The following is a 55,277-nucleotide window of genomic DNA, read 5'->3' on the forward strand; positions in this document are numbered from 1 at the left end:
AAGGTCGCCAGGTCGACATCATCAAGCTCTATGGCTCGATGGAACTCGCGCCGCTGGTGGGATTGGCCGACAAGATCATCGACGTGGTCGACACCGGCAACACCCTGCGTGCCAACGGCCTGGAGCCGCAGGAGCTGATCGCCACCATCAGCTCGCGGCTGGTGGTCAACAAGGCGTCGATGAAGATGCAGCATGCGCGCATCCAGGCGCTGATCGACTCGCTGCGTGCTGCCGTCGAGCGACATCCGCACTGACTTCTGCCTCGGCGCCGCCATGCCCGCGCCTATCCGTGCCATAGCCGAAAATCTCGGGTGCGCACGCGGTCGGCTTGCTAATCTAGCGGCGCTTTAGAGCCTGATCTTCGGGTCGTTGTGTGCACAACGACCACGAGCAGTTCCCGATGCCTAGCCAACCATGAGGCCCGCCATGACCGTTCCCGCCGCTATTCGCCGACTCAATGCTGCCGATGCCGATTTCGCCCGGCATCTGGATCATCTGCTGAGCTGGGAAAGCGTCTCCGACGACGGCGTGAACGCGCGTGTGCTGGAGATCATCCAGGCGGTACGCACACGCGGCGATGCGGCGTTGGTAGAGCTGACCCAGCGCTTCGACGGTCTGGAAGTCTCCGGCATGGCCGACCTGATCCTGCCGCGTGCGCGCCTGGAGCAGGCACTGGAGCGCATCACGCCGGAGCAGCGCAAGGCGCTGGAGCTGGCGGCCGAGCGAGTGCGCATCTATCACGAGCGGCAGAAGCAGGATTCCTGGACCTACACCGAGGCCGACGGCACGGTGCTCGGACAGAAAGTCACCCCGCTGGATCGCGCCGGCCTCTACGTGCCGGGCGGCAAGGCGTCCTATCCGTCGTCGGTGCTAATGAATGCCATCCCGGCCAAGGTTGCCGGCGTGCCCGAGGTGGTAATGGTGGTGCCGACCCCGCGCGGCGAGGTCAATGAGCTGGTGCTGGCCGCGGCATGCATCGCAGGGGTAGATCGCGTGTTCACTATCGGCGGCGCGCAGGCTGTGGCTGCGCTGGCCTACGGCACGGAAAGCGTGCCGCCGGTGGACAAGATCGTCGGCCCCGGCAACATCTACGTCGCCACGGCCAAGCGTCATGTGTTCGGCCAAGTCGGTATCGACATGATCGCCGGTCCGTCGGAGATTCTCGTGGTCTGCGATGGCCAGACCGACCCGGATTGGATCGCGATGGATCTGTTCTCCCAGGCCGAACACGATGAGGATGCGCAGTCGATTTTGGTCAGCCCGGACGCGGCGTTCCTCGACCGTGTCGCCGAGAGCATTACCCGCCTGCTGCCTACGCTGGAGCGTGCCGAGATTGCGCGTACCTCCATCGAGGGCCGCGGCGCGCTGATCCAGGTCGCCGACATGGCTCAGGCTATCGAAGTGGCCAACCGCATCGCTCCTGAGCACCTGGAGCTGTCGGTGGAAAATCCCGAGCAGTACCTGGAGCAGATCCGCCATGCCGGAGCGATCTTCATGGGGCGCTACACCGCCGAGGCGCTGGGCGACTATTGCGCCGGTCCCAACCACGTGTTGCCGACCTCCGGCACTGCGCGCTTCTCCTCGCCGCTGGGCGTGTACGACTTCCAGAAGCGCTCGTCGATCATCAATTGCTCGGCCGAGGGCGCTTCGCAGCTGGGTAAGGTCGCATCGGTACTAGCGCGCGGCGAGTCGTTGACCGCTCACGCGCGCAGCGCCGAGTACCGCATCAAGTAAGCCGGAGGGTGGAAACGGCCGCAGGCCTTTCCACCACACCTCACTTGGTGGAAAACACCGCGCGGTTTTCCATCGACGCCAAGCATCGAATTCGAGGAGAGAAGGGCGGATGAGCAGATTCTGGAGCCCCTTCGTCAAGGACCTGGTGCCCTATGTCCCGGGCGAACAGCCGAAGCTGAGCAAGCTGGTCAAGCTCAATACCAACGAGAACCCCTACGGCCCGTCGCCGCGGGCGATCGCTGCGATGCAGGAGGAAGTCGGCGACGACCTGCGCCTGTACCCCGACCCCAACGGCGAGCGCCTCAAACAGGCGGTAGCCGACTATTACGGCGTGCAGCCGAACCAGGTGTTCGTTGGCAACGGTTCCGACGAGGTGCTTGCACATGCCTTCCACGGCCTGTTCCAGCACGGACGTCCGCTGCTATTCCCCGATGTGACCTACAGCTTCTACCCGGTTTATTGCGGGCTTTACGGTATTGCCTACGAAACTATCGCGCTGGACGAACAGTTCCGCATCGACGTAGCCGATTACGCGCGCCCGAACGGCGGCATCATCTTCCCCAACCCGAACGCGCCGACCGGCTGCCTGTTACCGCTAGACGCCATTGAGCGGCTGCTGCAGGTCAACTGCGATTCCGTGGTGCTGGTGGACGAGGCCTATGTGGACTTCGGCGGCCAATCGGCCATCGCGCTGATCGATCGCTATCCGAATTTGCTGGTGACCCAGACGCTGTCCAAGTCGCGTTCGCTGGCAGGTTTGCGCGTCGGCCTCGCGGTCGGCCATCCGGAGTTGATCGAGGCGCTGGAGCGGATCAAGAACAGCTTCAACTCCTACCCGCTGGATCGCATCGCCATTGCCGGTGCCGCCGCGGCATTCGAGGATCGTGCATATTTCGAGCAGACTTGCCAGCAGGTAATCGCTAGTCGTGAACAGGTCGTCGCGGCGATGAAGGCGCTGGGCTTTGAGGTGCTGCCGTCGGCCGCCAACTTCATCTTCGCCCGCCATCCGCGGCACGATGCCGGCGGGCTTGCCGCCGGATTGCGCGAGCAGGGCGTGATCGTGCGTCACTTTCGCCAGCCGCGCATTGAGCAGTTCCTGCGTATCACCATTGGCACGCCGGAGCAGAACCAAGCGCTGCTGGCGGCATTGGGCGGGCTCTGCCAGCCGGCGTAACACGGGCCTGCCGGCAGCGACGGGCTACTCGGGTTTGGGGGGCTTCGGCGTGGTGGCCGCAACCGGCGGCCGCATGCCGACCTCCGCGGTGAAGGTCAGCGGCTTGCCATTGCGCAGGATGTCGATGTCGATCTTGTCACCAGGGCGGGTGCGCGCAACCTGATTCATCGAGCTGCGCCCGTCGCTGGCCTGTTCACCGTCGATGCTCAGGATCAGGTCGCCGGGCTGCAATCCGGCGCGCTCCGCCGGCCCATCGCGATAGACGCCGGCGACGACGATGCCCGGGCGGCCTTCCTGGCCGAACGACTCGGCCAGTTCCTGCGTCAGCGACTGAACCTCGACGCCCAGCCAGCCGCGGATGACCTGGCCGTGCTGGATGATCGACGTCATTACCTCCAGCGCCAGCTTCACCGGGATCGCGAAGCCGATGCCTTGTGAGCCGCCGGACTCGGAAATGATTGCCGTGTTGATGCCGATGAGGCTGCCGTTGGCGTCCACCAGCGCACCACCCGAGTTGCCACGGTTGATTGCAGCGTCGGTCTGGATGAAATCTTCGTAGGTATTGAGGCCCAGCTGGTTGCGCCCGGTGGCGCTGATGATGCCCATCGTCACTGTCTGGCCGACGCCGAACGGGTTGCCGATGGCAAGGGCGACGTCGCCGACACGGATGCTGTCGGAGTGCCCGACCTTGATCACGGGTAGTTCGGCCAGGTCGATCTTGAGCACCGCCAGGTCGGTTTCCGGGTCGCTGCCGATAACCCGGGCCAGGGTTTTCCGACCGTCGCGCAACGCCACCACGATCTGTTCCGAGTTGGCGGTGACGTGGTTGTTGGTCAGCAGGTAGCCTTCCGGGCTCATGATCACCGCCGAACCGAGGCTCGATTCCATACGGCGCTGACGCGGCAGGCTGTCGCTGAAGAAGCGCTGGAACACCGGGTCCTTCGTCAGCGGCTGCTGTTGCGGCTTCTCGACCACCTTGGTGGTGTACAGGTTGGCCACCGCCGGTGCGGCTCCGCTGACGGCCGCTGCATAGGAATTCGGTCCGGGAGTCGTCGCGATGGCTTGCGGTGCGCGCTCCAAGGTGTAGCTCTCAGCGGCACCGCCGACCAGTTGTGGGTAGCGTTGAATGAGCAGCAGCGCGACGAGAATACCTACCAGCAGCGGCCAGCCAATGAAACGCAGGGCATTGAGCATCGCGAAGGATCCGGACAGGTTGCGAGCGCAGGGAGCGCCCCTTTAAGGTGGCGGCATTATACGAAGCTGCAAACGAAATGCAGCTGCGCTCTGCCGTATCGCGGTGTTTGCGAGATGCACTCAGACGAGTGCGTTCGGCCGAGCTTCGCTGCCGCAGAATCTGTTCGCTTTCCCATTGAATTCGAGAGGTGCGCATGTCCGTTGCGCTTACGACGCTGGTCGCCGAGTGTGATCGTTATCTGAATGTGGCGAAGATCGCCGACTATTGCCCCAACGGTCTGCAAGTGGAAGGCCGGGCGCAGGTGCGGCGTATCGTCAGCGGCGTGACGGCCAGTCAGGCGCTGCTGGACGCTGCGGTCGAGGCGCAGGCTGACGTGGTGCTGGTACATCACGGCTATTTTTGGAAGAACGAGGATGCGCGCATCGTCGGCATGAAGCAGCGGCGGCTGAAGACGTTGCTGAACCACGACATCAGTCTGCTCGCCTATCACCTGCCGCTGGATGTGCATCCGGAAGTCGGCAACAACCCGCAGCTCGCGCGGGTGCTGGACCTGCGCGTCGAGGGGGCGCTGGAGCCGGACAATCCGAAATCGGTGGGGCTGGTCGGCTCGCTGCGTGCACCCATGTCGCCGGTGGAATTCCAGCGCCAGGTCCACCAAGCGCTCGGTCGCGAACCGCTGTTGATTGATGGGCGGCGACCGATCCAGCGTATCGCCTGGTGCACTGGCGGCGCCCAGGGCTATATAGAGCAGGCGGTGGCCGCCGGCGTCGATGCCTACCTGACCGGCGAAATCTCCGAGCCGACGGTGCACATCGCGCGTGAGAACGGACTGAGCTTTTTCGCCGCCGGGCATCACGCCACCGAGCGCTATGGCGTGCAGGCGCTGGGCGACTATCTGGCCGCGCAATTCGGCATCGAGCACCGCTTCATCGATTGCGCCAACCCGGCCTGACGGCCGGATTCTGCGTCTAGCGCAAGCGCCGTTGCGCGCAGGTCTGCGGCTATAAATCTATAAGATTTCGATCTAACTGCCGCCCTGATTAGAATCGGGGCGCGTGCTAGAGTTGGCGCCTTTCCACGGCCCCGTGCCGTTCATCTGCACAAACCGCGAGTAGACATGGTCGACAAACTGACGCATCTGAAACAGCTGGAGGCGGAAAGCATCCACATCATCCGCGAGGTTGCCGCGGAGTTCGACAACCCGGTGATGCTCTATTCCATCGGTAAGGATTCGGCCGTGATGCTGCACTTGGCGCGCAAGGCCTTCTACCCCGGCAAGCTGCCCTTTCCGGTGATGCATGTCGATACGCGCTGGAAGTTCCAGGAAATGTACCGCTTCCGCGAGCGGATGGTCGCCGAGATGGGCCTGGACCTGATCACCCACGTCAATCCGGATGGCATCGCCCAGGACATCAACCCGTTCACCCACGGAAGCGCCAAGCACACCGATGTGATGAAGACCGAGGGGCTCAAGCAGGCGCTAGACAAGTACGGCTTCGATGCCGCCTTCGGTGGTGCGCGCCGCGACGAAGAGAAGTCCCGCGCCAAGGAGCGCGTGTATTCCTTCCGTGACAGTAAGCACCGCTGGGACCCGAAGAACCAGCGCCCCGAGCTGTGGAACGTATACAACGGAAAGGTCAAGAAGGGCGAATCGATCCGCGTGTTTCCATTGTCCAACTGGACCGAACTGGACATCTGGCAATACATCTACCTCGAGCAGATTCCAATCGTGCCGCTGTACTTCGCCGCCGAACGCGAGGTGATTGAGAAGAACGGCACGCTGATCATGATCGACGACGAGCGCATTCTTGAGCACCTGTCCGATGACGAGAAGGCACGCATCACCAAGAAGATGGTGCGTTTCCGCACCCTTGGCTGCTACCCGCTGACCGGCGCCGTGGAATCCACCGCCACCACGCTGCCGGAGATCATCCAGGAGATGCTCCTGACCCGTACTTCCGAGCGCCAGGGCCGCGTGATCGACCACGATCAGGCTGGCTCGATGGAAGAAAAGAAACGCCAGGGCTACTTCTAAGGATTTCGCACCATGTCTCATCAATCCGATCTGATCAGCGAGGACATCCTCGCCTACCTGGCCCAGCACGAGCGTAAGGAGCTGCTGCGCTTCCTTACCTGCGGCAACGTCGACGATGGCAAGAGCACCCTGATCGGGCGCCTGCTGCACGACTCCAAGATGATTTACGAAGATCACATGGAGGCCATCACCAAGGACTCCAAGAAGGTCGGCACTACCGGCGACGACGTTGACCTGGCACTGCTGGTTGACGGCCTGCAGGCCGAGCGCGAGCAGGGCATTACCATCGATGTCGCCTACCGCTACTTCAGCACTGCCAAGCGCAAGTTCATCATCGCCGACACCCCCGGTCACGAGCAGTACACCCGCAACATGGCTACCGGCGCATCCACCTGCGACCTGGCGATCATCCTGGTCGACGCCCGCTACGGTGTGCAGACGCAGACGCGCCGCCACAGCTATATCGCCTCGCTGCTGGGCATCAAGCACATCGTTGTGGCCATCAACAAGATGGACCTGATGGACTTCGATCAGACCGTGTTCGAGCGCATCAAGGGCGACTACCTGGCGTTCGCCGAGCGCATCGGGCTGCAGCCGACCTCGCTGTTCTTCGTGCCGATGTCAGCGCTCAAGGGCGACAACGTGGTCAACCGCAGCGAACGCGCGCCTTGGTACGACGGCCAGTCGCTGATGGAGATTCTCGAAAGCGTCGAGATCGCCGGCGATCGCAATTTCAACGACCTGCGTTTTCCCGTGCAGTACGTCAATCGACCGAACCTGAACTTCCGCGGTTTCGCCGGCACCCTGGCCAGCGGCATCGTGCGCAAGGGCGACGAGATCGCCGTGCTACCGTCCGGCAAGACCAGCCGCATCAAATCCATCGTCACGTTCGACGGTGAGCTGGAGCAGGCGACCCCGGGTGAGGCCATCACCCTGACGCTGGAAGACGAGATCGACGTCTCGCGCGGCGACATGTTGGTGCATGCCGACAACCGCCCGCGTATCGCCGACAGCTTCGACGCCATGCTGGTGTGGATGGGCGAGGATCCGATGCTGCCGGGCAAAAAATACGACATCAAGCGCGCCACCAGTTACGTGCCGGGTTCGATCGCCAGCATCGCCCACAGCGTGGACGTGAACACGCTGGAGCGAGCGGCGGCGAGCAGCCTGCAGCTCAACGAGATTGGCAAGGTCCGCGTCAGTCTGGACGCCTCCATCGCGCTGGATGGCTACGCACAGAACCGCACCACCGGCGCCTTTATCGTCATCGACCGACTGACCAACGGCACCGTCGGCGCCGGCATGATCATCGCCGATCCGGTCGCCCACGGTGCCGGCGGCCACCACGGGACGCTGGCCCACGTCTCTACCGAGGAGCGCGCCACACGTTTCGGCCAGCAACCGGCGACCGTACTGTTCAGCGGCCTGTCCGGCGCTGGCAAGAGCACCCTGGCGTATGCCGTGGAGCGCAAACTGTTCGACATGGGGCGTGCCGTGTACGTGCTCGATGGTCAGAACCTGCGCCACGATCTGAACAAAGGGCTGCCGCAGGACCGTGCCGGTCGCACCGAGAACTGGCGCCGCGCCGCGCACGTGGCTAAGCAGTTCAACGAGGCCGGACTGCTGACGCTCGCGGCGTTCGTCGCCCCGGATGCCGAGGGCCGCGAGCAGGCCAAGGCCCTCATCGGCGCTGATCGGCTGATCACCGTGTATGTGCAGGCATCGCCGCAGACCTGCCGCCAGCGCGACCCGCAGGGGCTGTACGCGGCTGGCGATGACAACATCCCGGGTGAGTCCTTCCCCTACGATGTACCGCTGAATGCGGACCTGGTGGTCGATACCGAAACCGCGACGGTGGAAGAGGGCGCAACGCAAGTGATCCAGCTGCTGCGTGAACGTGGGGCGATCTAAAACGCCGCACAGAAGAAAGAACGCCCTGCCAATGCAGGGCGTTTTTCGTTTCAGTTGTGGGTCTTCGCGTGATTGGCGATGCTCGACGTAGGTTGGATTGCCGAAGGCGTAATCCGACGTTCGGATGGGGCGGCGCGATTGCGATGTTGGTGTGATGGGCGTGACCCATTCGCGGCGACCGACGGAAGCCGAGCCGCCGTACTGGGATGATTCATGCGTGCGTGCAAAAAACAAAAATCCCTGCGAGTGGAGGGGTTTTGTGTGACCGTTCAGGCGAGGTGCAGCCGCCTGGGTTTCAAGGCTTTCGGGGTTACTGCCAAGGGTTCAACTTGACGATGCTGATGACCTCGCTTTTGTCCTTGCCGAGCAGCACGACCATGGGTTGGCTACGGGCCATCAGGGGCACCCAGGCGGTGGCGGCGGGCCATTTTTGTAGGGTGGCCTGGACCGTGGCGGGGGCATTGACGGTGTTCAGGCTCGCAAGGGGGCGTGCGCGCTGTTGGATGGCTCCGGACATTTCTTCCAGTGGCCGGTAGAGGTTGGGGCGTTGTGCGATATCGCTGCCGCCGAGCGTCGCCTCGAAGAGGATGTTGTTGCGTTGTTCGATCTTGTCGGGCCTCGTTGCGCCGACCCAGCGGGGGCCGGTCCAGGGGGCGTTGCGGTAGTGCGGTTGTGTCTCGTGCAGTTGACGGGTATCGATATCCACCACGGTTACCACGTCGAAGCGGTCGGCGTTGTAGACGATCCAGGCGGGGCGGCCTTCGGCGACGGTCCAGAGACCGTAGCCCAGTGCAGCCAGTTGCAGGGTGACGATGACGGCGAGGTCCATGACCAGGGTCTTTTTGCCAACCTTGTACATCAGCAGGGTCAGCAGTGGACCAAGGATCACATCGACCAGTAGCAGCAATAGAAAGATTTGGGTAACACCTAGCGCCTCGTGCAGTGGGGCGGGATACCAGAGTTTAAACACCCAAAGCCTGGCGAACAGCGCGATAAGAGCTGAGGCGGCCAGGTGCAATCGAAATGCCTTTAAGCGGGCAGGCATGGTAGATCTCCCAAAAAAAGGCGTAGGGCGATGCAATCCACCGGGAAAAGGCTGGCGAGGGACTTGGTTCATAAAAAACCCCGCCAATAAGGCGGGGTTTTTTATGGTCGGCTAGGCGAGGTAATCGCGCGGGATTACCGCCGTACCGATTTTTTTTTAGTTAGCGGCATTCGGAGGGGGCGTACTTAGCGGGCAGGGTACCCGCTGCACCCACTACAAGGCCACGGGCTGTAGCAGTGGTATTGGTATCAGAAGCGCAAGCCCAGTCAATGGCGCCGCTTGCGCCCGCTGCTGGCACGGCTCCTTGAACATTCGGAGTGAAAGTCAGAGTAGTACCGGCTGCATCGGTCGGCAGGCCAGCCTGAGTAGCACTTTCCAAAGTCACAGTAATAACGCCATTGGTAGTATCGATTTGAATGTCGTTAACAACCTTGCTTTGCTTCTCCGCTTGAGCACGAGCGTTATACTCAGTTGCAGCTGCAGTAATCCCTGCCAAGCTGTCACTTTGGAAGGCTTCGCTGACCAAGCTTTTCGGGGACGAAGCTGCAACTATAGCCTCGGAAATTTTGGCGCGAGCGGTGTAGTCCTGATAAGCCGGCAGTGCCACCGCCGCCAAAATACCAATGATCGCCACCACGATCATCAATTCGATCAGGGTAAAGCCCTTCTGCATCTGCGCTTTCATGTGAATCTCCTTTAAGTGTTAAAAGGCGTTGAGCCTGACGGAGATAAAGCAGTTGGCATGCCAGTTCGCGGCGGGCCGGCGCGCAGAGTTTGATAATGTGATGCGCCGCAATTAATGGCGGCTGCCGCTGAAGACGGCGCCGGATTGCCGGGCGTTTTGCGTCAGCCGCTCCGGCCTGGTGAGTGAGTTTTTCTACGGTTGCGGGTCTCGACTGGATTCTTTGCGGGCGATATGTGACCAACAGCGTCACCTGTCGCGGGGCTGGTTTGCAGCTACCGGCTTCTGCGCTATAAGGCGGGCACGATTCGATGCGAGGCCGTCATGAGCGACAATATTTCCCTTTCGGGGCTGGCCCGGCAGATGGTGCTGGCCGGCGTTCTGGATGAAAAGACCGCCCAGCAGGCGCAGATCCAGGCGTTGCGCAGCAAGGCGTCGCTGGTCAGCTATGTAGTGCAGAATAAGCTGGCGAAAGGGCGAATGGTGGCCGAGCTGGCGTCTGAGCAGTTCGGTGTCGCGCTGTTGGATCTGTCGGCGGTGGACAAGGAAACCATGCCGAAGGAGCTGGTCAGCGAGAAACTGGCGCGCCAGCATCGGCTGCTGCCGCTGGCGCGGCGTGGCAACAAGCTCTATGTCGCGGTGTCGGATCCGGCCAACCATCAGGCCATTACCGATGTCCAGTTCAGTACCGGGCTGCATATCGAGGCCATCCTGGTCGAGGATGACAAGCTCGGCCAGGCGCTGGACAAGTTCTATGAAAGCGATGCGACCGGGCTGGAAGATCTGGGCGACGTCGACCTGGATGGCCTCGATGTCGAAACCGTCGCCGATGACGTCAAAGGAGACGAGGCGGGCGGCGACGCCGATGATGCGCCGGTGGTCCGCTTCGTCAACAAGATGCTGCTCGATGCGATTCGCGGCGGTTCGTCGGACCTGCACTTTGAGCCCTATGAAAAGGCCTACCGGGTCCGATTGCGTACCGATGGCATCCTGCATGAGGTGGCGCGGCCGCCGATCCAGCTCGCGCCGCGCATCTCGGCACGTCTCAAGGTGATGGCTGGGCTGGATATCTCCGAGCGACGCAAGCCGCAGGATGGCCGCATCAAGATGAAGATATCCAAAACCAAGGCCATCGACTTTCGGGTCAACACGCTGCCGACGCTGTGGGGGGAGAAGATCGTCATGCGGATTCTCGATCCATCCAGTGCGCGGATGGGCATCGATGCGCTGGGTTATGAGGAAGCGCAGAAGGAGCTGTACATGAATGCCTTGCGCCAGCCGCAGGGCATGATCCTGGTGACCGGGCCGACCGGTTCCGGCAAGACGGTTTCGCTGTATACCGGCCTGAACATCCTCAATACCATCGATGTGAATATCTCGACGGCCGAAGACCCGGTGGAGATCAACTTGGAGGGCATCAACCAGGTCAACGTCAACCCTCGCCAGGGTATGGACTTCGCCCAGGCGCTGCGTGCGTTCCTGCGCCAGGACCCGGACATCATCATGGTTGGCGAGATTCGCGACCTGGAAACCGCTGAGATCGCCATCAAGGCGGCGCAGACCGGGCACATGGTGATGTCGACGCTGCACACCAACAGCGCTGCTGAGACGCTGACGCGCCTGCGCAACATGGGCGTGCCGGCGTTCAACATTGCGACTTCGGTGAACCTGATTATCGCGCAACGTTTGGCGCGCAAGCTTTGTCCGAGCTGCAAGAAGGAAATCGACGTGCCGCGCGATACGCTGCTGGACGAGGGCTTCCCTGTCGATCGGCTCGGTACGTTCAAAATATACGCCCCGGTGGGTTGCGATAACTGCAAGGGGGGCTACAAGGGGCGTGTCGGTATTTATGAAGTGGTTAAAATCACGCCTGCATTGCAGCGCATTATCATGGAAGACGGCAATTCAATCGATATAGCCACCCAGATGCGTAAAGACGGTTTCAATGATCTGCGAACTTCGGCACTTGCGAAGGCCATGCAGGGCGTTACCAGTCTGGAAGAAGTCAACCGGGTGACCAAGGATTAACATGGCGCAGAAAGCGATAAAAACCAGTGTCTTCACCTGGGAAGGGACCGACCGCAAGGGCGCGAAGATCAAGGGAGAGCTGAGTGGGGTCAGCCCCGCGCTGGTCAAGGCGCAGCTACGCAAGCAGGGTGTCAACCCGCAAAAGGTGCGTAAGAAGTCGGTGTCATTGTTCGGTGCCGGCAAGAAGATCAAGCCGCTGGACATCGCGCTGTTCACGCGGCAGATGGCGACCATGATGAAGGCGGGGGTCCCACTGTTGCAGTCATTCGACATCATCGGTGAGGGCTTCGACAATCCCAATATGCGCAAGCTGGTGGATGAGCTGAAGCAGGAAGTTGCAGCGGGCAATAGTTTCGCAGCGTCGCTGCGCAAGAAACCGCTATATTTTGACGACCTGTATTGCAATCTGGTGGATTCCGGCGAGCAGTCTGGCTCGCTGGAAACGCTGCTTGATCGCGTGGCAACCTACAAGGAAAAGACTGAGGCCCTCAAGGCCAAGATCAAGAAGGCAATGAACTATCCGATTGCGGTGATCGTGGTGGCGGTTATCGTTTCGGCGATTTTGCTGATCAAGGTAGTGCCGCAGTTTCAGGAGGTGTTTGCCAACTTCGGCGCCGAGCTGCCGGCGTTTACGCTGATGGTGATCGGCCTGTCGGAAGCGCTGCAGGAGTGGTGGTTCGTTGTCCTGGCGGGCCTGATCAGCGCGGCCTTTGCCTTCAAGCAAGCGCACCGGCGCTCCGAGAAATTTCGCAATTGGTTCGATCGTGTGCTGCTGAAGGTGCCGGTCGTGGGCGAAATCCTTTACAAGTCCGCCGTCGCCCGCTTCACTCGTACGCTGTCGACGACCTTCGCCGCTGGCGTACCGCTTGTCGATGCATTGGATTCGGTAGCGGGGGCGACTGGGAACGTGGTGTTTCGCAATGCGACAATGAAAGTCAAGAATGATGTCTCCACCGGTATGCAGCTGAACTTTTCGATGCGCACGACTGGCACGTTTCCTTCGATGGCGGTGCAGATGACCGCGATCGGCGAGGAATCCGGCTCGCTTGATGAGATGCTGGGCAAGGTAGCCACCTTCTATGAGGATGAGGTGGACAATATGGTCGACGGCCTGACCAGCCTGATGGAGCCGATGATCATGGCGGTGCTGGGCGTGCTGGTTGGGGGGTTGATCATCGCGATGTACTTGCCGATCTTCCAGTTGGGAGCGGTGGTCTGACTCATGATGCTGTTTGATTTTCTGGCCAGCCATACGCTGGCCTTTGTTTTGTGTGCGGCGCTGCTTGGGCTGTTGGCAGGCAGCTTTCTCAATGTCGTCATCTATCGTCTTCCGCTCATGATGCAGCGCGAGTGGCAGGCGCAGGCGCGGGAGTTTCTGGAGCTGCCGGCCGAGTCGGCTGGGGCGACGTTCAACCTATTCCTGCCACCTTCGCGGTGTCCGCATTGCGCACATTCGATTCGGCCATGGGAGAACATTCCGTTACTGAGCTGGATGGCACTACGGGGCAGATGTTCGTCTTGCAAGAAGCCTATCCCTGCTCGTTATCCGCTGGTTGAGCTTGCTAGCGGGCTTCTCTCGGGTTACGTGGCTTGGCACTTAGGCTTTACTTGGCAGGCAGGCGCCATGCTGTTGCTGACCTGGGGGCTGCTGGCGATGAGTCTGATCGATATCGACCATCAGCTGTTGCCGGATTCGTTGGTGCTGCCGCTGCTCTGGTTGGGGCTGATTGTTAATAGTGGTGACCTTTTTGTGTCGCTGGTAGATGCCCTGTGGGGGGCGATTGCCGGGTACCTGAGTCTGTGGACGGTTTACTGGCTGTTCAAGCTGGTTACCGGCAAGGAGGGCATGGGGTACGGTGACTTCAAGCTGCTTGCGATGATCGGTGCCTGGGGCGGTTGGCAAGTACTGCCGCTCACCATTCTGCTGTCCTCGCTGGTAGGGGCCGTGCTTGGCAGCATCCTGCTGCGCATACGCCGTGCTGCGCAGGGCACGCCGATTCCTTTCGGACCTTATCTGGCTATTGCAGGGTGGGTCGCGTTGTTGTGGGGCGATTCCATTACTCGTAGTTATCTGCAGTTCGCGCATATCTGAGCCTGCGCCGTTTTAATTGTGGGGCGTAAAGGCTGGCTGCGTCTTGCATTGGGCGTGCTGAGTGACTACTACTGCGAGCCCGTTGGAATTGCGTGGATGTGTTGATGAAGCCTTGGATTCTCGGCTTGACCGGCGGTATTGGCAGCGGCAAGACGGCGGCGGCCAACCACTTCGCTCGTCTGGGCATACATGTGGTGGATGCCGATCAGGCTGCTCGGTGGGTGGTGGAGCCGGGACGTCCGGCGTTGCAGCAGATTGTCGAGCATTTTGGCCCGGGCGTACTGCATGAAGGGGCTTTGAATCGAGCGGCGCTTCGCGAGCGGATCTTCCTGGATCCAAATGAGCGCATTTGGCTCGAGCGGTTGTTGCATCCGTTGATTCGTGCAGAGGTTGCTGCGCATCTGGCCGATGCCGAATCGCCGTATGCGATCCTGGTTTCGCCCTTGCTGGTGGAATCAGGACAGTACCGACAGGTAGATCGCGTGCTAGTGGTAGATGTTCCGGAGGCACTGCAGGTCGAGCGCACCGTAGGGCGGGACCTGACCAGTGAAGAACAGGTGCGGGCTATTCTGAAGGTGCAGGCTTCGCGCGAGGAACGATTGCGTCACGCTGACGATGTGTTGCTGAACGATCACGACCTGGCCTGGTTGCAAGCGGAAGTGGAGCGCTTGCACCGTTTCTATCTGACGTTACGAGGAGGTCGGCAGTGACCGCGATCAGCGTTATATGTCCTACCTGCGGGGCGCCGGTGGAGTGGGGGGCGCAAAGTCCGCACCGGCCGTTCTGTTGCGAACGCTGCAAACTGATCGATCTTGGGGCGTGGGCTGCCGAGGAGCATGCAATCCCCGGTGATGGGGTAGAAGACGAGCTGTTCTCTGCTGATCTGCCGCTGTGTGAGCATTGATCTGGCGCCGGGTAGCAGGCAGAGCCCGGAGCTTGCAGTGTCAGGCTAGCGTTCTTCATCTTTCCAAGGTGCTTGCAGGTAGCGGCTGCGGTTGAAGCGCTCCAGCCAGTCCGGACAGAAAACCACCAATGCGGTGATAGCGGTGCCGTTGATGAAGGCTTCCGGAAACATTACCAGCCAGAGATAACCTGCGAAGTCCTCCAGCCAAGGAGGCATCGGATATCTCCCGTCCACCAGCAGTATGCCTAGCGAGGCCAGCACGCAGAACATCGCCGCCAGTGCCGCTGGGAAGAATCCGGAAAAGAATATAAAGACGAACAGGTTGCGTGGTTGAGCTCGTTCGACTAGACGTGCGCAGATTACGGTTATCAACACAGGAATAAGAATCAGCAGCGCGCCGTTCATGCCCAGTGCGATCAGATGCTGGTGACCGGTGAGCGTCAGGCCGAGTTGCGCGCTGAAGGCGGCGAGGATGGCCAGCGGCCAATCCAGCAAAAGCGTAACGGCGGTCAGTCCGATGAAATGGAAGGACAGTCCTGAGTCGAAGTCGCGCCGCACCAGCCAGAGCAGGAAGATCGCCAGCATGGCGCCAAACAACAAGTGCTGGCGCCTTGTGTCGCTGAACAGTTCAACCCACGGCGCGCGCCAGGCAGCCCAAAGCAGGGCGAGCGCATAGATCAACCAGCCCGCGAGAAGGCTGGCCGGCGCGAGCAGGTGCGCAGAGATCATTGAAGGCGATCCTCGGTATTTAGTTTGCGTGCATCTGTTTCAGGAGCGCAGCTTAGCGACAAGGTGGCGCGGGTGTCATTGGGTGTTCGCGCTCGTCGAAACGCTAACACGATGGGGTCAGATGATATTGCCGTAGAGGTGCACCACAAGGTGCGCCAGGTCGGATGGGCAAAAAGGCAGTTGCTATTTCTACGGCAATCAGGATAATTCCGCAGCCTGTCGCCGGGGATGCCTAGCCTGGTGACGCAAAGAAGGCAGGGGATGCCTAGCCTGCCGAATCACCGCCGTAGCGGACGCGCTGACCCGAGCCCCCGATAGCGTCTGTTTCCGGCTGTCCTGGCCTTGCCAGGGCGAGCACCATTCAGTAAGATTCGCCGTCTTATTTTCAGGGCGGCCCCTGAGGCTATAACGAATGAAGACTTTTACTGCTAAACCGGAAACCGTCAAGCGCGACTGGTTCGTCGTCGACGCTGCCGGCCAGACCCTGGGTCGTCTGGCAACCGAAATCGCTAGCCGCCTGCGTGGCAAGCACAAGCCGGAATACACCCCGCACGTCGATACCGGCGACTACATCGTTGTGATCAACGCGGAGCAGGTGCGTGTTACTGGTGCCAAGACTTCCGACAAGATGTACTACTCTCACTCCGGTTTTCCGGGTGGCATCAAGTCGATCAACTTCGAGAAGCTGATCGCCAAGGCGCCCGAGCGCGTGATCGAGACTGCGGTAAAAGGCATGCTGCCAAAGAACCCGCTGGGTCGCGACATGTATCGTAAGCTGAAGGTGTACAAGGGTGCCAACCACCCGCACTCCGCTCAGCAGCCCCAAGAACTGAAGATTTAACGGAATAGTTCATTATGTCGGCGACTCAAAATTACGGCACTGGCCGTCGCAAGACTGCAACCGCACGCGTTTTCCTGCGTCCGGGTACTGGCAAGATTTCGATCAACAATCGTGAGCTGGATAACTTCTTTGGTCGCGAAACCGCGCGCATGGTGGTTCGTCAGCCGCTCGAGCTGACTGCCACTGCCGAGAAGTTCGATGTGTACGTTACTGTTCTTGGTGGCGGTGTGACTGGCCAAGCTGGCGCTATCCGCCATGGCATCACCCGTGCGCTGATCTCTTATGATGAGACTCTGCGTAGCCCGCTGCGCAAAGCTGGTTTCGTTACTCGCGATGCTCGCGAGGTAGAGCGTAAGAAGATCGGCCTGCGCAAAGCGCGTAAGCGTCCGCAGTACTCCAAGCGCTAACAAGCGCTTCAAAAGAACGCCCGGCTCCGCAAGGTCCGGGCGTTTTTTTATGGGCGAGGTATTCGCTGCGACAGCATGTCGCGCGCCGGAGGCCGCGATCCTGTAGGGCTCCAGCCGATTTGTGTCAGGCTATTGCCTTGTCAGGAGGGGGGCTTTTCTTTACCATTTGGCGAATTTTTCGCGGCCCGATTTTACGTAGTAAATGCCTGCTTCCAAGCAGGTCATAAGAAGCTGATGGGAGACGACTGAATGAGCAATGACGGCGTGAATGCTGGCCGGCGTCGCTTCCTCGTAGCCGCCACTTCGGTGGTAGGTGCTGCAGGAGCGGTGGGTGCCGCGGTCCCGTTCGTGGGATCGTGGTTCCCGAGTGCCAAGGCCAAGGCTGCCGGTGCACCGGTGAGAGTGAATGTCAGCAAAATCGAGCCGGGACAGCAGATGGTCGCCGAGTGGCGGGGTCAGCCGGTATTTATCGTGCGTCGCACCGAGGAGGTGCTCGGCAATCTGGAGAAGCTGACTGCTCAGGTGGCCGACCCTGAGTCCAAGGCGTCGGTGCAGCCGACATATGTCGATCCGAAGAACCGTGCGATCAAGCCGGAACTGCTGGTGGTCGTCGGACTTTGCACCCATCTGGGGTGCGCGCCGTCCTTCCGTCCTGAAGTGGCAGCGGCTGACCTCGGTGCTGATTGGCTGGGCGGCTACTTCTGTCCTTGCCACGGCTCCAAGTACGACATGGCTGGACGTGTTTACAAGGCGCAGCCCGCTCCGTTGAACCTGCCGGTGCCCCCGCACACGTACGAAACCGATAATGTCATCATTATCGGCGTGGACCAGGAGAAAGCCTGATGAGCAAGTTCATGGAATGGGTCGATGCCCGCTTCCCCGCGACGAAAATGTGGGAAGACCATCTGTCCAAGTATTACGCGCCGAAGAACTTCAACTTCTTCTACTTCTTTGGTTCGCTGGCTCTGTTGGTTCTGGTCAACCAGATACTGACCGGTGTCTGGCTGACGATGAGCTTCGAGCCTTCGGCCGAAGGCGCCTTCGCGTCCGTCGAGTACATCATGCGCGACGTGGAGTACGGCTGGATCATCCGCTACCTGCACTCCACCGGCGCTTCGGCGTTCTTTGTGGTGGTGTATCTGCATATGTTCCGTGGTCTGCTCTACGGTTCGTACCAGAAGCCGCGCGAGCTGGTGTGGATCTTCGGCATGATGATTTACCTGGCGCTGATGGCCGAAGCCTTCATGGGTTATCTGCTGCCTTGGGGGCAGATGTCCTACTGGGGTGCCCAGGTGATCATTTCGCTGTTCGGTGCCATTCCGGTCATCGGCGACGATCTGACTCAGTGGATCCGTGGTGACTATCTGATCTCCGGCATCACGCTGAACCGTTTCTTTGCACTGCACGTGATTGCTCTGCCGATCGTGATTCTCGGGCTGGTCGTGCTGCACATCCTGGCGCTGCACGAAGTCGGTTCGAACAACCCGCTGGGCGTCGACATCAAGAAGACCAAGGACGAAAACGGCGTACCGCTGGACGGTATTCCGTTCCATCCGTATTACACCGTCAAAGACATCGTCGGTGTGGTGGTGTTCCTGTTCGTTTTCTGCGCCATCGTGTTCTTCTTCCCTGAAATGGGTGGCTATTTCCTCGAGAAGCCGAACTTCGAGGTGGCTAACGCATTTAAGACACCTGCGCACATTGCACCAGTTTGGTACTTCACTCCGTTCTACGCGATTCTGCGCGCGGTTCCGGACAAGCTGTTGGGCGTAGTGGCGATGGGGGCTTCGATTGCGGTGCTGTTCGTGCTGCCGTGGCTCGATCGCAGCCCGGTCAAGTCCATGAAGTACAAGGGTTGGATGAGCAAGATCGCGCTGCTGGCCTTCTGCATCGCCTTCGTGATCCTGGGTGTTCTGGGTGTTCTCGCGCCTACTCCGGAGCGCACGTTGCTGGCTCGGATCTGTACTGTTATTTACTTCGGATACTTCGTTCTGATGCCGTTCTACACCCGGCTCGAGAAGACCAAAGTGGTTCCGCAAAGGGTGGATGGCTGATGAAAAAGCAATTTGCTGCATTGATTCTCGCGATTCTGCCGGTCTTTGCGTTCGCGGCCGGCACCGAGCCTCACCTGGACAAGGTCGAGATCGATCTGACCGATAAGGCCGCGATGCAGGATGGTCTGAAGACGTTCGCCAACTACTGCATGGGCTGCCATGGAACGCAGTATCAGCGTTATGAGCGTGTCGCTACCGATCTCGGAATTCCGGAAGACATCATGATGAAGAATGTCGTCTTCACTGGCGCCAAGTTCGGTGATCATATGAAGACCGGCATGAAGGCCGAAGACGCCAAGGTCTGGTTCGGTGCTCCGCCGCCGGATCTGACGCTGGTTGCGCGCGTTCGTGGCAATGACTGGGTGTATACCTACATGCGCAGCTTCTATGAAGACCCGGCCCGCCCATACGGGGTCAACAACACGGTGTTCCCGAACGTCGGTATGCCGCACGTGCTGGCACCGCTGCAGGGCCGCCGCGTAATGGGTTGCAAGCAGGTGCAGGTCGTTGAGGACGGACGCAAGCAGTTCGATCCGCTGACCGGCACGCCGATCACTCAGGAAGCTTGCGATCAGATGATTGTGGAGCCGGGTACTGGCACCCTGAGCGAGGCGGAGTACGACGAGAAGATCAAGAATCTGGTGACCTTCCTGGCTTACTCGGCCAACCCGGTCAAGCTGGAAAGTCAGCGCATCGGCACCTACGTGCTGCTGTTCCTGGCATTCTTCTTCGTGTTCGCCTACCTGCTCAAGCGTGAGTACTGGAAAGACGTTCACTAAGTACTCTGCTGTTCAAGCTGCACCTCACGCGCGCCCAATGGGCGCGCGTGTTTTTTCTGCTTTCGGATAACCGCATGAGGAAGGACCTATGGCTGCAGCCAACCGCTTGGCCTGCTATTCCGATCCTGCCGATCATTACTCTCATCGAGTGCGCCTTGCGCTTGCGGAGAAGGGCGTCGCTGTCGAGGTCATTGATGTTCAGGCGGGGCAGTGCCCGGCGAGGCTGGCCGAGCTGAACCCCTACGCTGGCGTACCAACGCTGGTTGACCGTGATCTGGTGCTGTATGAGCCAGGGGTCATCCTTGAATATCTAGAGGAGCGTTATCCGCACCCGCCGCTGCTGCCGGTCTATCCGGTGGCGCGCGCCCACACGCGGTTGCTGGTGCATCGTATCCAGCGGGACTGGTGTTCGTTGGTTGACCGCATCCTGGATCGGCGTACCCGTGAAGAGGCGCGCACGCAGGCGCGCAAGGAGCTCAGGGAAAGCCTGAGCGGTGTTTCGCCGGTTTTCGCGGAGAAGCCGTACTTCATGAGCGATGAGATGAGCGTTGTCGATTGCTGCTTGTTGCCGATTCTCTGGAGATTGCCGGTGCTCGGAGTTGAGCTGCCGCGAGCGTCCCGACCGTTGCTTGGCTACATGGAGCGCAACTTCGCCCGCGAGGCTTTCCAGGCTAGTGTTTCATCCATTGAGCGCACTATGCGTTGAAGGAGGCTTTCACATGAATTCGAGTCGCCCTTATCTGGTCCGAGCGCTTTACGAATGGATTGTTGATAACGATTGCACGCCCCATCTGTTGGTCGATGCCGAATACCGCGGGGTGCAGATTCCGGCCGGTTTTGCCAACGACGGTCAGATCGTGCTGAATGTGGCGCCGAGTGCGGTGCGCAATCTGCAAATGGACAATGAGGCGGTAAGCTTCGAGGGGCGCTTCGGTGGTGTATCGCATTCCTTGTACATTCCCGCTGGTGCGGTGATGGCCATCTACGCGCGCGAGAACGGACAAGGTATGGTCTTTGAGATTGAGCCGACATCCCCGGACGATTCGCCTGCTGATGGGGGCGGCGCGGTGGATGGCGAGGGCGGCCAGCGTCCGGCGGGTCGGCCGAGTCTGAAGGTTGTTAAGTAAGGGCGGCGGAATCGGCGGAATCGGGGGCGAGGTTGGCTAAGCGCGCCGAAAGGCGGGAGCTGCTGAGGTGCTTGCGGTTTCTCTCGCACTCCGGAAAGCGACCGTTTCGTTTCTGCTCACGTGGCAGCCGAGGTGCTTTCCGCAGCTCGGCCACCTGCTGACTGATCGTTAATCGATGTATTCGAAGAGCTTGACGATGCGTTGCACGCCGCCGACACCTTGCACCACGCTGGTGGCGCGATTGCCTTCCTGGCGGGTCACCAGGCCCAGCAGATAGACGATTCCGTTTTCGGTGATCACCTTGATGCGCGAGCCCGGAACGCTGTTGTCGGCGAGCATCTGAGCCTTGATCTTGGTTGTCAGCCAAGTGTCGTTGCTTCGCGCCAGGGCCGATGACGGTTGCAGTACCTGCAGCTCGTTATGGACGCGCTTTACGCGCTGCACGGAGCTAGCCGCCTGCTCGGCCATCTGCTTGAGATCGCTGCGCGGCGTTTGCCCGGCCAGCAGAACGACGCCGTTGTAGCTGGCGACGACAATATGCGACCCCTGGTCAAGATCGACGTGGGCCTTGGCGATATTGACCGCCGCCTTGGTTTCGATCAGCGAGTCGTCGATGGTGCTGCCGATAGTGCGAGTGCCGCGATTGTCTGCAATCGGCTCTTCGCGCGTGGCGTTCAATACCGAACTGCAGCCTGTAGCGAGCAGGCACAGGCCGAGGAATGCAGGCAGGCGCAGCGCTTTCATTCTTCACTCCCAAACAGCTGATTGTCGATCAGATCGCACAGGCAATGAATGGCCAGCAAATGGACCTCTTGGATGCGCGCGGTAACGTTGGCCGGTACCCGGATTTCGACATCTTCCGGAAGCAGCAGCGAAGCCATACCACCGCCGTCTCGTCCGGTAAGGGCCACCACAAGCATCTCCCGGTCATGCGCGGCCTGGATGGCCTGGATCACATTCGCGGAGTTACCGCTGGTGGAAATCGCCAGCAGAATATCGCCCGGTTGGCCCAGCGCGCGTATCTGCTTGGAGAAAACCTCGTTGTAGCTGTAATCGTTGGCGATAGAAGTCAGCGTCGAGCTATCAGTCGTCAGCGCGATGGCGGGCAGACTCGGGCGTTCACGCTCGAAGCGGTTCAGTAGTTCAGAGGAAAAATGCTGGGCATCGCCGGCCGATCCACCATTGCCGCAGGTGAGAATCTTGCCCTCGCTGAGCAGCGCGTTAACCATCGCCTGTCCGGCTTGCTCGATGCTGGGCGCGAGGACGCCCATCGCTTGCTGTTTGGTGTCGATGCTGGCCTGAAAAAGCTGCCGAATACGGGTTTGCATATCCATCGATGGATGACCTTCAATGATGGGCAAGCCAGGGGAGGCTTGCTGTAAGCGTGCTCGAATGCCGCGCTGTGGTGAGCGTTCAGCTGTCAAAGGCGTTGCGGATCCAGTGCTGATCCATGATCGGCCCGCCGGCATCCAGTGCGATGACGTCGAAGCGGCAGGGGTACTTAGCCCAGCGAGCCTCTTGCTGCAGAAACAGTTCGGCGGCTCTGATCAGCTTTTGCTGTTTTCGGCTATCGACGCTGGCGGCAGCGCCACCCCAGGCCGCGTGGCGTCGGTAGCGAACCTCGACGAATACTACTGTATCGCCGTCCAGCATGACCAGATCGAGCTCTCCGCTGCGGCAGCTCCAATTCTGTGCCAGCAGACGCAGCCCCTGGCGGACGAGATAATCGTGCGCCAGGGTCTCGGTGCTGCGCCCCCGCGCCAGGTGTTCGCTCATGGCAAAGGATTGAGTGGCAGGCGTTCGACTTGACCGTCGCGAAATTGCGCCCAAGGCAGCTGTCGTTCGATGCGTTGCTGCGGATTGAGACTCAGTGTGCCGGACAGTCCGTCCAGCTGCGTATTCGGCAGCGCCAGCAGCTGATTCAGTCGCGGGGCGAGCAGGTAGGCATCGGCGCCCATTGCGTACAGGCGTCCCAGGCTGCCCGCGGCCTGCGGCCACTGTCGCTCGATCTGTTGGCGCAGCGGGAGCTGTGGATCGAGTAGCCACGGTGTTTCAGCGAAGCGGATGCCGTCGAGATCGAGATACTGGGTACGGTTCTGATTCGCCGCGTGCAGGTGTGATGTGGCGTAAACCGGGATGTCGCCGGCGTACTGGAAGATCAGCGTCGGGCGGACTTGCTGGGCTTGCTGCGGAGTGGCCGCAAGGAAGATGAAGTCGACATCCTGGCGGCGTGTGGGCTGACTGCTCACATCCTTGCCGAGCGTGTTCTGCACGCTCTGCGCGCGCGATTCGCTGTTGCGCAGCTGGAGCAGTGCGGCTATCTGGTTGGCTAGTTCCACGGGTTCTGCCAGCGGCTCGGCGGCGACCAGCGTACCGCCGGCATCCTCCCAGCTCTGACGGAAGGCTGCGAGGATGCGCGCACCCCATTCGCCGCGAGGGGCCAAGGCTATGGCGCGGCGATGGCCGTCCGCCCATGCGCGCCGGGCTACTTCGCGCGCTTCGTCTTCGGCTGCCAGGCCGAACTGGAACAGTTGTGGCGGTGTGTTCTGGCCTGCGTCGCTGTAATTGAGCGCCAGCGTTGTGATCGGCAGACGCTCGCGCTCGCTTAGCTGGCGTACCAGATCTTTTTCCAGTGGGCCGATGATGAGCTGGACACCATCTGTTTGCGCCTGCTGATAGACCGCGTCCAACGAGGAAATACGCGAGCTGTCGTAGAGTTCGATCCGCAAGTCGGCTGCGCCTGCCTGCTGGGCCTGCAAGTGTGCGGCAAGGAAGCCGTCGCGCAACGCCTGCGCCACGGACGCCAGCTGGCCCTGCATCGGCAGCAGGAGGGCGACGTGCGTAAGCGGCTGATCGGCGAGCTGGCGTAGCTGCTCGAGCGCCGCCGGCAGCTGTTTGGCGGCGGGGTGTTGAGGGTGCTGCGCGACCCAGCTGTCGATCGCTCGTTGCTGCTGCGCGAGGGTGCCGGCCTGTTTCACCGCTGCTGCGAGAGATAGCCAGCCGTCAAGATCGGTATCGCCACCAGCACCTTGGCTTTCCCCGGCCGGCAGTGCGGAAAGCAGGGCCCAGATCGCCTCATGGTTTTCCTTCGCTGCGGTGCCGCTGAGCAGCGGGGCGGTGAAGATGCGCTCACGTGCGGCGGCCAGCATCTGCCCATTGGCTTCCAGCATCCGTGCGCGAGCCGTCTGGCTGCGAATTTGCTGGTCGACCGGCAGCTCACCGAGGCGCTCGAAAGCCGGATGCGCCAGTGCTTGCTGAGCCTGTTGTGGTTGCCCCTCGCTCAGTGCGATTTCGGCCAAAAGGGTGCTGGCAAAGATCTGTTGGGCGGGCTTCAGGTTGTCCAGTGGCACCTGTTCGAGAATGCCTCGGGCCCGTGCTGTCTCGCCCTTGGCGAGACTCTGATCGGCCGCTGCCAGGCGCAACTCGGCGGCTTTCGCAGGATCGCTCTGATCGGCCTGCTGCAACAATTGCTGCGTCGTGGTCTGCGGTGTGCGCGGCAGCTCACCCAGCGTGGATGAGGGGGAACTGGCGCAGGCCGTGAGTAGTGCGACGAGGCCGAGAGTCAGCAGCGGGCGTAGGCGAGCCATCATGTAATCGTTCCTGAAGGCAAATGGCGAAATGCGCGGATTGTACCCAAGCACCGGCGCGGTCGCGATGTTGCGGCAGGCAATAGGGCTACAATGCGTGCTTTTGTGATGAGGTAAGCCCTGTGACTGCCACCGTCGCTGCGAATTCCGGTGCGGGTACGCTCTATGTGGTCGCTACGCCCATCGGCAATCTGGAAGATATCAGCGCGCGGGCGCTGCGAGTGTTGCGCGAGGTCGCGCTGATCGCCGCCGAGGATACTCGCCACTCGGCGCGTCTGATGTCCCATTTCGGGATCGCCACGCCCTTGGCGGCGTGCCATGAGCATAACGAGCGCGACGAGGGCGGGCGTTTTCTTGAGCGTTTGCAGGCGGGCGACGATATCGCGCTAATTTCGGATGCCGGTACGCCGCTGATCTCGGACCCAGGCTATCACCTGGTGCGGCAAGCACGTGCGGCTGGTATTCGCGTGGTGCCGGTGCCGGGGGCGTGTGCGTTGATTGCAGCGCTGTCGGCGGCCGGGCTGCCCTCAGATCGCTTCATCTTCGAAGGATTTCTGCCCGCCAAGACTGCCGGTCGCAGGGCGCGGCTGGAGTTGCTGAGGGAGGAACCGCGCACCCTGATCTTCTATGAGGCGCCCCATCGGATTTTGGAATGTGTGGAGGATCTCGAGGCGATCTTTGGCGCCGATCGGTCCGCCGTTCTCTGTCGTGAGCTGACCAAGACGTTCGAGACGCTAAAGGGGCTGCCGCTCGGACAGTTGCGCACCTGGATCGCGAGCGATAGCAACCAGCAGCGTGGCGAATGCGTGCTGCTGGTAGCCGGTTGGCAAGCGCCGGAGGACGACCAGGCCATCAGTGCCGAGGTGCTACGTGTGCTCGACTTGCTACTGGGAGAGCTTCCGCTCAAGCGGGCTGCGGCGTTGGCCGCCGAGATCACCGGCGTACGCAAGAATCTGCTCTACCAGCTGGCACTTGAGCGCAAGGCTTGAGGTGGTCGCGGCACTGGATTGCGCGACCGCTGCGCATCGGTCCGCCTTGCAGCGCTCTGCGCGCGACGGTACTCTGGCGGCCGGAGAGTCGATCGGACAGTCGCTGTCTCTTTTTGTTCCGGCAAAAGGGGAGGGAGGAAAGTCCGGGCTCCACAGGGCGAAGTGCCAGGTAACGCCTGGGAGGCGCGAGCCTACGGAAAGTGCCACAGAAAATAACCGCCTAAGCGCTTCGGCGCCGGTAAGGGTGAAAAGGTGCGGTAAGAGCGCACCGCACGGCTGGCAACAGTCCGTGGCTAGGTAAACCCCACTTGGAGCAAGACCAAATAGGGATCCATTGGCGTGGCCCGCGCTGGATCCGGGTAGGTTGCTAGAGGCAGTCAGCGATGACTGTCGTAGAGGAATGACTGTCCTCGACAGAACCCGGCTTACAGATCGACTCTCCGATTTTTCTGCGCTCCAACAACTCCCCAATTATTCCGAAAGATTATTGCTCTTAACAAAGCACTTTAACTTTGTTGGGCAATTCGTTCTGTCGTATCCCTTTTGCTATTCAGAATCCGTCCTTTTATTCCGCCTGTCTCGCTTAGCGACGCTAAATAACCGCGCCATAAGGGTTTTTCCCGTCGGGCTCGCCTTGACGGTGGGGGGCGGGCATTTCTATAGTGCGCCCAAGTGGTAGGAAGTGGCACGAAGTGGGTTTATATGGGCATGGATAGCTAATTCAGGGGAAGCGCAGCCGTGTTTCGCGGAGCCAACGCCATCAGTCTCGACGCCAAAGGCCGACTAGTTATGCCCAGTCGGTATCGTGACGAGCTGAATTCGCGTGGCGAAGGCCAGTTGATCGTCACGATCGACGCGGTTGACCGCTGCCTGTGCATCTATCCGTTGCCCGAATGGGAGTTGATCGAGGCGAAGCTGCGTGAGCTGCCCTCGCTGCGCGAAGAAACCCGTCGGCTGCAGCGTCTGCTCATCGGTAACGCTGTGGACGTGGAAATGGATGGCAGCGGCCGCGTGCTGGTGCCGCCGCGCCTGCGCGAGTACGCCCGGCTCGATAAGCACGCGATGCTGGTTGGGCAGCTGAACAAGTTTCAACTGTGGAACGAGGACGACTGGAACGCGATTTCCGACGCGGATCTGGCGGCCATCAAGCAACCCGGCGGTCTGCCGGAAGAACTACGTGACCTAATCCTGTGAGCCAGATCAGCGAGCTGCGACATATCACCGTGTTGCTCGACGAAGCCGTCGCGGCGCTGGCCGTGCGGCCGGACGGTCGCTATCTGGACGGTACGTTCGGGCGCGGTGGGCACAGCCGGCTGCTGCTCGAGCAGCTTGGCCCGCAGGGGCGGTTGCTGGGGTTCGACAAGGACCCGCTAGCGATCGCTACGGGGCAAGCACTGGCGGCCGAAGACGGCCGCTTTGTCGTTGTGCAGCGAAGCTTTGCAGAGCTCGGCGACGAAGTGGTGCAGCGCGGCTGGACCGGTACGCTGAGCGGTATCCTGCTGGATTTGGGGGTTTCCTCACCGCAGCTAGACGATCCGGCGCGCGGCTTCAGTTTCCTCAATGACGGCCCGCTGGACATGCGCATGGACCCGTCGCGAGGCGTCAGCGCGGCCGAGTGGATCGCCCAGGCAAACGAAGACGATATCGCCCGGGTTTTCAAGGATTACGGCGAAGAGCGCTTCGCCAAGCGCATGGCGCGTGCCGTGGTGCAGCGGCGCGCGGAAAAGCCGTTCGAGCGTACGGCTGACCTGGCCAAGGTCCTGACCGACGCCAATCCCGCGTGGGAGAAAGGCAAGAATCCGGCGACCCGTGCGTTTCAGGGCCTGCGCATTTATATCAACAACGAGCTGGGTGACCTTGAAACGGGTCTGGATGCTGCCCTCGAAGCGCTCGAGGTCGGTGGCCGGCTGGTGGTGATCAGCTTCCATTCGCTGGAAGATCGCATCGTCAAGCAGTTCATGCGGCGTCACGCCAAGGGCGAGGCAGACCAGTTGCCGCGAGGCCTGCCGGTCATACCGAAACCTTTCGAACCGCGCTTGAAACTGATCGGCAAGGCACAGTTTGCCTCCGAAGCCGAAGTCCGTGCGAATCCCCGTTCGCGCAGCGCCGTCATGCGCGTCGCGGAGAAAGTGCGATGAGCCGCCGGCTTTCCGCCATGCCGCGTGGCAGCCTGCTCATGCTGGTTCTGTTCGTCTGCGTGCTGCTGTCTGCGATTGCGGTTGCTTACAGCGCGCACTGGAATCGCCAGCTGCTCAACGAGATGTATGCCCAGCTGAGCGTGCGCGATAAGGCGCAGGCCGAGTGGGGGCGACTGATTCTGGAGCAGAGCACCTGGACCGCTCACAGCCGTATCGAGGCGCTGGCTACCGAGCAATTGAAGATGCACATCCCCGCGGCGGCGGACGTGCAGCTGGTGGCGCCATGAAACTCGACGGCGCGCTGTATCCCTGGCGGTTTCGCATCGTCCTGGCCCTGCTTGCGCTGCTGGTCGGCGTGATCGCCTGGCGTATCGTCGATCTGCAGGTGATGGATCAGGCGTTCCTGCAGGGTCAGGGTGACGCGCGTAGCGTGCGGCATATTCCTATTCCGGCGCATCGCGGGCTGATCACCGACCGCAATGGCGAGCCTTTGGCCGTCAGCACCCCCGTCACGACCCTGTGGGGTAATCCGAAGGAGCTTCAGGCTGCGCGCGCGCGCTGGCCGGAGCTGGCCGCCGCGCTGCGGCAAGATCCCGCCGCCTTGAGCGAGCGCCTGCAACAGCTGGCAACGCGCGAATTCACCTACTTGGTACGCGGCCTGACGCCTGAGCAGGGCCAGGCCGTGCTCGACCTGAAAATTCCCGGCGTTTATGCGCAGGAAGAGTTCCGCCGCTTCTATCCGGCCGGCGAAGTGGCCGCACATCTGGTGGGTTTCACCGACATCGACGATCGCGGCCGCGAGGGCATGGAGCTGGCCTACGACGAGTGGCTGGCGGGCGTGCCAGGCAAGCGGCAGGTGCTCAAGGACCGTCGCGGGCGTCTGATCAAGGATGTGCAGGTGGTCCAGAACGCCAAGCCGGGCAAGCCGATGGCCCTGTCGATAGATCTGCGTCTGCAATATCTGGCTCACAGTGAGCTGCGCAATGTCGTGCAGGAATACGGCGCAAAGGCCGCCAGCCTGGTGATGGTCGACGTCCAGACCGGCGAAATCCTCGCGATGGCCAACCAGCCGACCTACAACCCCAACAACCGCCGCAACCTGCAGCCGGCGGCGATGCGCAACCGCGCGATGATCGACGTGTTCGAGCCTGGCTCGACCGTCAAGCCGTTCAGCATCGCCGCCGCGCTGGGAACCGGCAAATACCAGCCTGATTCGGTGGTCAACACCCTGCCGGGCTGGATGCGCATCGGTCGCTACACCATTCGCGACGTTTCGCGTGGCGGCATGCTCACGCTGACCGGCATCCTGATGAAGTCGAGCAACGTCGGCATCAGCAAGATCGCCCTGGATATCGGTGCCGAACCGGTCTACACGGTGATGCAGCAGGCCGGTTTCGGCCAGGACACCGGCCTGGGCTTTCCTGGCGAGCGCGTCGGCAATCTGCCCAATCATCGCAAGTGGCGCGATGCCGAAACCGCCTCGCTGGCCTACGGCTACGGCCTTTCCGTGACCGCGGTGCAGCTCGCGCATGCCTACGCCGTGCTCGGCAACGAAGGCGTCAACGTGCCGCTGTCGCTGCTGCGCCTGGACCGTACGCAGGAAGGCGTGCAGGTCATCGACAAGCAGATTTCCAGCACCGTGCTGCAGATGCTGCAGGCCGTCGTCGAGGAAGAAGGCGGTGGCGGTGCGCGCGCGCAGGTGCCGGGATACCACGTCGGCGGCAAGAGTGGCACCGCGAAGAAGATCTCCGGCACCGGTGGCTACACCAAGGACGCCTACCGCTCGTTCTTCGCCGGCGTCGCGCCGCTGTCCAACCCGCGCATCGCCGCCGTGGTGGTGGTCGACGAGCCGAGCAAGGGGCAGTACTACGGTGGCCTGGTAGCCGCGCCGGTGTTCGGCAAGGTGATGGCGCGGGCGCTGCGCCTGATGAACGTGGCTCCGGACAATCTGCCGCCGCCGGCGCCGGTTCAGACCGCCGAGGCAACCACGAGCAAGGGAGGGCGTGGCTGATGCCGATGCCATTGAATCAACTGCTGCCCCAGGCCGACAGTTCCGTGCTGATCCGCGAGCTGACTCTCGATAGTCGCAAGGTGCTGCCGGGCGATCTGTTCCTCGCCGTTCCTGGTCTGCAGCACGACGGTCGCAGCCATATCGCCGACGCCATTGCACGTGGCGCGGCGGCCGTTGCCTATGAATCCGAAGGCGCTGCGCTGCAGCCGGCCGGCGATGCGGTGCTGGTGCCGGTTCGCCAGCTCGCCAGCCAGCTGTCGGCAATCGCCGGCCGCTTCTATGGCGAGCCGAGCCGTAGCCTGCATCTGCTCGGAGTGACGGGCACCAACGGTAAAACCAGTGTCAGCCAACTGGTCGCGCAGGCGCTGGATCGTCTCGGCGAGCGCTGCGGCATCATCGGCACCTTGGGCAACGGTTTTCATGGCGAGCTGGAGCAGGGCTACCACACCACGCCGGACGCCATCGGCGTGCAGGCGACGCTGGCCAGCCTGAAGCAGCACGAAGCGCGCGCCGTGGCGATGGAAGTCTCCTCGCACGGGCTGGAGCAGGGTCGCGTGGCCGCGCTGGCGTTCGACGTGGCGGTGTTCACCAACCTGTCGCGTGACCATCTGGATTACCACGGCAGTATGGAAGCCTACGCGGCGGCCAAGGCGCGTCTGTTCGACATGCCGGGTCTGCGCTGTCGCGTGATCAATCTGGACGACGCGTTCGGCCGCAGCCTGGCTGCGCAGCCGCAGGAGTCGCGCCTGATCACCTACAGCCTGGAGGACGCCTCGGCCGATCTGTACTGTCCGGAGCCGCAACTGGACGACGACGGCATTCATGCGCGGCTGATCACACCGCAGGGCGAGCGCTCGCTGCGCAGCCCGCTGCTGGGGCGCTTCAATGTCAGCAACGTGCTGGCAGCCGTCGGCGCGCTGTTGGGCATGGACTGGCCGCTGGATGAAATTCTCGCCGTGCTGCCGGAACTGCACGGTCCCGCCGGTCGCATGCAGCGCCTGGGCGGCGGCGACCTGCCGCTGGTGGTGGTCGATTACGCCCATACGCCCGATGCGCTGGAAAAGGTGCTCACCGCACTGCGTCCTCATGCGCGCGGACAACTGGTTTGCCTGTTCGGCTGCGGGGGCGAGCGCGACCGCGGTAAGCGTGCGCTGATGGCGCAGGTCGCCGAACGGCTGGCCGATCGGGTGGTGGCGACCGACGACAATCCGCGCAACGAGCCGGCCGAGCAGATTCTGGAAGACATTCGTCAGGGCTTCGCCCAGCCGGAGCGGGTTCAGTTCCGCCCGGGACGTGGCGCTGCGATCGCCGCGGCGATTGCCGCCGCGCAGCCGGAGGATGTGGTGCTGCTGGCCGGCAAGGGGCACGAGGACTATCAGGAAATCTGCGGCGTGCGTCAGCCGTTCTCCGACCTGGATGAAGCTCGCAAGGCCCTGGCCGCCTGGGAGAAGCATGATGCGTGACGCCATGCGCCTGAGCGCGCTGACTCTTCCGCTCGCTGGCCGGCTGGTCGGCGCTGATGCTGTCTTTGCTGCGGTCAGCACCGACAGCCGCGCTATCCAGCCGGGGCAGCTTTTCGTTGCCCTCAGCGGTGCGCGTTTCGACGGCCATGCCTATCTCGCCGAGGTGGCGGCCAAAGGCGCAGTCGCGGCACTGGTCGAGCGCGAGGTAGAGGACGTGTCGCTGCCGCAGTTGGTGGTAGCCGATACGCGTCTCGCGCTTGGTCGCCTTGGCGCACTGAATCGTGATGGCTTCGACGGTCCGGTGGCCGCGATTACCGGCTCCAGCGGCAAGACCAGCGTCAAGGAAATGCTTGCCAGCATTCTACGCGCCGCCTTCGGCGAAGATGCCGTGCTGGCGACCCGTGGCAATCTGAACAACGATCTCGGTGTGCCATTGACGCTTCTTGAGCTCGGCTCTCGGCATCGCGCGGCGGTCATCGAGCTGGGTGCGTCCCGCCTGGGCGAGATCGCCTATACCGGCGGTCTGGTTCGTCCGCAGGTAAGCCTGATCACCAACGCCGGCACTGCTCACGTCGGCGAATTTGGCGGCCCCGACAAGATCGTCGAAGCCAAGGGCGAAATCCTCGACGGCCTGGCGGCTGACGGCATCGCGGTACTCAATCGTGACGACAAGGCATACCCGCGCTGGGCCGCACGCGCAGCCGGCAAGCGCATCGTCAGTTTCGGGCTGCAGAGCCCGCTGGCCGATTTTCATGCCGGATCGATCGCCTTCGATGTGCGCGGTTGCGCCAATTTCGTCCTCACCGGCCCGCGCGCAGCGGTCCGGGTTCAGCTCAACCTGCTCGGTCGGCATAGCGTCGCCAATGCCCTGGCTGCCGCCGCTGCGGCGCATGCGCTGGGTGTCGCACCGCAGGCCATCGTCGAAGGCTTGCAGAACCTGCAGCCGGTCAAAGGGCGCGGCGTCGCACAGATGCTCGGCAACGGCGCGCGCCTGATCGACGACAGCTACAACGCCAACCCGGCTTCCATCTGCGCAGCGATCGACGTCCTCAGCGGATTCGCCGGGCGTACCGTTCTCGTCCTTGGCGACATGGGCGAGCTGGGCGAATGGGCCGAACAGGCGCACCGCGACGTTGGCGCCTATGCGCGCGGCAAGGTCGATGTGCTCTATGCGGTCGGTCCGCTGATGGCGCATGCAGTAGCTGCATTCGGCGCCGGAGCCCGGCATTTCGCCGATCAGGCGAGCCTGATCGAGACGCTGCGTAGCGAGCAGGGCAACACCACCATTCTGGTCAAGGGCTCGCGCAGCGCGGCGATGGACAAGGTTGTCGCCGCCCTGAGCGATGTCGTCATGGAGAAACACTGATGCTGCTGCTGCTCGCCGAGTACCTGCAACAGTTCCACAAGGGCTTCGCGGTCTTCCAGTACCTGACCCTGCGCGGGATTCTTGGTGTGCTCACCGCACTGGTGCTGTCGCTGTGGATGGGCCCCTGGCTGATCCGCACCCTGCAGCTGCGCCAGATCGGCCAGGCGGTGCGGACCGACGGCCCGCAGTCGCACCTGTCGAAGTCCGGCACGCCGACGATGGGCGGTGCGCTGATTCTCAGCGCCATCGCCATCAGCACGCTGCTCTGGGCCGATCTGTCCAATCGCTACGTCTGGGTTGTGCTGGCGGTGACGCTGCTGTTCGGCGCCATCGGCTGGGTCGACGACTACCGCAAGGTGATCGAGAAGAACTCGCGTGGCCTGCCGAGCCGCTGGAAGTATTTCTGGCAGTCGGTGTTCGGCCTCGGTGCTGCGGTCTTCCTCTATATGACCGCGCAGACGCCGGTGGAAACCACGCTGATCCTGCCGCTGTTGAAGAACATCGAAATTCCGCTGGGCATCGGCTTCATCGTGCTGACCTACTTCGTGATCGTCGGCTCGAGCAACGCGGTGAACCTCACCGACGGCCTCGACGGCCTGGCGATCATGCCGACGGTCATGGTCGGTGGCGGTCTGGGCATCTTCTGCTACCTGTCGGGCAACATGAATTTCGCCGAGTACCTGCTGATCCCCTATGTACCGGGTGCTGGTGAGCTGATCGTGTTTTGCGGTGCGCTGACCGGTGCCGGCCTGGGCTTTCTCTGGTTCAACACCTATCCGGCCCAGGTCTTCATGGGCGACGTCGGCGCACTTGCGCTGGGCGCCGCGCTGGGCACCATCGCCGTCATCGTTCGCCAGGAAGTGGTGCTGTTCATCATGGGCGGCGTGTTCGTGATGGAAACCCTGTCTGTGATGATCCAGGTCGCCAGCTTCAAGCTGACCGGCAAGCGTGTGTTCCGCATGGCGCCGATCCACCACCATTTCGAACTCAAGGGCTGGCCCGAGCCGCGGGTGATCGTGCGTTTCTGGATCATCACGGTGATCCTGGTGCTCGTCGGCCTGGCCACATTGAAACTGAGGTAATAGAGAGTGCTGATCGCTTCCGACCAGTTCCGCATCGTTGTCGGCCTCGGCAAGAGCGGCATGTCCGTGGTTCGCCATCTGGCGCGCCGTGGTCTGCCGTTCGCGGTCGCCGACACGCGCGCGAATCCGCCGGAGCTGGCCACGCTCAAGGCACAGTACCCCGGCGTGGAAGTGCGCTGCGGCGAGCTGGACGTCGAATTCCTCTGTCGCGCCAGCGAACTGCTGGTCAGCCCCGGCCTGGCCATCGCCACCCCGGCGCTGCAGGCGGCTGCCGCGCGCGGCGTGAAGCTCTCCGGCGATATCGACCTGTTTGCCCGGGAAGCGAAAGCGCCGATCGTCGCCATCACCGGCTCCAATGCCAAGAGCACCGTGACCACGCTGGTCGGCGAGATGGCCGCCGCGGCTGGCCGCCAGGTTGCCGTGGGCGGCAACCTGGGCACGCCGGCGCTCGATCTGCTGGATGATGGGGTCGAGCTGTACGTGCTCGAGCTTTCGAGCTTCCAGCTGGAAACTACCGACCAGCTGAACGCCGAGGTTGCCACCTGCCTGAACGTCAGCGAAGACCATATGGATCGCTACAGCGGGCTGCCGGCCTACCATCAGGCCAAACATCGCATTTTCCGCGGCGCACGGCAGGTGGTGATCAACCGTGACGACCGCCTGAGCCGCCCGCTGATCGGCGAGGATGTGCCGGTCTGGTCGTTCGGCCTCGGCAAACCGGATTTCAAGGGCTTCGGCCTGCTCGAGGAGGGCGGCGAGAAGTATCTGGCGTTCCAGTTCGAGACGCTGATGCCGGTCAGCGAGCTGAAGATTCGCGGCGCACACAACCAGGCCAATGCGCTGGCGGCGTTGGCGCTGGGGCATGGGGTTGGCCTGCCGTTCGACGCAATGCTGCGGACGCTGCGTTCGTTCGCCGGTCTCGCGCATCGCTGCCAGTGGGTCGGCGAGCGCGGCGGCGTGGCGTTCTACGATGACTCCAAGGCCACCAATGTCGGCGCTGCGCTGGCGGCTATCGACGGGCTGGGTGCAGATATCCCCGGCAAGCTGGTGCTGATTGCCGGCGGTGACGGCAAGGGTGCGGATTTTTCCGCCCTGCACGCACCGGTCGCGCGCTACTGCCGCGCGGTCGTTCTGCTCGGACGTGATGCCGACGTGCTGGCCGCCGCGCTGGACGGCGCCGCGCCGCTGCTGCGCGTGCGCACGCTTGAGGAGGCCGTGCAACAGGCGGCGGCCTGCGCCACGGCTGGTGATGCGGTGCTGCTGTCGCCAGCTTGCGCCAGCCTGGACATGTTCAAGAACTTCGAGGAGCGCGGTCGCCTGTTCGCCGCTGCGGTGGAGGCGCTCGTCTGATGTTTGCCTTCCTGCGTGGTGCGCCTTCACCGCTGTTCGGCCCTCGCGGCCTGGATCTGGACTTCGCGATGCTGGCCGGTTGCCTGGCGCTGCTCGGCCTTGGGCTGGTGATGATCACCTCGGCTTCGTCGGAAGTGGCGGCGGTGAATTCGGGCAACGCGCTGTATCACATGACCCGCCACATGGTGTACGTCGCGCTCGGCCTGGGCGCCGCCGGCCTGATGCTGCTGGTACCGGTTTCGACCTGGCAGCGGTTGGACTGGATGCTGCTGCTGGCGGCCTTCGGTCTGCTGATCCTTGTACTGATCCCGGGTATCGGCCGCGAAGTGAACGGTTCGATGCGCTGGATCGGGTTCGGCGCGTTCAACGTGCAGCCGTCCGAGCTGGCCAAGGTGTTCGTGGTGATCTATCTCGCCGGCTATCTGGTGCGTCGCCAGGAAGAGGTACGCGAGAGCTTCTGGGGCTTCGCCAAACCGTTCCTGGTGCTGCTGCCGATGGCCTTCCTGCTGCTGATGGAGCCGGACTTCGGCGCCACCGTAGTGATGATGGGCTCGGCGGTGGCCATGCTGTTCCTCGGTGGCGTCGGCCTGATCCGCTTCAGCCTGCTGGTTGCGGCGGCGGTCGGTGCGGTGTTCGTGCTGGTGCAGACGCAGGAATACCGCCTGCAGCGCCTGATTACCTTCACCGACCCGTGGGCCGACCAGTACGGTGCCGGCTATCAGCTGACCCAGGCGCTGATCGCCTTCGGCCGCGGCGAATGGTTCGGCGTCGGGCTGGGCAACAGCGTGCAGAAGCAGTTCTACCTGCCCGAGGCGCACACCGACTTCGTGTTCTCCGTGCTGGCCGAGGAGCTGGGCATGGTCGGCGCGTTGCTGACCATCCTGCTGTTTGCCTTCGTCGGCGTACGCGCGTTGTACATCGGCCTGCAAGCCGAGAAGGCGCGTCAGTTCTTCGGCGCCTACGTCGCCTGGGGCATGGCGTTCCTCTGGCTGGGGCAATTCCTCATCAATGTCGGGGTGAACGTTGGCCTGCTGCCGACCAAGGGACTCACGCTGCCGTTTCTCAGCTACGGCGGCAGCTCGCTGGTGGTGACCTGCGCGAGCATGGCGTTGTTGCTGCGTATCGAGTGGGAAAGCCGCACGGTGCTCGGCAGTGAGGATGTCGAGTTCAGCGAAGCGGACTTCGAGGAGGCGCCAGTTGCCAAGGAGGTCGCCCGTGGCCGCTAACGTGCTGATCATGGCCGGTGGTACCGGTGGCCACGTGTTTCCGGCGCTGGCCTGCGCCCGCGAATTCCAGGCGCGCGGCTACGCCGTGCACTGGCTGGGTACGCCGCGTGGTATCGAGAACGAGCTGGTGCCGGCCGCCGGTCTGCCACTGCATCTGATCCAAGTCAGCGGATTGCGCGGCAAGGGCATCGCTTCACTGATCAAGGCACCGCTGCAGCTGATTCGCTCGCTGTTGCAGGCGCGTCGCATTGTGCGCGAGCTGCAACCGGTCTGCGTGCTGGGGATGGGCGGCTATGTCACCGGTCCGGGCGGTCTGGCGGCCTGGCTCGCTGGCGTGCCGCTGATCATTCACGAGCAGAACGCCGTCGCCGGCACTGCCAATCGCAGTCTGGTGCCGCTGTCGCGCCGTGTCTGCGAGGCGTTCCCGGATACGTTCAAGGCCAGCGACAAGCGTCGCACCACCGGCAATCCGGTACGCGAGGAGCTGTTTCTCGAAACGCCGCGCGACGCCCTGGGCAACCGCCGTCCGCGCCTGCTGGTGCTCGGCGGCAGCCTGGGCGCCGAGCCGCTCAACAAGCTGCTACCTGCTGCGCTGGCGCGTGTGCCGGGCGAGCTGCGTCCCGAGGTGTTCCACCAGGCCGGTAAGCAGCACGCTGACATCACAACCGAGCGTTACGCCGAAGCTGGCGTCGCCGCCGAAGTGGCACCGTTCATCAAGGATATGGCGCGCGCCTATGCCTGGGCCGATCTGGTGATCTGCCGCGCTGGCGCGCTGACCGTCTGCGAGCTGGCAGCCGCGGGTCTGCCGTCGTTTCTGGTGCCGCTGCCGCATGCGATCGATGACCACCAGACGCGCAATGCCGAATATCTGGCGAAGGAGGGCGCGGCCGTCCTTCTGCCGCAAGCCAAGACCGATGCTGCCGTCCTCGCCGCGCAGCTTGAAGAGGTACTGATGCACCCGGAAAAACTCAAGGTCATGGGCGCCACCGCTCGCCGGCTGGCGCGACCCGATGCGACGCGGCGCGTCGTCGATATCTGCCTGGAGGTGGCCAATGGCTAAGTCCCCGGCTGCGGTAAAGGCTGAAGTCCGGCGCATGCGGCGCATTCGCCGCATCCATTTCGTCGGCATCGGCGGCGTGGGCATGTGCGGCATCGCCGAGGTGCTGCTGAACCTGGGCTACGAGGTTTCCGGTTCGGATCTGAGGGAATCGGCCAGCACCGAGCGCCTGCAGAGTTTCGGCGCGCATATCTTCATCGGCCATCAAGCCGGTAACGTCGCCGGTGCCGACGTGCTGGTGGTGTCCAGCGCCATCAATGCCAGCAATCCCGAGGTCGCACTGGCACTGGAACAGCGTATCCCGGTGGTGCCGCGCGCGGAAATGCTCGCCGAGCTGATGCGCTACCGCCACGGCATCGCGGTGGCCGGTACCCATGGCAAGACCACCACCACCAGCCTGCTGGCTTCGGTGTTCGCCGCCGGCGGCCTGGATCCGACCTTTGTCATCGGTGGCCGGCTGACCGCGGCGGGCACCAACGCCCAGCTCGGCGGCAGCCGCTATCTGATCGCCGAGGCGGACGAAAGCGACGCCAGCTTCCTGCATCTGCAGCCGATGGTGGCGGTGGTCACCAATATCGACGCCGATCACATGAGCACCTACGGCGGCGACTTCGGCAAGCTGAAGAAAACCTTCATCGAATTCCTGCACAACCTGCCGTTCTACGGGCTGGCCGTGCTCTGCGTGGACGACCCGGTGGTGCGCGAAATCCTGCCGCAGATCGGCCGGCCAACCACCACCTACGGCATTAGCGAAGACGCCGACGTACGCGCCATCAATATTCGCCAGGAAGGCATGCGCACCCATTTCACCGTGCTGCGCGCCGGCTGCGAACCGCTGGACGTGACGGTGAACATGCCCGGTACCCATAACGTGCTCAACGCGCTGGCGACCATCGCCATTGCCACCGACGAAGGCATCGATGACGAGGCCATCGTTCAGGGGCTGTCGCAGTTCGCGGGCGTGGGGCGGCGCTTTCAGGTCTACGGTCAGCTGCCGGTTGAGGGCGGCAGCGTGATGCTGGTGGACGACTACGGCCACCATCCGCGCGAAGTGGCTGCGGTGATCAAGGCCGTGCGTGGCGGCTGGCCGGAGCGCCGACTGGTGATGGTCTATCAGCCACATCGCTTCAGTCGCACCCGCGATCTCTACGACGATTTCGTGCAGGTACTGGCCGACGCTAATGTGCTGTTGCTGATGGAGGTCTACCCGGCCGGCGAGGAGCCGATTCCGGGGGCCGACAGTCGCCAGCTCTGCCACAGCATCCGTCAGCGCGGCCAGCTCGATCCGATCTATGTCGAGCGAGGCGCCGACCTGGCCTCGATCATCAAGCCGCTGCTGCGCGCTGGCGACATTCTGCTTTGCCAGGGGGCTGGCGATATCGGCGGCGTAGCCCCGCAACTGATCAAGAGTCCCCTGTTTGGCGATGCCAAAGGCACCGCGAGGAAACAACCATGAGCGCCCTGCATTCGACCCGTGACCCGCAGGCGTTCGGCCGGGTTGCCGTGCTGTTCGGCGGCAAGAGCGCCGAGCGCGAAGTATCGCTGAAGTCCGGCGCGGCCGTGCTGCAGGCACTGCAGGCAGCCGGTGTGGATGCCTTCGGTATCGATGTCGGCGACGATCTGCTGCAGCGTCTTGATCGCGAGCGTATCGACCGCGCGTTCATCGTCCTGCACGGACGTGGCGGCGAGGACGGCAGCATGCAGGGTCTGCTGGAGTGCGCCGGCATCCCCTACACGGGCAGCGGCATCCTGGCGTCGGCGCTGGCAATGGACAAGCTGCGGACCAAGCAGGTCTGGCAGAGCCTTGGCCTGCCGACTCCGCGTCACGCCGCGCTGGCCAGTGTCGAGGACTGCCACGCGGCGGCTGTCGAGCTGGGGTTCCCGCTGATGGTCAAGCCGGCCCACGAAGGGTCGAGCATCGGCATGGCCAAGGTGGACGACGTCGAGGCGCTGATAGCCGCTTGGCGCGAGGCCAGTCGCTTCGATTCGCAGGTGCTGGTCGAGCAGTGGATCCAGGGCCCGGAGTTCACCATTGCAGTGCTGCGCGGCGAAGTACTGCCGCCGATTGGCCTGGGCACGCCGCACAGCTTCTACGACTACGACGCCAAGTACCTGGCCTCCGACACCCAGTACCGTATTCCCTGCGGGCTCGATCCGGTGCGTGAACAGCAGCTCAAGGACTTGTCGGCTCGCGCCTGCGAAGCGGTGGGCGTACGCGGTTGGGCACGGGTCGACGTGATGCAGGACGCCAACGGCGACTTCTGGTTGCTGGAGGTGAATACCGTACCGGGGATGACCGACCACAGTCTGGTGCCGATGGCGGCACGGGCCGCGGGTCTGGACTTCCAGCAACTGGTGCTGAGCATTCTCGACGACAGCGTCGGGGCGGAGAACTGAGATGATCACCACGCTGCGTCACTCGCAACCGGGAGGCGGCCGTGCGCTGCGCAAGCCGGCGCCGCGTGGGGCCAGCCGGCTGGTGGCCCGCGAGCCGCTGTCCGCACGGTTGCCGCGACCGAATCTGACGGGGCTCAAGCGCGCTGTCTGGCCATTGCTGCTCGTCGGTCTGGCCTTCGGCCTGTACGAGCTGGGTGAGCGCCTGCTGCCCTACGCTGACCGGCCGATCGCCAAGGTCAGCGTGCAGGGTGAGCTGAGCTACGTGGCGCGCGAGGCGGTGCAGCAGCGTATTGCGCCGTTCGTCGAGGCGAGCTTTTTCAAGGTTGATCTGAACGGCATGCGTCACGATCTCGAGCAGATGCCTTGGATCGCCCATGTGGAAGTGCGCCGTGTGTGGCCGGACCAGGTGCAGGTGAATCTCGAGGAACAGCTGCCGATTGCCCGCTGGGGCGACGAAGCGCTGCTGAACAACCGTGGGCAGGCCTTCGCACCGAATAACCTCAATCATTATGAACACTTGCCGCAATTGCATGGTCCGAAGCGGGCTCAGCAACGGGTCATGCAGCAGTACCAGATGCTCAGCCAGATGCTGCGGCCGCTGGGCTTTTCCATCGCGAGCCTGGAACTGCGCGAGCGTGGCAGCTGGTTCCTGACCACCAGCCAGGGCATCGAGCTGCTGCTGGGACGGGACCACGTGGTGGAAAAAATGCGTCGCTTCAATGCCATCTATCAAAAGGCGTTGCAGGCGCAAAGCGAGAAAATTGCAAGGATCGACCTGCGTTACGCCAACGGCCTCGCCGTCGCCTGGCGCGAACCGATCCCGACTGCGACGGACATGACCGTCGCGGCGAAGAATTGAGGAATGAAACACATGTCTAGCGTGCAAAGCGGCAAGATGATCGTCGGTCTCGATATCGGCACCTCCAAGGTGGTCGCGCTGGTGGGCGAGGTCACGGCCGACGGCGATCTGGAAATCGTCGGTATCGGTACTCACCCGTCCCGTGGCCTGAAGAAGGGCGTGGTGGTGAACATCGAGTCGACCGTGCAGTCGATCCAGCGTGCCATCGAGGAAGCCCAGCTGATGGCTGGCTGCCGCATTCACTCGGCGTTCGTCGGCCTCGCCGGCAACCATATCCGCAGCCTTAATTCGCACGGCATCGTCGCGATTCGCGACCGTGAGGTCAGCACCGCCGACCTGGAACGGGTGCTCGATGCCGCCCAGGCCGTGGCAATCCCGGCCGACCAGCGCGTGCTGCACACGCTGCCGCAGGATTACGTGATCGACAATCAGGAGGGTGTGCGCGAGCCGCTGGGCATGTCAGGCGTACGCCTGGAGGCCAAGGTGCACGTGGTGACCTGTGCCGTGAACGCCGCGCAGAACATCGAGAAATGCGTGCGTCGCTGTGGCCTGGAAGTGGACGACATCATCCTCGAACAGCTGGCCTCCGCTCATGCGGTGCTGACCGACGACGAGAAGGAACTGGGCGTGTGCCTGGTCGACATCGGCGGCGGTACCACCGACATCTGCATCTTTACCGAAGGCGCGATTCGCCACACCGCGGTAATTCCGATCGCCGGCGACCAGGTCACCAACGACATCGCGATGGCCCTGCGCACCCCCACGCAATACGCCGAGGAAATCAAGATCCGCTACGCCTGCGCGCTGGCCAAGCTGGCCGGTGCCGGCGAAACCATCAAGGTGCCCAGCGTCGGCGATCGCCCGCCGCGCGAGTTGTCGCGCCAGGCTCTGGCCGAAGTGGTCGAACCACGCTATGACGAGCTGTTCACGCTGATCCAGGCCGAGCTACGGCGCAGTGGCTACGAGGATCTGGTACCGGCCGGCATCGTGCTTACCGGGGGTACGTCGAAGATGGAAGGCGCGGTCGAACTGGCCGAGGAAATCTTCCACATGCCGGTACGCCTGGGCGTCCCGCATACGGTCAAGGGGCTCAATGATGTGGTGCGCAACCCGATCTATGCGACTGGCGTTGGCCTGTTGCTGTACGGCGTGCAGAAGCAGGTCGATGGCGTCGGTCCGCGTGGCACCGGCAGCCTGAACGAAGAACCCAAAACGTCTGTTCTGGATCGGCTCAAGGGCTGGATTCAGGGCAATTTCTAATCAGTACGCGGCAACCCAAAACTAGAAAGCTGGAAGGAGAGAGGGCCATGTTCGAACTCGTAGATCATACCCCGCAGAGTGCAGTCATCAAGGTTATCGGCGTCGGCGGTGGTGGCGGCAACGCCGTCAATCACATGGTGCGCAACAACGTCGAAGGCGTGGAATTCATCTGCGCCAACACCGATGCGCAGGCGCTGAAGAAGATCGAAGCGCGCACCGTGCTGCAGCTCGGTTCGGCCATCACCAAGGGCCTGGGCGCCGGCACCAATCCAGACATCGGTCGCCAGGCGGCGATGGAAGATCGTGAGCGCATCGCCGAGGTGCTCGAAGGTGCCGACATGGTGTTCATCACCACCGGCATGGGTGGCGGTACCGGTACCGGCGCTGCGCCGATCATCGCTTCGGTGGCCAAGGAAATGGGCATCCTCACCGTTGCTGTGGTCACCCGTCCGTTCCCGTTCGAGGGCCGTCGCCGCATGCAGGTGGCCGACGAGGGTATTCGCGCGCTGTCCGAATGCGTCGACTCGCTGATCACCATTCCCAACGAGAAGCTGCTGACCATCCTCGGCAAGGACGCCAGCCTGCTGTCCGCCTTTGCCAAGGCTGACGACGTGCTGACCGGTGCGGTGCGCGGCATCTCCGACATCATGCAGCGTCCGGGTCTGATGAACGTCGACTTCGCCGACGTCAAGACCGTCATGGGCGAGATGGGCATGGCGATGATGGGTACCGGCTGCGCTACCGGCCCGAATCGTGCGCGCGAGGCCACCGAGGCGGCGATCCGCAATCCGCTGCTGGAGGACGTGAATCTGCAGGGCGCCCGCGGCATCCTGGTGAACATCACCGCCGGCCTGGATCTGTCGCTGGGCGAATACGCCGCGGTCGGCGAGATCATCGAGGCCTTCGCTTCCGACGAGGCAACCGTCAAGGTAGGCGCGGTGATCGATCCGGATATGCGTGACGAGCTGCATGTCACCGTGGTGGCTACCGGCCTGGGGCCGCGCAATGAGAAGCCGGTCAAGGTCATCGACAATACCCTGCAGGCTTCGGTTGCCCCGTCCGCACCGGTTGCACCGCGTCAGGAGCAGGTGGCAGTCAACTACCGTGACCTGGAGCGTCCGACAGTGATGCGCAATCAGGCCCATGCCGCGGCCACTGCCGCCAAACTGAACCCGCAAGAGGATCTGGATTATCTGGACATCCCGGCGTTTCTGCGTCGTCAGGCCGATTGACTGAAGTTATCAGGAGTATTGTTGTGATTGGTGTTCAGCAAAGTTGGCATCTGCTATTATCGCCGGCAATTGTTGAAAACAATTCGCAACTAGTGCAATAGCGAACCAAAGGCCATGATCAGACAACGCACCCTGAAGAACATCATTCGCGCCACTGGCGTCGGCTTGCATTCGGGAGAGAAGGTTTACCTGACCCTGAAACCGGCGCCGGTGGATACCGGAATCGTGTTCTGTCGCACCGATCTCAACCCGCCCGTGGAGATTCCCGCGCGGGCCGAGAACGTCGGCGAAACCACCATGTCCACGACGCTGGTCAACGGTGACGTCAAGGTCGACACAGTGGAGCATCTGCTTTCGGCAATGGCCGGGCTGGGAATCGACAACGCCTACGTCGAACTCTCCGCCTCGGAAGTGCCGATCATGGATGGCAGTGCCGGGCCGTTCGTATTCCTGATTCAGTCAGCCGGCCTGCAGGAGCAGGACGCGCCGAAGAAGTTCATTCGCATCAAGCGCGAAGTCACCGTCGAGGAGGGCGACAAGCGTGCGACCTTCCTGCCGTTCGACGGCTTCAAGGTGAGCTTCGAGATCGATTTCGACCATCCGGTGTTCAAGGGCCGTACCCAGACCGCCAGTGTGGATTTCTCCAGCACTTCCTTCGTCAAGGAAGTCAGCCGTGCGCGAACCTTCGGTTTCATGCGCGACATTGAATTCCTGCGCTCGCACAATCTGGCGCTCGGCGGCAGCGTGGATAACGCCATCGTGGTGGACGAGAACCGCGTGCTCAACGAAGACGGCCTGCGTTATGAGGACGAGTTCGTCAAGCACAAGATCCTGGATGCCATCGGCGATCTGTATCTGCTGGGCACCAGCCTGATCGGCGAGTTCCGTGGCTTCAAGTCCGGGCATGCATTGAACAACCGCCTGTTACGCACCCTGATGGCCCAGAAGGATGCGTGGGAGCTGGTCACTTTCGATGACGCTCAGACCGCCCCGATCTCCTACATGCGTCCGGCGGCAGCCGGCTGAGCAGTACCTCCTTCCTTAAGTATTCTTGAGCCACCTTCGGGTGGCTTTTTTTATGCCGTGGTGAACGCGTTGCCTTGCTCGGGCTCGCGCGCAGGCGGTTTTTCGACTGGTGGCGGCTGGCCCGGGTCGTCGATCGGTAGCGGCTCACCCGGCTCCTCGCGCTTGGGGTTGGTAGTGGGATCGGGCGTGGTCGGGCAGTCAGGCGCGTGCATGTATTCGCTCAGCTCAACGCGTGCAGCAATTCGGCTTTGCGCATCTTCGAGCGTCCGCGGATGCCGCGCTCGCGGGCCTTCTGCAGCAGTTCGTCGCGCGTCATTTCGGCGAGAGACGTACTGGCTGCGCCGCCGCGCTGACGTGTCGAGCCGCGATTGGGCGAGGCGCCGGCGCGCGCCTGCGCGGCGCGGTGTGCCGAGTCCTTGCGGTCAGCGCGCTTGGCCGTCTCGCTTTTCTTGCGGCCCGCGCCGCCCTTGCGCTCGCCGCCCCCGGATTGCTTGTTGACCGTGGCCCAGGCGCGCGCTTCGGCCTCCTTCGGCGCTACGCCGCGTTCTTCGTAGCTCTCCTCGATGTGTTCGGCCTTGCGCTGCTGCTTGTCGGTGTATTTGGATTTGTCACCGCGGGGCATCGGAACCTCCTTCGCGCGGTTGCGCGCGGGTGTCTTGATTGGGAGTGGGGGTTACGCGCCAGACACGGTTGCCGACATCATCGGCGACCAGCAGCGCGCCGCTGCGGTCGATCGCGACGCCGACCGGACGCCCCTGCGCGTCGCCGTCCGGGTTGACGAAACCGGTCAGCACATCCTCGGCCGGACCGGCGGGCCTGCCGTCGCGAAACGGCACGAAGACCACCTTGTAGCCGCTGAGCGGCTTGCGGTTCCAAGAGCCGTGCTGTCCGACGAAGGCGCCTTTGGCATAGCGTCCGGGCAGCAGGTCGCCCTCGTAGAAGGCCAGACCCAGCGACGCGGTATGCGCGCCCAGCGCGTAGTCGGGCACGATGGCCTTGGCGACCAGGTCCGGGCGCGGCGGTTCGACTCGCTTGTCCACGTGCTGGCCGTAATAGCTGTAGGGCCAGCCGTAGAAGCCGCCTTCCTGTACCGAGGTCATGTAGTCGGGCACCAGATCGCTGCCGATCTCGTCGCGCTCGTTGACGGTAGTCCACAGCTGGCCGCTGTCGGGCTGCCAGGCCAGCCCGTTGGGATTGCGCAGCCCTGACGCGAACAGGCGCAGCGTTTTGGCTTGTGGATCGACTTCGAGAATCGCTGCGCGGTTTTCCTCGGCCTGCATGCCGTTTTCCGCGACGTTGCTGTTCGAGCCGCTGGTGACGTACAGCCGCGTGCCATCCCGGCTGGCGATGACATTCTTGGTCCAATGGTGGTTGATCGGCCCTGCCGGGAGGTCGACGACCTTCTCGCCAGCGGCCAGCTCCAGGCGCGTGGCGCCTTCCCGGTATGGAAAGCGCAGCAGGGCGTCGGTATTGGCGACGTACAGCTGGTCGTCGACCAGTGCCATGCCGAACGGCGAGTTGAGTCCTTCGAGAAAGACGCTGCGCTGTTCCGGTCGGCCGTCACCGTCGCGGTCGCGCAGCAGGGTGATGCGATTGGCGCTCGGTGTTCGCGAGCCGGCGCGGGCCATTACCTTGTTCATGATCCAGCCGCGGATGCCCTGGCTACCTTCCGGTTTGGGCGGAGCATCTGCTTCGGCAACCAGAACATCGCCATTGGGCAGCACGTGAATCCAGCGCGGATGCTTCAGGTCGTCGGCAAACGCGGCGACTTCCAATCCGGGCGCGGCCTGCGGTTTGCCGCCTTCGGGCCAGCCTTTGGCCGGGGCAATGTTGACGGTCGGCAGCAGCGTCTTGTTCGGAGCCGGTAGCGCCGGATCAGGACCATAGCCGGCTTCGACTGGCGTTTTCGCGGTATCGCCGCAACCGCCCAGGGCGAGGGAGGTGGCGATCAAACAGGGGCGGGCAGCGGGCATGGTCTCGGCTCCGGGACGCGGACTGTCTGATTTACGACCCCCCTGGCTGCGTCATCGTTCGCGCGTTCGTCAGGACGGGGGCGTGTCGTCCCGCTTGTGCGCCGCGTGGCGTTCCACCGTTGGCATGAGCAGCAGTACCAGCAGCGTCAGTAACGTGCTCAGCACTGCGGTCGCTTCGTGGCCGAGGCCGGCGGCGACACCGATGGCCGCGGTCATCCAGATATTGGCAGCGGTGGTCAGCCCCTGCACGTCTTCGATGGAAGTGCCCTTGAGGATCGTGCCGGCGCCGAGAAAACCGATGCCGGTGATGATGCCCTGCATCACCCGCGAAACCTCCACACCGGCCTGCACCGGCACCAGCACGAACAGCGCGGCACCGAGCGCCACCAGCATGTGCGTGCGCAGGCCGGCGGCGCGGCGTCGGAGTTCGCGCTCGTAGCCGAGCAGACCGCCCAGCAAGGCAGCGAGCAGCAGGCGCATGGCGACGCGCACGGCCTCGTCCAGATCGGGGATATCCGCGAATTCCGCGGCGATCATCCGGGCAACGATATCCCACCAGTCCATGTCAGCCTCCGATTCACGCTGCGCTTTCTCGTTAGGAGTGGCGGCGCGGGCGGACGTTCGCTATTCGCTGACCTCAAAGCGCAGCATGCCGATCATCTGACCTGCCTCCGTCACCACCCGTACGCGCCACTTGCCGGCCGATTGCGGCGGGAAGTTGCGCTTGTGCGTCCAGGCGCGGTAGCCGGCTTCGCGGCCGCCGCTGATGTCCAGGGCGATGCGATCGACCTGACGTCCTTCGTGCAGCCACTCGTGGTAAATGCGCTCCTTCAGCCCGCGCGGGGCATTGATCGCGGTGAAGGCGTAGAGGCCGGTGGCGTGCAGTTCGGCGCTGCTGAGCTGGCGCAGACCCTTGCCGGGTTTGCGCTGGCGGTCGTCCAGCTGGGTTGTCACGGCGACATCGGTGAGCCACAGCGACGCCGGCGGTACCCAGGTGCGTCCGAGCCAGCCTGCGCCGGCGAGCGCGACGGCCAGACCGACGATGCCAAGCAGGCTGCGCCAGTTCCATTGGCGGAACAAACTGCCCAGGCTGGGCAAGGCCAAGAGCACCGTCACGGCGAGCGCCAGCTGATAGCTCTGCGGTGTGGACAGATGCAGGATGATCGGCAGCGCGGTGAGCAGCACGGCGAACAGCGTTACGGCATGAAAGCCCAGGTAGACCCAGCGGCGTGGCGCCAGCCAGCGGTAGTACAGCGGATCGATCAGCGAGATCAGCGCCGCGCCGCCAAGCAGGCCGGTGAACAGTGCCTGTCCACTGTTCCAGGTCGTGGTGATGGCGAAGAACGGGATGATGAAGAACAGGCTTTCCTGGTGGACCATCTGCGTCGCATAGCGCAGCAGCGGTGCCGGCAACTGCCAGCCGAACCAGCGCTTCAGGCTGCGCCGCAGGCTGTGTTCGAGCGTCAGCCAGACCCAGCTCACCAGCATGATGACGGCGATGCCCTTGGCCAGCCCGGCGTGGCGCTCGACCAGCAGGAAACTGGCCACGCCCGAGCAGAAACCGAACAGCGCAACGGTGCCGGGGAAACGACGGAGCAGCGCGCTGATTCGGTCGATCAGCAGCGCCAGGCGGGCTTTCAGGCGCATGCGAGGATCACTTCGAGCCGGTGGGTTTATCCGGTTGGACAATGCGGGAACGCGGGGATTGCATGCGGCAGCCATGCTGCCCGCACATGCGGGCGGCACAATGGCCCGTAGCGGCGGGCCGGTCAAGAGGGCTGTCAGGGCGTCGTTGCGGCACGCTCGGGCATTGCCGACGAGTGATGGCTGCTGATAAGCCAGCGCGCCTGCTGCGGATCCCACCGGTAGGTGAAGGTATAGCGTGCCTGCACCGCCGAGCCGTCACCGAAGCGGAAGGTATAGAGCCCAGTATCCAGCGCGGTGCGGCAGTCGATGCGGATCATGCGCGAGTCGATGCGCCCGTCCGGACGCTTGGCCATGAAATGCGAGAAGTAGTCTTCCTTGTCCGCCGCGGTTTCCCGTGGGGTATTCGACAGGGTTGGCAGCAGCAGCGAGTCGGTGGCGTAACGTCGGACTACTCGCTTGGGATCGCCGCTGCGCAGGTCTTCATTCCATTGCGTGAACAATGTGGCGATATCGTCTTCGTTACTGCTCGGACAGGTATCGTCGGCGGCCTGCGCGGTGAATGGCAGCAGCGCCGCCGTGGCGATGATCAGGGAGAGGGCGTATTTCATTCTTTTTTTCCGGATCGGTTGTTGGAAGGCGGACGGCGTCCGCCGCCGGCAAGGCCGACCCGGTTGTGACCGCGTGGTCGCCCCGGCAGTGCCCGAACCGGGCGGGACAAATCAGCGCAGGCCCAGGCTTATCCACTCATGCTGTGCGCTACCTTGTGGGTAACTTCTGCATGGATGCGTGCACCCCAACAACGGCGGGCGTTTGCCGCGGTTGATCGCTTTCTGAACAGTGCGTTGAATGAACGTCACGGCAATGACTGCAGCACGAAACCTGTTATCCACGATTGCTGTGCAGTTATTTGTGGGTAAGTTGGGCAAACAGCGCCACATGCCGCGAAGCATGCGGGCTGCGCCTCGGTGGATGAAATTTGAGCAATGGTTTCGATGGGTTCATTCGTCCGCGCATGTACCGCTGACCGCCGAGGCATAGTTGGCGAAAAGGCATTGCAAGATGGCACGACTGATCATGGCGTAACTCCGGGCTGTGACTGGCCAGTTGAAGGATAAGCCCGGGCCCGCTCGTGGGCCGGTTGATTTACGCCATGGCCGTAATAGATATACGGCAATCGTGTTATCCCCGTGAACTGTGCGGCGTTCTGTGGATAACCTTTGGAACAATGCCTGCCGAGGTGATGGCGCCTGGCCTGTAACCGCCTGTTCGATTTTTGATCGATCGGCTTGTTAGCTGTGTAACCCCCAGTAAAATCAGCCGTTTGCGGCTTTCCGGCGGGGCCGCCATGGGAGCATCCGGGGCAAATTTGTTATCCCCGAAAACTGTGGATGCCGCTGTGGATAAACTGCTGGCAAAACGGGCGAAGCGCCGTGACATCTGGGCTGCGTGGCTACGGTACAAAAAACGATCAGCGCATCGTCGAGCGTTATGCCGATCCATTCATTTCGAGGCGTTTGATTGTCGCGGCACCGGGCGACGGGGAGACTCGCGGCATTCATGACCGAGGAGCAGTCCATGACGCAACCCATTCGTTTTGAAGACAAAGTGGTCATCGTGACCGGAGCCGGTGGCGGCTTGGGGCGCGCCCACGCGCTGCTGTTCGCCCGGCACGGCGCGCGGGTGCTGGTCAACGATCTGGGCGGGACTGCTCAGGGCGAGGGTGCCAGCAGCTCCGCCGCAGACCGGGTCGTCGAGGAGATCCGCCAGGCCGGCGGTACCGCTGTGGCCAACCATGACTCGGTGACCGACGGCGAGCGCATCGTCGAGCAGGCGCTGGATAGCTTCGGGCGCGTGGACGTGGTCGTGAACAACGCCGGCATCCTGCGTGACCGCACGTTCCACAAGATGGAGGATGCCGACTGGGATCTGGTTTACCGCGTGCACGTCGAGGGCGCCTACAAGGTCACGCGCGCCGCCTGGCCGCTGATGCGCGAGCAGGGTCACGGGCGGGTGATCTTTACCGCGTCCACCTCGGGTATCTACGGCAACTTCGGCCAGGCCAATTACGGCATGGCCAAGCTCGGCCTTTATGGCCTGACCCGCACACTGGCGCTGGAGGGACGCAAGAGCAACATCCTGGTCAACGCCATCGCGCCGACCGGCGGCACGCGCATGACCGAGGGGCTGATTCCGCCGCAGGTATTCGAGCAGCTCAAGCCCGAGCTGGTAAGCCCGCTGGTGGTGTATCTCGCCAGCGAGCAGTGCCAGGACAGTGGTGGGCTGTTCGAGGTGGGTGGCGGCTGGATGGGCAAGGTGCGCTGGGAGCGCAGCCTGGGCGTCGGCTTCGATCCGCGCACTGGTTTCGCTGCCGAGGATGTCGCCGCCAACTGGACGCGCATCTGTGACTTCCAAGACGCAGCGCACCCGGCAGACAACCTCGAGGCGCTGCGGGAAATGATGGCCAACCTGCAGAAGTACGCCGGCTGATCGTCACCGTGACATCCGCTGCCGCGCGGCCCTCAGGCCGGCTGCGGCAGCGGTTTGTCCTCATCCTGCAGCAGACGCAGGGCCTTCTCCCGCGCCTGGGTCAGATCGCGCACGTATAGCAGGCGACCCGGCAGCCGGTGAATACCGGCACGCCGCAGCTTCAGCCGTACGCGCGCATTGCTACCGCTGAGAATCAGCGTGACGCCGAGTCGCCGGTAATCCACCAGCACGTTCTCCAGCGCCGCCAGGGCGGTCATGTCCAGCATGGGCACGGCGCTGATGTCGACGATGACCACCCGCACTTCGGGGTTGAAGCGGCGCAGTGCGCCCAATGCCTTTTCCGCGGCGCCGAAGAACAGCGGACCGCGGATGGCATAGGCCGCCACGTGCTCCGGCAGGTCGGCCAGGACGCGACGCTGATCGCGTGACAGTTGGCCGGTGTCGGTCAGCTCGCTCATGCGTTTGATGAACAGTCCGGCGGCCAGCAGCAGGCCAACGCCCACCGCCAGGACCATGTCGAACAGCACGGTCAGCACCAGGCAGGTCAGCAGCACCAGCACGTCGCTGCGCGGCGCAATGCGCAGCACATGCACGACGTGCGGCGCTTCGCTCATGTTCCAGGCCACCATCAGCAGCAGCGCCGCCAGCGCGGCCATCGGCAGATAGCTGAATAGCGGTGCGAGCCAGAGAATCGCCACCAGCACCACGCCGGCATGGATGATCGCCGCCAATGGCGAGAACGCGCCGGCGCGGATGTTGGCGGCGCTGCGTGCGATGGCGGCAGTGGCGGTGATGCCGCCGAACAGCGGGGCGATCAGGTTGCCCAGGCCCTGGCCGATCAGTTCTCCATTGGGTTCATGGCTACTGCCGGTCATGCCATCGGCGATCACCGCACAGAGCAGCGATTCGATGGCACCCAGCATGGCGATGGCGAACGCCGGGGCGAGCAGCTGGCGGAACAGTTCGTAAGTCAGTTGCAGTGGTTGGCCATCCGGGCCCGGGAGCAGCCACGGCCAGGTGAAGTCCGGCAGCAGTGGCGGGATGCCCGGATGGCGGACGCCATCGAGTTCGTAGCTGAAGCGTTCGCCCAGCGTGGCGACCGGCATGCCGGACGACTCCAGCGCGAGGCCGACCAGTGCGCCGATCGTCAGCGCGACCAGATGGCCGGGCACGCGCGGCACCCAGCGTGGCCAGAGAATCAGAACGGCCAGACAGACGATCGCGACCAGCCCATCGCCCACCTGCGCCCCCGGCAGCGAGCGCGCCAACAGGACGACCTGATCGACGTAGTGCTGGGGCTGTTCGCTGAGCGTCAGGCCGAACAGGTCCTTGACCTGCAGCGTGGCGATGACGATGCCGATGCCGGCGGTGAAGCCCAGGGTGACCGGATAAGGAATGAAGGCAATCAGCCGGCCGGCACGCAGCACGCCGAGCGCGATCAGAATCAATCCGGCCAGCATGGTGCACAGCAGCAGACCGCCGACGCCGAACTGCTGGGTGATCGGCAGCAGGATCACCACGAAGGCGGCGGTCGGGCCGCTGACGTTGAAGCGCGAACCGCCGGTAAGTGCGATCAGCGGCGCGGCTATCAACACCGTGTACAGGCCGTGCTGCGGCGGCGCGCCGACCGCGATCGCCAGTGCCATCGCCAGCGGGATGGCGATGATGCCGACGGTCAGGCCGGCGCTGAGATCGCCACGCAGCTGCGCGGGGCCGTAACCCAGGCGTAGCGTCTGACGCCAAGCGGCGAATAGAGACGGTAGGTTCATGCCGTGACGCTCCTTGTACGCAATGCAGCAGTATAAGCACCGGCGTGGCGCTCGGATCGATGGTAATCCTCCGTCCGCGTACGCCGCTGCGAGTACGACCTTGGTCGCAAGCCGCCCTGGCGCGTTGAGCGTGCCGGCCGCGAGGAGTAAACTGCCGCCCCGGTGAGAATCCGCGGAGCAGAATCGACATGCGTAAAGACAAAAAGCAGGTGATTGGCGAGGAGATCGGCGACGAAGCGATCAAACTGTTTCTTCTGCCGGAACCGGCTGACGATACGCCGCCGTCGCTGCACAAGCTGATCAAGGCCTATCGCGGGCTGCGCATCGATGACTTCGAGCGCTACATCGGTTTCTTCCAGGCCGCCGGCTACGACCTCGGCGCACGTGACGCCAAGGGGCGGGATTTCATCGAGCTGGTCGCCGATCAGCATCAGGCGCGGCCGTACATCGAGGTGATCGAAGCGGCTCGTGGCTGACGAGACTGCATCAACATAATGGATATCCGGTGATCGGTGAGCGCATGGCGCGACCGGTATCGATCGCCTGCAGGATTCGCAAATCGTTTTTTTCGCCGCATCCGGCTGTAGAGCCCGGGTCTAACCCCGCTCCGGTCCGATCGAGGCGTCAGGAAGGAAGCCAAAAGCCGTCCTTCCAACAGCTGGCAGGCGTTCTTCTCGCCTGTTCTCGGGCACAGATATCCCGAGCAGCGGATACAGAGACCTCCTCCGTTTCTGGCCGTCTGGCTGGTGGGTTATACGCGGCCGCGTACTGCGGACGTGACAGTTTAATGCTGTGATTCTGGAGAACGCGTTAATGACGCAACACGATAGCGAAGCAGTGGATATGGTGTTGGTGGGGGCCGGCATCATGAGCGTTACCCTCGCGGTATTGCTCAAGGAACTCGACCCCAGCATCAAGCTTGAGATCGTCGAACTGCAGGAATCCGGAGCCATCGAAAGCTCCAATCCCTGGAACAATGCCGGTACTGGCCACGCGGGGCTTTGTGAGCTGAATTACACCCCCGACAGCAAGGACGGCACGATCGATATCAAGAAGGCCGTCCATATCAATACCCAGTTCGAGGTCTCGAAGCAGTTCTGGGCATATCTCGCCGATCGCGAAGGCTTCGGCTCTCCCCGCGACTTCATCAATGCCGTACCGCATCTGAGCTTCGTGCGCGGTAGCAAGAACATCGATTTCCTCAAGCGCCGCTTCGATGCGCTGAAGACCCACCACGCCTTCTCCGACATGGTCTATTCCGAAGACCGTGCCACGCTGGCCGAGTGGATGCCGCTGATGATGCCGGGACGCGCGGCCGACGAGCCGATCGCCGCAACCCGTGCGATGAACGGCACTGACGTCAACTTCGGCGCAGTCACCAACCAGATGCTCAGCTATCTGTCGCGCAGCGCCGGCGTCAAGGTTTCCTACAACCAGAAAGTCACCGGCCTGGCGCGCACCGCGACCGGCTGGAAGGTCGACATCAAGAACACCCGCAGCGGCGAGTCCCGTGAAGTGGCTGCCGGCTTCGTATTCCTCGGCGCCGGTGGCGCTGCACTGCCGCTGCTGCAGATGTCCGGCATCGAGGAAGGCAAGGGTTTCGGCGGCTTCCCGGTCAGCGGTCAGTGGCTGCGTTGCGACAACCCGGAAATCGTCGCTCAGCACCAGGCCAAGGTCTACAGCCTGGCCGCGGTCGGCGCCCCACCGATGTCGGTGCCGCACCTTGATACCCGCGTAGTCGATGGCAAGAAGTCCCTGCTGTTCGGCCCCTACGCTGGCTTCACCACCAAGTTCCTCAAGCGTGGTTCCTTCATGGATCTGCCGCTGTCGATCCGCCCCAGCAACATCGGCCCGATGATGGCGGTGGCGCGCGACAACATGGATCTGACCCGCTACTTGATCAAGGAAGTGATGCAGTCCATGGAAGATCGCCTGGAAACCCTGCGCGGTTTCTATCCCGAGGCGAAGGCGGAGGACTGGCGTCTGGAGATCGCCGGGCAGCGCGTGCAGATCATCAAGAAGGATCCGAAGAAGGGCGGCATCCTGCAATTCGGTACCGAACTGGTTGCCGCGAAGGACGGCAGCATCGCCGCGCTGCTCGGCGCCTCGCCGGGTGCCTCGGTGACGGTTTCGATCATGCTCGAGCTGATCGAGCGCTGCTTCCCCGAGCAGTACCGGTCGCAGGCCTGGTCGACCAAGCTGGGCGAGATCTTCCCGGCACGCGAAAACCAGCTGCAAAGCGACGCGACGGCCTATCGCGAGATCAGCGCGCTGTCGGACAAGCGTCTGGGCCTGGCGGACTGATCACTGCCGCGTTCTTTGGCTGAACGAAAAACCGCCCTGTCTCCTGGAGGCAGGGCGGTTTTTTTTTGCAGGTGTTGCGACCTTGGCCGGTTCAGCGGCCTGCGAGGATCGCGTCGGCCGGCAACGGGCGGCCGATCCAGTCGAGCCGGACTTCGCCTACTTCGATCCAGCGATGGCCCCGCGGGCGGTTGGTGGCGGTGCACAGCATGCGACAGCAGCCTTGCTCGTCGACGAATGCGTAGTGCTGGCGTGAGCGCAGGCGCAACAGGCGGCGCAGGAAGTTCATGATCGGACACCTCAACGGAAGCGGTGCGCGCTTTATCGCAGGTGTCGATGACAGGCGAATGACGGAACGCGCCGGCCGGCCGGTCGGTCTGAAGCGCATCACTGTCGGGGTACGGAAGCGCCCGGTATACTGCGCCGCGTTCGTCATCCCCCTCACTTGGAGAAAAACAGCATGCTGCAGCGCCTGTTGTTCGGACTTGTCGCGGTTATTGGACTGGCTCTCGCAGGCTGTGCCCACAGCCCGCAGCAGCTCGATCCCAGCCCCAAACTGCTGGGCACCATCAATCCGGTCGGCCAGGGCCAGCCGGTCGTCGTGCGGGTTGTCGACGGACGTCCGTCGCCCACGCTGGGTACGCGTGGCGGTCTGTACCCGGAAACCAGCGCGGTGATCGTGCCGAGCGAGAAACTGCTGCCCAAGCTGCAGGCGCAGACCGAAGCGGCCGTGCGCCTGCTGGGCTTCACACCTTCGCCCAATGCCTACAACGCACCGCAATTGACGCTGACCCTGGCCGAACTGAAGTACCAGTCGCCCAAGGAAGGCCTGTACGTCACCGAGGCCAACATCGGCGCAACTCTGCGCGTCGACGTGCAGAACTCCGGTCGCCGCTACAGCGGACGCTATGGCGCCTCGCTGAATCAGCGCTTCGGCATGGCGCCCAACGAGCAGACCAATACCAAGCTGGTCAGCGACGTGTTGAGCGATGCGCTGACCCGCGTGTTCAAGGACCAGAGCATCGGTCAGTTGCTGGCCCAGTAAGTGCTGACGAGGCACTTGCCGCACCCATGAAAAAGCCCGCAATTGCGGGCTTTTTCGTTTCCTACGAGTTGGTGCTGGCGGAATGAACGCCCGGTCCCCGGGGCGTTCTTCCTGTGCCTCAGCGGACGCCGGCGTTGCGCAGGGCGGCCGGGGTGTACTGGTTGGAGTTGGCCTTGTAGTTGTAGGTGTAAGGCGTCTTCTCCTCGTTCTTCATGCCCATCACCAGATAGCGCCCGGAGATCAGGTCATACAGGGTTTCCACGGCATACAGCGGC

56 protein-coding genes and 1 other RNA gene (2 of these 57 cut by a window edge) are annotated in these 55,277 nt (G+C 63.0%); 40 read left to right on the forward strand and 17 right to left on the reverse strand.

The genetic code is table 11. From position 1 onward, the window contains the following. The 3 genes from hisG to hisC all read left to right on the forward strand — a co-directional run. A protein-coding gene (gene hisG / locus NAV27_RS06455; RefSeq protein WP_008567297.1) for an ATP phosphoribosyltransferase crosses the window boundary here: on the forward strand, positions 1-254 show its final stretch. Its footprint begins 379 nt before the window's first position; 254 of the gene's 633 nt are visible here — the last part of the coding sequence; its start codon lies off the left edge, out of view; its stop codon occupies positions 252-254. A 172-nt stretch (positions 255-426) separates the two neighbouring features. Next, positions 427-1,734 (forward strand): histidinol dehydrogenase, encoded by a 1,308-nt coding sequence (hisD, locus tag NAV27_RS06460; protein ID WP_102827583.1) that lies wholly within the window; start codon positions 427-429, stop codon positions 1,732-1,734. A 109-nt stretch (positions 1,735-1,843) separates the two neighbouring features. Then, positions 1,844-2,908: a histidinol-phosphate transaminase gene (gene hisC / locus NAV27_RS06465; protein ID WP_102827582.1), complete on the forward strand. Its 1,065-nt coding sequence runs from the start codon at positions 1,844-1,846 to the stop codon at positions 2,906-2,908. Positions 2,909-2,932: 24 nt separating this feature from the next. Here the strand turns inward: hisC and algW are convergent, their stop codons facing one another. Further along, positions 2,933-4,102: a Do family serine endopeptidase AlgW gene (algW, locus tag NAV27_RS06470; RefSeq protein WP_256055291.1), complete on the reverse strand. Its 1,170-nt coding sequence runs from the start codon at positions 4,100-4,102 to the stop codon at positions 2,933-2,935. A 194-nt stretch (positions 4,103-4,296) separates the two neighbouring features. Between algW and NAV27_RS06475 the strand changes: the two genes are divergently transcribed. The 3 genes from NAV27_RS06475 to cysN all read left to right on the forward strand — a co-directional run bounded on the left by NAV27_RS06475 (position 4,297) and on the right by cysN (position 8,049). Then, complete coding sequence (locus NAV27_RS06475; RefSeq protein ID WP_008567292.1) at positions 4,297-5,055, forward strand: Nif3-like dinuclear metal center hexameric protein; 759 nt, start codon at positions 4,297-4,299, stop codon at positions 5,053-5,055. Between the two features lie 165 nt (positions 5,056-5,220). Next, positions 5,221-6,138: a sulfate adenylyltransferase subunit CysD gene (gene cysD / locus NAV27_RS06480; protein WP_008567291.1), complete on the forward strand. Its 918-nt coding sequence runs from the start codon at positions 5,221-5,223 to the stop codon at positions 6,136-6,138. Positions 6,139-6,150: 12 nt separating this feature from the next. Continuing rightward, positions 6,151-8,049 (forward strand): sulfate adenylyltransferase subunit CysN, encoded by a 1,899-nt coding sequence (gene cysN / locus NAV27_RS06485; protein WP_102827581.1) that lies wholly within the window; start codon positions 6,151-6,153, stop codon positions 8,047-8,049. A 310-nt stretch (positions 8,050-8,359) separates the two neighbouring features. Here cysN and tfpZ read toward each other — a convergent pair whose 3' ends face one another. Together tfpZ and NAV27_RS06495 are read right to left on the reverse strand one after the other, a co-directional pair. Beyond that, positions 8,360-9,094: a TfpX/TfpZ family type IV pilin accessory protein gene (tfpZ, locus tag NAV27_RS06490; protein ID WP_102827580.1), complete on the reverse strand. Its 735-nt coding sequence runs from the start codon at positions 9,092-9,094 to the stop codon at positions 8,360-8,362. 160 nt (positions 9,095-9,254) lie between these two features. After that, entirely contained in the window at positions 9,255-9,779 is a 525-nt protein-coding gene (locus NAV27_RS06495; RefSeq protein WP_003302811.1) for a pilin, read from the reverse strand. 321 nt (positions 9,780-10,100) lie between these two features. On the opposite strand from NAV27_RS06495, the gene pilB reads away from it, so the two are divergent. The 5 genes from pilB to yacG all read left to right on the forward strand — a co-directional run bounded on the left by pilB (position 10,101) and on the right by yacG (position 14,800). Continuing rightward, positions 10,101-11,804, forward strand: coding sequence for a type IV-A pilus assembly ATPase PilB (gene pilB / locus NAV27_RS06505; protein ID WP_102827579.1), 1,704 nt, complete (start codon positions 10,101-10,103; stop codon positions 11,802-11,804). A gap of 1 nt (position 11,805) precedes the next feature. Then, positions 11,806-13,023 (forward strand): type II secretion system F family protein, encoded by a 1,218-nt coding sequence (locus NAV27_RS06510; protein WP_102827578.1) that lies wholly within the window; start codon positions 11,806-11,808, stop codon positions 13,021-13,023. A gap of 3 nt (positions 13,024-13,026) precedes the next feature. Next, positions 13,027-13,896: a prepilin peptidase gene (locus tag NAV27_RS06515; RefSeq protein ID WP_102827577.1), complete on the forward strand. Its 870-nt coding sequence runs from the start codon at positions 13,027-13,029 to the stop codon at positions 13,894-13,896. 104 nt (positions 13,897-14,000) lie between these two features. Continuing rightward, entirely contained in the window at positions 14,001-14,606 is a 606-nt protein-coding gene (gene coaE / locus NAV27_RS06520; RefSeq protein WP_102827576.1) for a dephospho-CoA kinase, read from the forward strand. Next, complete coding sequence (gene yacG, locus NAV27_RS06525) at positions 14,603-14,800, forward strand: DNA gyrase inhibitor YacG (RefSeq protein WP_102827575.1); 198 nt, start codon at positions 14,603-14,605, stop codon at positions 14,798-14,800. The genes coaE and yacG overlap by 4 nt, the downstream gene beginning before the upstream one ends. 45 nt (positions 14,801-14,845) lie before the next feature. Here yacG and NAV27_RS06530 read toward each other — a convergent pair whose 3' ends face one another. After that, positions 14,846-15,529 (reverse strand): energy-coupling factor ABC transporter permease, encoded by a 684-nt coding sequence (locus NAV27_RS06530; RefSeq protein WP_102827574.1) that lies wholly within the window; start codon positions 15,527-15,529, stop codon positions 14,846-14,848. Between the two features lie 412 nt (positions 15,530-15,941). On the opposite strand from NAV27_RS06530, the gene rplM reads away from it, so the two are divergent. The 7 genes from rplM to NAV27_RS06565 all read left to right on the forward strand — a co-directional run bounded on the left by rplM (position 15,942) and on the right by NAV27_RS06565 (position 20,737). Continuing rightward, positions 15,942-16,370, forward strand: a complete 429-nt coding sequence (gene rplM, locus NAV27_RS06535) for a 50S ribosomal protein L13 (RefSeq protein ID WP_009867981.1) — start codon at positions 15,942-15,944, stop codon at positions 16,368-16,370. 14 nt (positions 16,371-16,384) lie between these two features. Then, positions 16,385-16,777: a 30S ribosomal protein S9 gene (gene rpsI / locus NAV27_RS06540; protein WP_009867980.1), complete on the forward strand. Its 393-nt coding sequence runs from the start codon at positions 16,385-16,387 to the stop codon at positions 16,775-16,777. 249 nt (positions 16,778-17,026) lie between these two features. Next, positions 17,027-17,620 carry a ubiquinol-cytochrome c reductase iron-sulfur subunit gene (gene petA, locus NAV27_RS06545; protein ID WP_102827573.1) on the forward strand — a complete coding sequence of 198 codons (594 nt, stop codon included), beginning with the start codon at positions 17,027-17,029 and terminating at the stop codon, positions 17,618-17,620. Continuing rightward, positions 17,620-18,831 (forward strand): cytochrome b, encoded by a 1,212-nt coding sequence (locus tag NAV27_RS06550; protein ID WP_102827572.1) that lies wholly within the window; start codon positions 17,620-17,622, stop codon positions 18,829-18,831. The genes petA and NAV27_RS06550 overlap by 1 nt, the downstream gene beginning before the upstream one ends. Further along, complete coding sequence (locus NAV27_RS06555; protein WP_009867976.1) at positions 18,831-19,610, forward strand: cytochrome c1; 780 nt, start codon at positions 18,831-18,833, stop codon at positions 19,608-19,610. The genes NAV27_RS06550 and NAV27_RS06555 overlap by 1 nt, the downstream gene beginning before the upstream one ends. An 88-nt stretch (positions 19,611-19,698) precedes the next feature. After that, entirely contained in the window at positions 19,699-20,316 is a 618-nt protein-coding gene (locus tag NAV27_RS06560) for a glutathione S-transferase N-terminal domain-containing protein (protein ID WP_102827571.1), read from the forward strand. 13 nt (positions 20,317-20,329) lie between these two features. Continuing rightward, entirely contained in the window at positions 20,330-20,737 is a 408-nt protein-coding gene (locus tag NAV27_RS06565) for a ClpXP protease specificity-enhancing factor (protein WP_102827570.1), read from the forward strand. Positions 20,738-20,905: 168 nt separating this feature from the next. Here the strand turns inward: NAV27_RS06565 and NAV27_RS06570 are convergent, their stop codons facing one another. The 4 genes from NAV27_RS06570 to NAV27_RS06585 all read right to left on the reverse strand — a co-directional run bounded on the left by NAV27_RS06570 (position 20,906) and on the right by NAV27_RS06585 (position 24,327). Beyond that, a complete protein-coding gene (locus NAV27_RS06570; RefSeq protein ID WP_009867970.1) occupies positions 20,906-21,481 on the reverse strand; it encodes a BON domain-containing protein in 576 nt (191 codons plus the stop codon). Further along, positions 21,478-22,071 carry a phosphoheptose isomerase gene (locus NAV27_RS06575; RefSeq protein ID WP_037019933.1) on the reverse strand — a complete coding sequence of 198 codons (594 nt, stop codon included), beginning with the start codon at positions 22,069-22,071 and terminating at the stop codon, positions 21,478-21,480. The genes NAV27_RS06570 and NAV27_RS06575 overlap by 4 nt, the downstream gene beginning before the upstream one ends. Before the next feature lie 79 nt (positions 22,072-22,150). Continuing rightward, positions 22,151-22,513 (reverse strand): YraN family protein, encoded by a 363-nt coding sequence (locus NAV27_RS06580; RefSeq protein ID WP_009867966.1) that lies wholly within the window; start codon positions 22,511-22,513, stop codon positions 22,151-22,153. Next, positions 22,510-24,327, reverse strand: coding sequence for a penicillin-binding protein activator (locus NAV27_RS06585; protein ID WP_180981389.1), 1,818 nt, complete (start codon positions 24,325-24,327; stop codon positions 22,510-22,512). The genes NAV27_RS06580 and NAV27_RS06585 overlap by 4 nt, the downstream gene beginning before the upstream one ends. Before the next feature lie 119 nt (positions 24,328-24,446). Here NAV27_RS06585 and rsmI point away from each other — a divergent pair, with 119 nt between their 5' ends. From rsmI to lpxC, 18 genes are all read left to right on the forward strand, one after another. After that, the gene (gene rsmI, locus NAV27_RS06590; RefSeq protein ID WP_102827569.1) at positions 24,447-25,313 is read left to right on the forward strand and encodes a 16S rRNA (cytidine(1402)-2'-O)-methyltransferase; all 867 of its coding nucleotides are present in this window, start codon (positions 24,447-24,449) and stop codon (positions 25,311-25,313) included. Positions 25,314-25,397: 84 nt separating this feature from the next. Beyond that, positions 25,398-25,757, forward strand: an RNA gene (gene rnpB / locus NAV27_RS06595) — RNase P RNA component class A. Between the two features lie 294 nt (positions 25,758-26,051). After that, positions 26,052-26,507 carry a division/cell wall cluster transcriptional repressor MraZ gene (mraZ, locus tag NAV27_RS06600; protein WP_009867961.1) on the forward strand — a complete coding sequence of 152 codons (456 nt, stop codon included), beginning with the start codon at positions 26,052-26,054 and terminating at the stop codon, positions 26,505-26,507. Then, on the forward strand, positions 26,504-27,451 hold the full coding sequence (gene rsmH, locus NAV27_RS06605) for a 16S rRNA (cytosine(1402)-N(4))-methyltransferase RsmH (protein WP_102827568.1): 948 nt from the start codon (positions 26,504-26,506) through the stop codon (positions 27,449-27,451). The genes mraZ and rsmH overlap by 4 nt, the downstream gene beginning before the upstream one ends. Then, positions 27,448-27,738 (forward strand): cell division protein FtsL, encoded by a 291-nt coding sequence (gene ftsL, locus NAV27_RS06610; RefSeq protein ID WP_009867959.1) that lies wholly within the window; start codon positions 27,448-27,450, stop codon positions 27,736-27,738. Before rsmH ends, ftsL begins: the two co-directional genes overlap by 4 nt. Next, entirely contained in the window at positions 27,735-29,462 is a 1,728-nt protein-coding gene (locus NAV27_RS06615; RefSeq protein ID WP_102827567.1) for a peptidoglycan D,D-transpeptidase FtsI family protein, read from the forward strand. The genes ftsL and NAV27_RS06615 overlap by 4 nt, the downstream gene beginning before the upstream one ends. Beyond that, positions 29,462-30,925, forward strand: a complete 1,464-nt coding sequence (locus NAV27_RS06620; protein ID WP_102827566.1) for a UDP-N-acetylmuramoyl-L-alanyl-D-glutamate--2,6-diaminopimelate ligase — start codon at positions 29,462-29,464, stop codon at positions 30,923-30,925. Before NAV27_RS06615 ends, NAV27_RS06620 begins: the two co-directional genes overlap by 1 nt. Continuing rightward, on the forward strand, positions 30,918-32,291 hold the full coding sequence (locus tag NAV27_RS06625; protein WP_102827565.1) for a UDP-N-acetylmuramoyl-tripeptide--D-alanyl-D-alanine ligase: 1,374 nt from the start codon (positions 30,918-30,920) through the stop codon (positions 32,289-32,291). Before NAV27_RS06620 ends, NAV27_RS06625 begins: the two co-directional genes overlap by 8 nt. Next, positions 32,291-33,373 carry a phospho-N-acetylmuramoyl-pentapeptide-transferase gene (gene mraY / locus NAV27_RS06630; protein ID WP_009867952.1) on the forward strand — a complete coding sequence of 361 codons (1,083 nt, stop codon included), beginning with the start codon at positions 32,291-32,293 and terminating at the stop codon, positions 33,371-33,373. Before NAV27_RS06625 ends, mraY begins: the two co-directional genes overlap by 1 nt. A 6-nt stretch (positions 33,374-33,379) precedes the next feature. Further along, a complete protein-coding gene (gene murD, locus NAV27_RS06635; RefSeq protein WP_009867950.1) occupies positions 33,380-34,723 on the forward strand; it encodes a UDP-N-acetylmuramoyl-L-alanine--D-glutamate ligase in 1,344 nt (447 codons plus the stop codon). Beyond that, positions 34,723-35,949 carry a putative lipid II flippase FtsW gene (ftsW, locus tag NAV27_RS06640; protein ID WP_102827564.1) on the forward strand — a complete coding sequence of 409 codons (1,227 nt, stop codon included), beginning with the start codon at positions 34,723-34,725 and terminating at the stop codon, positions 35,947-35,949. Before murD ends, ftsW begins: the two co-directional genes overlap by 1 nt. Before the next feature lie 10 nt (positions 35,950-35,959). After that, the gene (gene murG / locus NAV27_RS06645; RefSeq protein ID WP_256430621.1) at positions 35,960-37,009 is read left to right on the forward strand and encodes an undecaprenyldiphospho-muramoylpentapeptide beta-N-acetylglucosaminyltransferase; all 1,050 of its coding nucleotides are present in this window, start codon (positions 35,960-35,962) and stop codon (positions 37,007-37,009) included. After that, positions 37,002-38,462, forward strand: coding sequence for a UDP-N-acetylmuramate--L-alanine ligase (gene murC, locus NAV27_RS06650; protein WP_077683665.1), 1,461 nt, complete (start codon positions 37,002-37,004; stop codon positions 38,460-38,462). Before murG ends, murC begins: the two co-directional genes overlap by 8 nt. Then, complete coding sequence (locus tag NAV27_RS06655) at positions 38,459-39,403, forward strand: D-alanine--D-alanine ligase (RefSeq protein ID WP_043295839.1); 945 nt, start codon at positions 38,459-38,461, stop codon at positions 39,401-39,403. The genes murC and NAV27_RS06655 overlap by 4 nt, the downstream gene beginning before the upstream one ends. 1 nt (position 39,404) lies before the next feature. Beyond that, complete coding sequence (locus tag NAV27_RS06660) at positions 39,405-40,262, forward strand: cell division protein FtsQ/DivIB (protein ID WP_043295840.1); 858 nt, start codon at positions 39,405-39,407, stop codon at positions 40,260-40,262. 12 nt (positions 40,263-40,274) lie between these two features. Beyond that, positions 40,275-41,522 carry a cell division protein FtsA gene (gene ftsA / locus NAV27_RS06665; RefSeq protein WP_009867941.1) on the forward strand — a complete coding sequence of 416 codons (1,248 nt, stop codon included), beginning with the start codon at positions 40,275-40,277 and terminating at the stop codon, positions 41,520-41,522. Between the two features lie 47 nt (positions 41,523-41,569). Continuing rightward, positions 41,570-42,754 (forward strand): cell division protein FtsZ, encoded by a 1,185-nt coding sequence (gene ftsZ, locus NAV27_RS06670; RefSeq protein ID WP_043295841.1) that lies wholly within the window; start codon positions 41,570-41,572, stop codon positions 42,752-42,754. Between the two features lie 114 nt (positions 42,755-42,868). Next, positions 42,869-43,780 (forward strand): UDP-3-O-acyl-N-acetylglucosamine deacetylase, encoded by a 912-nt coding sequence (gene lpxC / locus NAV27_RS06675; protein WP_009867939.1) that lies wholly within the window; start codon positions 42,869-42,871, stop codon positions 43,778-43,780. Between the two features lie 50 nt (positions 43,781-43,830). On the opposite strand, the gene NAV27_RS06680 is transcribed toward lpxC, so the two are convergent. The 6 genes from NAV27_RS06680 to NAV27_RS06705 all read right to left on the reverse strand — a co-directional run bounded on the left by NAV27_RS06680 (position 43,831) and on the right by NAV27_RS06705 (position 48,008). After that, entirely contained in the window at positions 43,831-43,992 is a 162-nt protein-coding gene (locus tag NAV27_RS06680; protein ID WP_175415013.1) for a hypothetical protein, read from the reverse strand. Between the two features lie 8 nt (positions 43,993-44,000). After that, on the reverse strand, positions 44,001-44,402 hold the full coding sequence (locus NAV27_RS06685; protein WP_102827562.1) for a Rho termination factor N-terminal domain-containing protein: 402 nt from the start codon (positions 44,400-44,402) through the stop codon (positions 44,001-44,003). Continuing rightward, on the reverse strand, positions 44,389-45,753 hold the full coding sequence (locus tag NAV27_RS06690) for a PQQ-dependent sugar dehydrogenase (RefSeq protein ID WP_102827561.1): 1,365 nt from the start codon (positions 45,751-45,753) through the stop codon (positions 44,389-44,391). Before NAV27_RS06690 ends, NAV27_RS06685 begins: the two co-directional genes overlap by 14 nt. Before the next feature lie 69 nt (positions 45,754-45,822). Further along, positions 45,823-46,317 carry an MgtC/SapB family protein gene (locus NAV27_RS06695; RefSeq protein WP_009867934.1) on the reverse strand — a complete coding sequence of 165 codons (495 nt, stop codon included), beginning with the start codon at positions 46,315-46,317 and terminating at the stop codon, positions 45,823-45,825. A gap of 60 nt (positions 46,318-46,377) precedes the next feature. Then, positions 46,378-47,400 (reverse strand): DUF5924 family protein, encoded by a 1,023-nt coding sequence (locus tag NAV27_RS06700; RefSeq protein ID WP_009867932.1) that lies wholly within the window; start codon positions 47,398-47,400, stop codon positions 46,378-46,380. A gap of 134 nt (positions 47,401-47,534) precedes the next feature. After that, positions 47,535-48,008: a DUF4440 domain-containing protein gene (locus NAV27_RS06705; RefSeq protein WP_009867931.1), complete on the reverse strand. Its 474-nt coding sequence runs from the start codon at positions 48,006-48,008 to the stop codon at positions 47,535-47,537. Positions 48,009-48,975: 967 nt separating this feature from the next. Here NAV27_RS06705 and NAV27_RS06710 point away from each other — a divergent pair. Continuing rightward, entirely contained in the window at positions 48,976-49,887 is a 912-nt protein-coding gene (locus tag NAV27_RS06710; protein WP_102827560.1) for an SDR family oxidoreductase, read from the forward strand. Positions 49,888-49,919: 32 nt separating this feature from the next. Here NAV27_RS06710 and dauA read toward each other — a convergent pair whose 3' ends face one another. Beyond that, the gene (gene dauA / locus NAV27_RS06715; RefSeq protein ID WP_102827559.1) at positions 49,920-51,656 is read right to left on the reverse strand and encodes a C4-dicarboxylic acid transporter DauA; all 1,737 of its coding nucleotides are present in this window, start codon (positions 51,654-51,656) and stop codon (positions 49,920-49,922) included. Positions 51,657-51,844: 188 nt separating this feature from the next. Here dauA and NAV27_RS06720 point away from each other — a divergent pair, with 188 nt between their 5' ends. Together NAV27_RS06720 and mqo are read left to right on the forward strand one after the other, a co-directional pair. Further along, the gene (locus NAV27_RS06720) at positions 51,845-52,132 is read left to right on the forward strand and encodes a PA4642 family protein (protein WP_102827558.1); all 288 of its coding nucleotides are present in this window, start codon (positions 51,845-51,847) and stop codon (positions 52,130-52,132) included. A gap of 316 nt (positions 52,133-52,448) precedes the next feature. After that, a complete protein-coding gene (mqo, locus tag NAV27_RS06725; RefSeq protein WP_102827557.1) occupies positions 52,449-53,960 on the forward strand; it encodes a malate dehydrogenase (quinone) in 1,512 nt (503 codons plus the stop codon). A 91-nt stretch (positions 53,961-54,051) separates the two neighbouring features. Here the strand turns inward: mqo and NAV27_RS06730 are convergent, their stop codons facing one another. Beyond that, positions 54,052-54,246, reverse strand: coding sequence for a hypothetical protein (locus NAV27_RS06730; protein ID WP_043295852.1), 195 nt, complete (start codon positions 54,244-54,246; stop codon positions 54,052-54,054). 171 nt (positions 54,247-54,417) lie between these two features. Between NAV27_RS06730 and NAV27_RS06735 the strand changes: the two genes are divergently transcribed. Next, positions 54,418-55,002 carry a YajG family lipoprotein gene (locus tag NAV27_RS06735; protein ID WP_043295853.1) on the forward strand — a complete coding sequence of 195 codons (585 nt, stop codon included), beginning with the start codon at positions 54,418-54,420 and terminating at the stop codon, positions 55,000-55,002. Positions 55,003-55,120: 118 nt separating this feature from the next. Here the strand turns inward: NAV27_RS06735 and NAV27_RS06740 are convergent, their stop codons facing one another. Further along, positions 55,121-55,277, reverse strand: partial view of a DUF1329 domain-containing protein gene (locus NAV27_RS06740; RefSeq protein ID WP_102827556.1) — the end only. 1,205 nt of this gene lie beyond the right edge of the window; only the last 157 of its 1,362 coding nucleotides appear in the window; the start codon falls outside the window, past its right edge; its stop codon occupies positions 55,121-55,123.

This window comes from Stutzerimonas degradans, assembly GCF_024448505.1.
Lineage (GTDB): Bacteria > Pseudomonadota > Gammaproteobacteria > Pseudomonadales > Pseudomonadaceae > Stutzerimonas > Stutzerimonas degradans.

What these genes read in the sequence shown, in the direction of transcription:
- NAV27_RS06475 (WP_008567292.1), top strand. Translation starts at nt 4,297, where the DNA reads ATGTCCGTTGCGCTTACGACGCTGGTCGCCGAGTGTGATCGTTATCTG.
- tfpZ (WP_102827580.1), bottom strand. Translation starts at nt 9,094, where the DNA reads ATGCCTGCCCGCTTAAAGGCATTTCGATTGCACCTGGCCGCCTCAGCT.
- cysN (WP_102827581.1), top strand. Translation starts at nt 6,151, where the DNA reads ATGTCTCATCAATCCGATCTGATCAGCGAGGACATCCTCGCCTACCTG.
- NAV27_RS06680 (WP_175415013.1), bottom strand. Translation starts at nt 43,992, where the DNA reads ATGCACGCGCCTGACTGCCCGACCACGCCCGATCCCACTACCAACCCC.
- NAV27_RS06710 (WP_102827560.1), top strand. Translation starts at nt 48,976, where the DNA reads ATGACGCAACCCATTCGTTTTGAAGACAAAGTGGTCATCGTGACCGGA.
- rplM (WP_009867981.1), top strand. Translation starts at nt 15,942, where the DNA reads ATGAAGACTTTTACTGCTAAACCGGAAACCGTCAAGCGCGACTGGTTC.
- NAV27_RS06575 (WP_037019933.1), bottom strand. Translation starts at nt 22,071, where the DNA reads ATGGATATGCAAACCCGTATTCGGCAGCTTTTTCAGGCCAGCATCGAC.
- murG (WP_256430621.1), top strand. Translation starts at nt 35,960, where the DNA reads ATGGCCGGTGGTACCGGTGGCCACGTGTTTCCGGCGCTGGCCTGCGCC.
- NAV27_RS06550 (WP_102827572.1), top strand. Translation starts at nt 17,620, where the DNA reads ATGAGCAAGTTCATGGAATGGGTCGATGCCCGCTTCCCCGCGACGAAA.
- NAV27_RS06570 (WP_009867970.1), bottom strand. Translation starts at nt 21,481, where the DNA reads ATGAAAGCGCTGCGCCTGCCTGCATTCCTCGGCCTGTGCCTGCTCGCT.
- algW (WP_256055291.1), bottom strand. Translation starts at nt 4,102, where the DNA reads ATGCTCAATGCCCTGCGTTTCATTGGCTGGCCGCTGCTGGTAGGTATT.
- NAV27_RS06530 (WP_102827574.1), bottom strand. Translation starts at nt 15,529, where the DNA reads ATGATCTCTGCGCACCTGCTCGCGCCGGCCAGCCTTCTCGCGGGCTGG.
- NAV27_RS06625 (WP_102827565.1), top strand. Translation starts at nt 30,918, where the DNA reads ATGCGTGACGCCATGCGCCTGAGCGCGCTGACTCTTCCGCTCGCTGGC.
- murC (WP_077683665.1), top strand. Translation starts at nt 37,002, where the DNA reads ATGGCTAAGTCCCCGGCTGCGGTAAAGGCTGAAGTCCGGCGCATGCGG.
- NAV27_RS06735 (WP_043295853.1), top strand. Translation starts at nt 54,418, where the DNA reads ATGCTGCAGCGCCTGTTGTTCGGACTTGTCGCGGTTATTGGACTGGCT.
- ftsW (WP_102827564.1), top strand. Translation starts at nt 34,723, where the DNA reads ATGTTTGCCTTCCTGCGTGGTGCGCCTTCACCGCTGTTCGGCCCTCGC.
- NAV27_RS06565 (WP_102827570.1), top strand. Translation starts at nt 20,330, where the DNA reads ATGAATTCGAGTCGCCCTTATCTGGTCCGAGCGCTTTACGAATGGATT.
- coaE (WP_102827576.1), top strand. Translation starts at nt 14,001, where the DNA reads ATGAAGCCTTGGATTCTCGGCTTGACCGGCGGTATTGGCAGCGGCAAG.
- NAV27_RS06695 (WP_009867934.1), bottom strand. Translation starts at nt 46,317, where the DNA reads ATGGACTGGTGGGATATCGTTGCCCGGATGATCGCCGCGGAATTCGCG.
- NAV27_RS06620 (WP_102827566.1), top strand. Translation starts at nt 29,462, where the DNA reads ATGCCGATGCCATTGAATCAACTGCTGCCCCAGGCCGACAGTTCCGTG.
- NAV27_RS06560 (WP_102827571.1), top strand. Translation starts at nt 19,699, where the DNA reads ATGGCTGCAGCCAACCGCTTGGCCTGCTATTCCGATCCTGCCGATCAT.
- hisD (WP_102827583.1), top strand. Translation starts at nt 427, where the DNA reads ATGACCGTTCCCGCCGCTATTCGCCGACTCAATGCTGCCGATGCCGAT.
- NAV27_RS06510 (WP_102827578.1), top strand. Translation starts at nt 11,806, where the DNA reads ATGGCGCAGAAAGCGATAAAAACCAGTGTCTTCACCTGGGAAGGGACC.
- NAV27_RS06615 (WP_102827567.1), top strand. Translation starts at nt 27,735, where the DNA reads ATGAAACTCGACGGCGCGCTGTATCCCTGGCGGTTTCGCATCGTCCTG.
- NAV27_RS06730 (WP_043295852.1), bottom strand. Translation starts at nt 54,246, where the DNA reads ATGAACTTCCTGCGCCGCCTGTTGCGCCTGCGCTCACGCCAGCACTAC.
- rpsI (WP_009867980.1), top strand. Translation starts at nt 16,385, where the DNA reads ATGTCGGCGACTCAAAATTACGGCACTGGCCGTCGCAAGACTGCAACC.
- dauA (WP_102827559.1), bottom strand. Translation starts at nt 51,656, where the DNA reads ATGAACCTACCGTCTCTATTCGCCGCTTGGCGTCAGACGCTACGCCTG.
- NAV27_RS06655 (WP_043295839.1), top strand. Translation starts at nt 38,459, where the DNA reads ATGAGCGCCCTGCATTCGACCCGTGACCCGCAGGCGTTCGGCCGGGTT.
- NAV27_RS06555 (WP_009867976.1), top strand. Translation starts at nt 18,831, where the DNA reads ATGAAAAAGCAATTTGCTGCATTGATTCTCGCGATTCTGCCGGTCTTT.
- mraY (WP_009867952.1), top strand. Translation starts at nt 32,291, where the DNA reads ATGCTGCTGCTGCTCGCCGAGTACCTGCAACAGTTCCACAAGGGCTTC.
- NAV27_RS06585 (WP_180981389.1), bottom strand. Translation starts at nt 24,327, where the DNA reads ATGATGGCTCGCCTACGCCCGCTGCTGACTCTCGGCCTCGTCGCACTA.
- NAV27_RS06685 (WP_102827562.1), bottom strand. Translation starts at nt 44,402, where the DNA reads ATGCCCCGCGGTGACAAATCCAAATACACCGACAAGCAGCAGCGCAAG.
- NAV27_RS06660 (WP_043295840.1), top strand. Translation starts at nt 39,405, where the DNA reads ATGATCACCACGCTGCGTCACTCGCAACCGGGAGGCGGCCGTGCGCTG.
- petA (WP_102827573.1), top strand. Translation starts at nt 17,027, where the DNA reads ATGAGCAATGACGGCGTGAATGCTGGCCGGCGTCGCTTCCTCGTAGCC.
- NAV27_RS06720 (WP_102827558.1), top strand. Translation starts at nt 51,845, where the DNA reads ATGCGTAAAGACAAAAAGCAGGTGATTGGCGAGGAGATCGGCGACGAA.
- NAV27_RS06700 (WP_009867932.1), bottom strand. Translation starts at nt 47,400, where the DNA reads ATGCGCCTGAAAGCCCGCCTGGCGCTGCTGATCGACCGAATCAGCGCG.
- NAV27_RS06580 (WP_009867966.1), bottom strand. Translation starts at nt 22,513, where the DNA reads ATGAGCGAACACCTGGCGCGGGGGCGCAGCACCGAGACCCTGGCGCAC.
- cysD (WP_008567291.1), top strand. Translation starts at nt 5,221, where the DNA reads ATGGTCGACAAACTGACGCATCTGAAACAGCTGGAGGCGGAAAGCATC.
- ftsZ (WP_043295841.1), top strand. Translation starts at nt 41,570, where the DNA reads ATGTTCGAACTCGTAGATCATACCCCGCAGAGTGCAGTCATCAAGGTT.
- NAV27_RS06495 (WP_003302811.1), bottom strand. Translation starts at nt 9,779, where the DNA reads ATGAAAGCGCAGATGCAGAAGGGCTTTACCCTGATCGAATTGATGATC.
- NAV27_RS06515 (WP_102827577.1), top strand. Translation starts at nt 13,027, where the DNA reads ATGATGCTGTTTGATTTTCTGGCCAGCCATACGCTGGCCTTTGTTTTG.
- lpxC (WP_009867939.1), top strand. Translation starts at nt 42,869, where the DNA reads ATGATCAGACAACGCACCCTGAAGAACATCATTCGCGCCACTGGCGTC.
- ftsL (WP_009867959.1), top strand. Translation starts at nt 27,448, where the DNA reads ATGAGCCGCCGGCTTTCCGCCATGCCGCGTGGCAGCCTGCTCATGCTG.
- pilB (WP_102827579.1), top strand. Translation starts at nt 10,101, where the DNA reads ATGAGCGACAATATTTCCCTTTCGGGGCTGGCCCGGCAGATGGTGCTG.
- NAV27_RS06690 (WP_102827561.1), bottom strand. Translation starts at nt 45,753, where the DNA reads ATGCCCGCTGCCCGCCCCTGTTTGATCGCCACCTCCCTCGCCCTGGGC.
- hisC (WP_102827582.1), top strand. Translation starts at nt 1,844, where the DNA reads ATGAGCAGATTCTGGAGCCCCTTCGTCAAGGACCTGGTGCCCTATGTC.
- ftsA (WP_009867941.1), top strand. Translation starts at nt 40,275, where the DNA reads ATGTCTAGCGTGCAAAGCGGCAAGATGATCGTCGGTCTCGATATCGGC.
- NAV27_RS06705 (WP_009867931.1), bottom strand. Translation starts at nt 48,008, where the DNA reads ATGAAATACGCCCTCTCCCTGATCATCGCCACGGCGGCGCTGCTGCCA.